The organism is Bacillus sp. BS98, from assembly GCF_008432245.1.
Taxonomy (GTDB): Bacteria; Bacillota; Bacilli; order Bacillales; family Bacillaceae_G; genus Bacillus_A; species Bacillus_A toyonensis.
In genome coordinates this window covers 4,745,185-4,802,855 of record NZ_CP043830.1, presented here as the reverse complement: position 1 = coordinate 4,802,855, position 57,671 = coordinate 4,745,185, and the positions used below count along the sequence as shown (strand labels likewise).

General features: G+C 35.2%; 59 protein-coding genes, 1 riboswitch and 2 other annotated features (2 of these 62 only partly in view). Of the genes, 36 read left to right on the top strand and 23 right to left on the bottom strand.

Annotation, left to right across the window (positions count from 1 at the left end; all coding sequences use genetic code 11):
- The 4 genes from F0362_RS25165 to F0362_RS25150 form a co-directional block, all read left to right on the top strand.
- A protein-coding gene (locus F0362_RS25165; RefSeq protein WP_000041828.1) for an ABC transporter permease crosses the window boundary here: on the top strand, positions 1 to 102 show its 3' portion. It extends 915 nt beyond the left edge of the window; the window shows 102 of its 1,017 coding nt (coding positions 916-1,017); the start codon falls outside the window, past its left edge; the stop codon is at positions 100 to 102.
- Positions 99 to 1,163 (top strand): iron chelate uptake ABC transporter family permease subunit, encoded by a 1,065-nt coding sequence (locus F0362_RS25160; RefSeq protein ID WP_000631247.1) that lies wholly within the window; start codon positions 99 to 101, stop codon positions 1,161 to 1,163. Before F0362_RS25165 ends, F0362_RS25160 begins: the two co-directional genes overlap by 4 nt.
- The gene (locus F0362_RS25155; protein ID WP_000590045.1) at positions 1,160 to 1,912 is read left to right on the top strand and encodes an iron ABC transporter ATP-binding protein; all 753 of its coding nucleotides are present in this window, start codon (positions 1,160 to 1,162) and stop codon (positions 1,910 to 1,912) included. Before F0362_RS25160 ends, F0362_RS25155 begins: the two co-directional genes overlap by 4 nt.
- Before the next feature lie 769 nt (positions 1,913 to 2,681).
- Positions 2,682 to 3,047 carry a YxeA family protein gene (locus F0362_RS25150; RefSeq protein WP_000871137.1) on the top strand — a complete coding sequence of 122 codons (366 nt, stop codon included), beginning with the start codon at positions 2,682 to 2,684 and terminating at the stop codon, positions 3,045 to 3,047.
- Between the two features lie 168 nt (positions 3,048 to 3,215).
- Here F0362_RS25150 and F0362_RS25145 read toward each other — a convergent pair whose 3' ends face one another.
- The 3 genes from F0362_RS25145 to F0362_RS25135 form a co-directional block, all read right to left on the bottom strand.
- On the bottom strand, positions 3,216 to 4,496 hold the full coding sequence (locus F0362_RS25145) for a purine/pyrimidine permease (protein ID WP_001037029.1): 1,281 nt from the start codon (positions 4,494 to 4,496) through the stop codon (positions 3,216 to 3,218).
- A 127-nt stretch (positions 4,497 to 4,623) separates the two neighbouring features.
- Positions 4,624 to 5,073 carry a cyanase gene (gene cynS / locus F0362_RS25140; RefSeq protein ID WP_001081568.1) on the bottom strand — a complete coding sequence of 150 codons (450 nt, stop codon included), beginning with the start codon at positions 5,071 to 5,073 and terminating at the stop codon, positions 4,624 to 4,626.
- A 31-nt stretch (positions 5,074 to 5,104) separates the two neighbouring features.
- Positions 5,105 to 5,686, bottom strand: coding sequence for a beta-class carbonic anhydrase (locus F0362_RS25135; protein ID WP_000926486.1), 582 nt, complete (start codon positions 5,684 to 5,686; stop codon positions 5,105 to 5,107).
- A 166-nt stretch (positions 5,687 to 5,852) separates the two neighbouring features.
- Here F0362_RS25135 and F0362_RS25130 point away from each other — a divergent pair, with 166 nt between their 5' ends.
- On the top strand, positions 5,853 to 6,284 hold the full coding sequence (locus F0362_RS25130) for an Lrp/AsnC family transcriptional regulator (protein WP_002039967.1): 432 nt from the start codon (positions 5,853 to 5,855) through the stop codon (positions 6,282 to 6,284).
- A gap of 340 nt (positions 6,285 to 6,624) precedes the next feature.
- Here the strand turns inward: F0362_RS25130 and F0362_RS25125 are convergent, their stop codons facing one another.
- Positions 6,625 to 7,590 (bottom strand): DUF4822 domain-containing protein, encoded by a 966-nt coding sequence (locus tag F0362_RS25125; protein ID WP_001036597.1) that lies wholly within the window; start codon positions 7,588 to 7,590, stop codon positions 6,625 to 6,627.
- A 451-nt stretch (positions 7,591 to 8,041) separates the two neighbouring features.
- On the opposite strand from F0362_RS25125, the gene F0362_RS25120 reads away from it, so the two are divergent.
- Positions 8,042 to 8,476 (top strand): Lrp/AsnC family transcriptional regulator, encoded by a 435-nt coding sequence (locus F0362_RS25120; RefSeq protein ID WP_033657330.1) that lies wholly within the window; start codon positions 8,042 to 8,044, stop codon positions 8,474 to 8,476.
- Positions 8,477 to 8,516: 40 nt separating this feature from the next.
- Here the strand turns inward: F0362_RS25120 and F0362_RS25115 are convergent, their stop codons facing one another.
- On the bottom strand, positions 8,517 to 9,074 hold the full coding sequence (locus F0362_RS25115; RefSeq protein WP_001001101.1) for a cysteine hydrolase family protein: 558 nt from the start codon (positions 9,072 to 9,074) through the stop codon (positions 8,517 to 8,519).
- Positions 9,075 to 9,590: 516 nt separating this feature from the next.
- Between F0362_RS25115 and F0362_RS25110 the strand changes: the two genes are divergently transcribed.
- The 7 genes from F0362_RS25110 to F0362_RS25080 all read left to right on the top strand — a co-directional run bounded on the left by F0362_RS25110 (position 9,591) and on the right by F0362_RS25080 (position 15,571).
- A complete protein-coding gene (locus tag F0362_RS25110) occupies positions 9,591 to 10,547 on the top strand; it encodes a nuclease-related domain-containing protein (RefSeq protein ID WP_002104392.1) in 957 nt (318 codons plus the stop codon).
- Positions 10,548 to 10,596: 49 nt separating this feature from the next.
- Entirely contained in the window at positions 10,597 to 11,001 is a 405-nt protein-coding gene (gene psiE, locus F0362_RS25105) for a phosphate-starvation-inducible protein PsiE (RefSeq protein WP_000834705.1), read from the top strand.
- A gap of 141 nt (positions 11,002 to 11,142) precedes the next feature.
- Positions 11,143 to 11,658, top strand: a complete 516-nt coding sequence (gene speG, locus F0362_RS25100) for a spermidine N1-acetyltransferase (protein WP_000076822.1) — start codon at positions 11,143 to 11,145, stop codon at positions 11,656 to 11,658.
- A 436-nt stretch (positions 11,659 to 12,094) separates the two neighbouring features.
- Positions 12,095 to 13,642: an ABC-F family ATP-binding cassette domain-containing protein gene (locus F0362_RS25095; RefSeq protein ID WP_149890011.1), complete on the top strand. Its 1,548-nt coding sequence runs from the start codon at positions 12,095 to 12,097 to the stop codon at positions 13,640 to 13,642.
- A gap of 5 nt (positions 13,643 to 13,647) precedes the next feature.
- On the top strand, positions 13,648 to 14,841 hold the full coding sequence (locus tag F0362_RS25090) for an MFS transporter (protein ID WP_149890010.1): 1,194 nt from the start codon (positions 13,648 to 13,650) through the stop codon (positions 14,839 to 14,841).
- A gap of 177 nt (positions 14,842 to 15,018) precedes the next feature.
- Positions 15,019 to 15,231: a DUF3955 domain-containing protein gene (locus F0362_RS25085; protein ID WP_000792613.1), complete on the top strand. Its 213-nt coding sequence runs from the start codon at positions 15,019 to 15,021 to the stop codon at positions 15,229 to 15,231.
- A gap of 100 nt (positions 15,232 to 15,331) precedes the next feature.
- Positions 15,332 to 15,571, top strand: coding sequence for a DUF3947 family protein (locus F0362_RS25080; RefSeq protein ID WP_000980960.1), 240 nt, complete (start codon positions 15,332 to 15,334; stop codon positions 15,569 to 15,571).
- A 28-nt stretch (positions 15,572 to 15,599) separates the two neighbouring features.
- On the opposite strand, the gene crcB (F0362_RS25075) is transcribed toward F0362_RS25080, so the two are convergent.
- Together crcB (F0362_RS25075) and crcB (F0362_RS25070) are read right to left on the bottom strand one after the other, a co-directional pair.
- Entirely contained in the window at positions 15,600 to 15,956 is a 357-nt protein-coding gene (gene crcB / locus F0362_RS25075) for a fluoride efflux transporter CrcB (protein ID WP_000969609.1), read from the bottom strand.
- Positions 15,953 to 16,357 carry a fluoride efflux transporter CrcB gene (crcB, locus tag F0362_RS25070; RefSeq protein ID WP_000639332.1) on the bottom strand — a complete coding sequence of 135 codons (405 nt, stop codon included), beginning with the start codon at positions 16,355 to 16,357 and terminating at the stop codon, positions 15,953 to 15,955. Before crcB (F0362_RS25070) ends, crcB (F0362_RS25075) begins: the two co-directional genes overlap by 4 nt.
- Positions 16,358 to 16,411: 54 nt before the next feature.
- Positions 16,412 to 16,471: riboswitch (Fluoride riboswitch) on the bottom strand.
- 218 nt (positions 16,472 to 16,689) lie between these two features.
- Between crcB (F0362_RS25070) and F0362_RS25065 the strand changes: the two genes are divergently transcribed.
- The 5 genes from F0362_RS25065 (at position 16,690) to tyrS (ending at position 22,811) form a co-directional block, all read left to right on the top strand.
- Positions 16,690 to 17,748 carry an endonuclease/exonuclease/phosphatase family protein gene (locus F0362_RS25065; RefSeq protein ID WP_149890009.1) on the top strand — a complete coding sequence of 353 codons (1,059 nt, stop codon included), beginning with the start codon at positions 16,690 to 16,692 and terminating at the stop codon, positions 17,746 to 17,748.
- Positions 17,749 to 17,779: 31 nt separating this feature from the next.
- Positions 17,780 to 19,282, top strand: coding sequence for a DUF4077 domain-containing protein (locus tag F0362_RS25060; protein WP_000455097.1), 1,503 nt, complete (start codon positions 17,780 to 17,782; stop codon positions 19,280 to 19,282).
- A gap of 195 nt (positions 19,283 to 19,477) precedes the next feature.
- Positions 19,478 to 19,873, top strand: coding sequence for an SET domain-containing protein (locus tag F0362_RS25055; RefSeq protein ID WP_000573656.1), 396 nt, complete (start codon positions 19,478 to 19,480; stop codon positions 19,871 to 19,873).
- Positions 19,874 to 20,259: 386 nt separating this feature from the next.
- Positions 20,260 to 21,177 carry a UDP-N-acetylmuramate dehydrogenase gene (gene murB / locus F0362_RS25050; RefSeq protein WP_001057110.1) on the top strand — a complete coding sequence of 306 codons (918 nt, stop codon included), beginning with the start codon at positions 20,260 to 20,262 and terminating at the stop codon, positions 21,175 to 21,177.
- Positions 21,178 to 21,282: 105 nt separating this feature from the next.
- Positions 21,283 to 21,499, top strand: a binding site (T-box leader).
- A 52-nt stretch (positions 21,500 to 21,551) separates the two neighbouring features.
- The gene (tyrS, locus tag F0362_RS25045; RefSeq protein ID WP_001021114.1) at positions 21,552 to 22,811 is read left to right on the top strand and encodes a tyrosine--tRNA ligase; all 1,260 of its coding nucleotides are present in this window, start codon (positions 21,552 to 21,554) and stop codon (positions 22,809 to 22,811) included.
- A 196-nt stretch (positions 22,812 to 23,007) separates the two neighbouring features.
- On the opposite strand, the gene F0362_RS25040 is transcribed toward tyrS, so the two are convergent.
- The 3 genes from F0362_RS25040 to F0362_RS25030 all read right to left on the bottom strand — a co-directional run bounded on the left by F0362_RS25040 (position 23,008) and on the right by F0362_RS25030 (position 25,451).
- A complete protein-coding gene (locus F0362_RS25040; protein WP_000043190.1) occupies positions 23,008 to 24,186 on the bottom strand; it encodes an NAD(P)/FAD-dependent oxidoreductase in 1,179 nt (392 codons plus the stop codon).
- Between the two features lie 44 nt (positions 24,187 to 24,230).
- On the bottom strand, positions 24,231 to 24,671 hold the full coding sequence (locus F0362_RS25035) for a DUF1641 domain-containing protein (RefSeq protein WP_001115309.1): 441 nt from the start codon (positions 24,669 to 24,671) through the stop codon (positions 24,231 to 24,233).
- 435 nt (positions 24,672 to 25,106) lie between these two features.
- Positions 25,107 to 25,451, bottom strand: a complete 345-nt coding sequence (locus F0362_RS25030) for a winged helix-turn-helix transcriptional regulator (protein WP_000760482.1) — start codon at positions 25,449 to 25,451, stop codon at positions 25,107 to 25,109.
- 373 nt (positions 25,452 to 25,824) lie between these two features.
- On the opposite strand from F0362_RS25030, the gene F0362_RS25025 reads away from it, so the two are divergent.
- The 4 genes from F0362_RS25025 to F0362_RS25005 all read left to right on the top strand — a co-directional run bounded on the left by F0362_RS25025 (position 25,825) and on the right by F0362_RS25005 (position 29,226).
- Positions 25,825 to 26,988 (top strand): MFS transporter, encoded by a 1,164-nt coding sequence (locus tag F0362_RS25025; protein ID WP_002049375.1) that lies wholly within the window; start codon positions 25,825 to 25,827, stop codon positions 26,986 to 26,988.
- A gap of 165 nt (positions 26,989 to 27,153) precedes the next feature.
- Entirely contained in the window at positions 27,154 to 27,993 is an 840-nt protein-coding gene (locus F0362_RS25015) for an aldo/keto reductase (RefSeq protein WP_000793554.1), read from the top strand.
- Between the two features lie 124 nt (positions 27,994 to 28,117).
- On the top strand, positions 28,118 to 29,041 hold the full coding sequence (locus F0362_RS25010; protein ID WP_001022548.1) for a thioester domain-containing protein: 924 nt from the start codon (positions 28,118 to 28,120) through the stop codon (positions 29,039 to 29,041).
- Positions 29,042 to 29,094: 53 nt separating this feature from the next.
- Positions 29,095 to 29,226: a hypothetical protein gene (locus F0362_RS25005; RefSeq protein ID WP_002093070.1), complete on the top strand. Its 132-nt coding sequence runs from the start codon at positions 29,095 to 29,097 to the stop codon at positions 29,224 to 29,226.
- Positions 29,227 to 29,273: 47 nt separating this feature from the next.
- Here F0362_RS25005 and F0362_RS25000 read toward each other — a convergent pair whose 3' ends face one another.
- A complete protein-coding gene (locus tag F0362_RS25000) occupies positions 29,274 to 29,912 on the bottom strand; it encodes an NAD(P)-dependent oxidoreductase (RefSeq protein ID WP_000689915.1) in 639 nt (212 codons plus the stop codon).
- 315 nt (positions 29,913 to 30,227) lie between these two features.
- Between F0362_RS25000 and F0362_RS24995 the strand changes: the two genes are divergently transcribed.
- The 4 genes from F0362_RS24995 to F0362_RS24980 all read left to right on the top strand — a co-directional run bounded on the left by F0362_RS24995 (position 30,228) and on the right by F0362_RS24980 (position 36,502).
- On the top strand, positions 30,228 to 31,658 hold the full coding sequence (locus tag F0362_RS24995; protein ID WP_001022880.1) for an alanine/glycine:cation symporter family protein: 1,431 nt from the start codon (positions 30,228 to 30,230) through the stop codon (positions 31,656 to 31,658).
- Between the two features lie 333 nt (positions 31,659 to 31,991).
- A complete protein-coding gene (locus F0362_RS24990; protein WP_000346394.1) occupies positions 31,992 to 33,434 on the top strand; it encodes an alanine/glycine:cation symporter family protein in 1,443 nt (480 codons plus the stop codon).
- Positions 33,435 to 33,788: 354 nt separating this feature from the next.
- Positions 33,789 to 34,970 (top strand): NupC/NupG family nucleoside CNT transporter, encoded by a 1,182-nt coding sequence (locus F0362_RS24985; protein WP_000673857.1) that lies wholly within the window; start codon positions 33,789 to 33,791, stop codon positions 34,968 to 34,970.
- Between the two features lie 350 nt (positions 34,971 to 35,320).
- Entirely contained in the window at positions 35,321 to 36,502 is a 1,182-nt protein-coding gene (locus F0362_RS24980) for a NupC/NupG family nucleoside CNT transporter (RefSeq protein WP_000706852.1), read from the top strand.
- 44 nt (positions 36,503 to 36,546) lie between these two features.
- On the opposite strand, the gene F0362_RS24975 is transcribed toward F0362_RS24980, so the two are convergent.
- The 3 genes from F0362_RS24975 to F0362_RS24965 form a co-directional block, all read right to left on the bottom strand.
- On the bottom strand, positions 36,547 to 37,716 hold the full coding sequence (locus tag F0362_RS24975) for a DUF418 domain-containing protein (protein ID WP_149890008.1): 1,170 nt from the start codon (positions 37,714 to 37,716) through the stop codon (positions 36,547 to 36,549).
- A 299-nt stretch (positions 37,717 to 38,015) separates the two neighbouring features.
- Positions 38,016 to 38,522: a ferritin gene (locus F0362_RS24970; protein ID WP_000949400.1), complete on the bottom strand. Its 507-nt coding sequence runs from the start codon at positions 38,520 to 38,522 to the stop codon at positions 38,016 to 38,018.
- A 53-nt stretch (positions 38,523 to 38,575) separates the two neighbouring features.
- Positions 38,576 to 38,899 (bottom strand): MazG nucleotide pyrophosphohydrolase domain-containing protein, encoded by a 324-nt coding sequence (locus F0362_RS24965; RefSeq protein ID WP_000355745.1) that lies wholly within the window; start codon positions 38,897 to 38,899, stop codon positions 38,576 to 38,578.
- Between the two features lie 88 nt (positions 38,900 to 38,987).
- Here F0362_RS24965 and F0362_RS24960 point away from each other — a divergent pair, with 88 nt between their 5' ends.
- Complete coding sequence (locus F0362_RS24960; protein ID WP_002045701.1) at positions 38,988 to 39,551, top strand: LOG family protein; 564 nt, start codon at positions 38,988 to 38,990, stop codon at positions 39,549 to 39,551.
- Positions 39,552 to 39,670: 119 nt separating this feature from the next.
- Complete coding sequence (locus F0362_RS24955) at positions 39,671 to 39,952, top strand: hypothetical protein (protein WP_000410658.1); 282 nt, start codon at positions 39,671 to 39,673, stop codon at positions 39,950 to 39,952.
- 16 nt (positions 39,953 to 39,968) lie between these two features.
- On the opposite strand, the gene F0362_RS24950 is transcribed toward F0362_RS24955, so the two are convergent.
- The 3 genes from F0362_RS24950 to F0362_RS24940 all read right to left on the bottom strand — a co-directional run bounded on the left by F0362_RS24950 (position 39,969) and on the right by F0362_RS24940 (position 42,683).
- Complete coding sequence (locus F0362_RS24950) at positions 39,969 to 40,166, bottom strand: hypothetical protein (protein ID WP_000656329.1); 198 nt, start codon at positions 40,164 to 40,166, stop codon at positions 39,969 to 39,971.
- Between the two features lie 473 nt (positions 40,167 to 40,639).
- Complete coding sequence (locus tag F0362_RS24945; protein ID WP_001041895.1) at positions 40,640 to 41,080, bottom strand: Dps family protein; 441 nt, start codon at positions 41,078 to 41,080, stop codon at positions 40,640 to 40,642.
- A gap of 169 nt (positions 41,081 to 41,249) precedes the next feature.
- Positions 41,250 to 42,683, bottom strand: a complete 1,434-nt coding sequence (locus tag F0362_RS24940; RefSeq protein WP_000227598.1) for an alanine/glycine:cation symporter family protein — start codon at positions 42,681 to 42,683, stop codon at positions 41,250 to 41,252.
- A 409-nt stretch (positions 42,684 to 43,092) separates the two neighbouring features.
- Here F0362_RS24940 and F0362_RS24935 point away from each other — a divergent pair, with 409 nt between their 5' ends.
- The 7 genes from F0362_RS24935 to nprB all read left to right on the top strand — a co-directional run bounded on the left by F0362_RS24935 (position 43,093) and on the right by nprB (position 49,110).
- Positions 43,093 to 43,590 carry a cation:proton antiporter regulatory subunit gene (locus tag F0362_RS24935; RefSeq protein ID WP_001026079.1) on the top strand — a complete coding sequence of 166 codons (498 nt, stop codon included), beginning with the start codon at positions 43,093 to 43,095 and terminating at the stop codon, positions 43,588 to 43,590.
- Entirely contained in the window at positions 43,591 to 44,790 is a 1,200-nt protein-coding gene (locus F0362_RS24930; RefSeq protein WP_000380223.1) for a cation:proton antiporter, read from the top strand. It begins immediately after the preceding gene.
- An 80-nt stretch (positions 44,791 to 44,870) separates the two neighbouring features.
- Positions 44,871 to 45,464 (top strand): undecaprenyl phosphate transporter UptA, encoded by a 594-nt coding sequence (locus F0362_RS24925; protein ID WP_000900210.1) that lies wholly within the window; start codon positions 44,871 to 44,873, stop codon positions 45,462 to 45,464.
- A 134-nt stretch (positions 45,465 to 45,598) separates the two neighbouring features.
- Positions 45,599 to 46,033: a DUF3920 family protein gene (locus F0362_RS24920; protein ID WP_000422813.1), complete on the top strand. Its 435-nt coding sequence runs from the start codon at positions 45,599 to 45,601 to the stop codon at positions 46,031 to 46,033.
- A gap of 111 nt (positions 46,034 to 46,144) precedes the next feature.
- The gene (locus F0362_RS24915; protein WP_000845485.1) at positions 46,145 to 46,555 is read left to right on the top strand and encodes a MarR family winged helix-turn-helix transcriptional regulator; all 411 of its coding nucleotides are present in this window, start codon (positions 46,145 to 46,147) and stop codon (positions 46,553 to 46,555) included.
- 51 nt (positions 46,556 to 46,606) lie between these two features.
- A complete protein-coding gene (locus tag F0362_RS24910) occupies positions 46,607 to 47,302 on the top strand; it encodes a pirin family protein (protein WP_149890007.1) in 696 nt (231 codons plus the stop codon).
- 158 nt (positions 47,303 to 47,460) lie between these two features.
- Positions 47,461 to 49,110, top strand: coding sequence for a neutral protease NprB (nprB, locus tag F0362_RS24905; protein ID WP_149890006.1), 1,650 nt, complete (start codon positions 47,461 to 47,463; stop codon positions 49,108 to 49,110).
- Positions 49,111 to 49,198: 88 nt separating this feature from the next.
- On the opposite strand, the gene F0362_RS24900 is transcribed toward nprB, so the two are convergent.
- The 4 genes from F0362_RS24900 to F0362_RS24885 all read right to left on the bottom strand — a co-directional run bounded on the left by F0362_RS24900 (position 49,199) and on the right by F0362_RS24885 (position 54,454).
- Positions 49,199 to 49,516 (bottom strand): metal-sulfur cluster assembly factor, encoded by a 318-nt coding sequence (locus F0362_RS24900; RefSeq protein ID WP_000082520.1) that lies wholly within the window; start codon positions 49,514 to 49,516, stop codon positions 49,199 to 49,201.
- Between the two features lie 116 nt (positions 49,517 to 49,632).
- Positions 49,633 to 51,324 (bottom strand): methyl-accepting chemotaxis protein, encoded by a 1,692-nt coding sequence (locus F0362_RS24895; protein ID WP_001009247.1) that lies wholly within the window; start codon positions 51,322 to 51,324, stop codon positions 49,633 to 49,635.
- Between the two features lie 225 nt (positions 51,325 to 51,549).
- Positions 51,550 to 53,244: a methyl-accepting chemotaxis protein gene (locus F0362_RS24890; RefSeq protein WP_000878426.1), complete on the bottom strand. Its 1,695-nt coding sequence runs from the start codon at positions 53,242 to 53,244 to the stop codon at positions 51,550 to 51,552.
- Positions 53,245 to 53,656: 412 nt separating this feature from the next.
- The gene (locus F0362_RS24885) at positions 53,657 to 54,454 is read right to left on the bottom strand and encodes a class I SAM-dependent methyltransferase (RefSeq protein WP_142331845.1); all 798 of its coding nucleotides are present in this window, start codon (positions 54,452 to 54,454) and stop codon (positions 53,657 to 53,659) included.
- Between the two features lie 134 nt (positions 54,455 to 54,588).
- Positions 54,589 to 54,859, top strand: a binding site (T-box leader).
- A 50-nt stretch (positions 54,860 to 54,909) separates the two neighbouring features.
- On the opposite strand from F0362_RS24885, the gene metG reads away from it, so the two are divergent.
- Positions 54,910 to 56,544 carry a methionine--tRNA ligase gene (metG, locus tag F0362_RS24880; protein WP_000021595.1) on the top strand — a complete coding sequence of 545 codons (1,635 nt, stop codon included), beginning with the start codon at positions 54,910 to 54,912 and terminating at the stop codon, positions 56,542 to 56,544.
- A 42-nt stretch (positions 56,545 to 56,586) separates the two neighbouring features.
- Here the strand turns inward: metG and F0362_RS24875 are convergent, their stop codons facing one another.
- Both F0362_RS24875 and F0362_RS24870 read right to left on the bottom strand, forming a co-directional pair.
- On the bottom strand, positions 56,587 to 57,489 hold the full coding sequence (locus F0362_RS24875; protein WP_000410523.1) for an EamA family transporter: 903 nt from the start codon (positions 57,487 to 57,489) through the stop codon (positions 56,587 to 56,589).
- 136 nt (positions 57,490 to 57,625) lie between these two features.
- Positions 57,626 to 57,671, bottom strand: partial view of a sensor histidine kinase gene (locus tag F0362_RS24870; RefSeq protein ID WP_000201947.1) — the end only. The gene runs 1,394 nt beyond the window's last position; only the last 46 of its 1,440 coding nucleotides appear in the window; the start codon falls outside the window, past its right edge; its stop codon occupies positions 57,626 to 57,628.

The following is a 57,671-nucleotide window of genomic DNA, read 5'->3' as shown; positions in this document are numbered from 1 at the left end:
CAGCCTTTTGAATTACCTGTTTCTTTAATACTTGCAACAGTGGGAGCAGTCGTGTTTATTACTATTTTATTGAGACAAAGAAAACCAAGGAGGCTACGATGATCACATTAGAATATAGAAAAAAAGAAAATGTCGAAATCGATTCTAGCCTTCATAATGAAAGTAGATCAGCTAGCGCTTTTCGTTCTAAGAAGGAAGCAAGACGTTATTGGATTTTACTGATAACATTGATTGGTTTAGGTCTCCTTTCTTCATATGGACTTTTAGTGTATAACAATCCAGTTCCGATAGATTCACCATCTTTTATCCCAGTTGTTAAGAGAAGGATAGTAGCTATTGTTGCAATGATTATTGCTGCGGTTTGCCATAGCTTGTCGACAGTTGCTTTCCAATCTATTACGAATAATAAAATTATTACTCCTTCACTTTTAGGTTTCGAATCACTTTATTCAGCAATTCAAACGAGTACAGTATTCTTCTTTGGTGCTAGTGCGTTGATAAATTTTAATGGAATTGGATCATTTTTATTCCAAGTTGTTGTTATGGTCTTCATGAGTTTGATACTTTATGGATGGTTACTTTCCGGTAAATACGGGAATTTACAACTTATGCTTTTAGTTGGAATTATTATTGGTACCGGGCTAAATTCTGTGTCAACTTTTATGAGAAAACTACTTGCGCCTTCAGAATTTGATATTTTACAAGCAAGATTATTTGGTTCTGTTAATCATGCAGATCCTGCATATTTTCCTATTGTAATTCCTATGATCATAATTGTAGCAGTATTAATTTTTGCTCATTCTAAGAATTTGAATGTTTTGTCACTAGGAAAGGATGTTGCTACTTCTTTCGGGGTTAAATATCAACCTAGTGTAATTTATACGCTTGTATTAGTAGCTATTTTAATGTCCATCTCAACAGCTCTAATTGGGCCACTTACTTTCTATGGCTTTTTAGTAGCAACTTTGAGTTATCAGGCGGCGTCAACTTATGATCATAGATATATTTTTCCAATGGCTTTTGCAATAGGATTTTTGATAATGACGAGTGCATACTTTTTAATGTATCATGTATTCCATGCTCAAGGTGTAGTTTCAGTTATTATTGAATTATTTGGTGGAATCATATTCTTAACTATAGTTTTAAGGAAGAGGGCTTTATGATAAAAATTGATAACGTTAAAAAGTTCTATAGTGATAAGGTAAAAATAGGACCTTTGGATATTGAAATACCAAAAGCAGGCTTTACTTCTTTAATTGGACCAAATGGCGCTGGAAAGTCCACGACACTTTTGATGATTGGAAGACTCTTAGATATGGATGAAGGTCACATTCAAGTAGCAAATATGGATGTTTCTGAATCCAAATCAAAAGACTTAGCAAAAGTTTTGACTATATTGCGACAAGAAAATCATTTTGTAACTAGGCTTACTGTTAGACAACTAGTTGGATTTGGGCGCTTTCCTTATTCAAAAGGAAGATTAACGAAAGAGGATGAATCTATTATTTCTAAATATATCGATTTTTTGGATTTAACTAATTTAGAGAATAGATATTTAGATGAACTTTCTGGTGGTCAAAGACAAAGGGCATATGTAGCGATGGTATTGTGCCAAGAGACGGAATATGTACTTTTGGACGAGCCTCTGAACAACCTTGATGTTGCTCGTTCTGTTCAAATGATGGAGCATTTGAGACGTGCAGCTAATGAATTTGGAAGAACAATTTTGACAGTTATGCATGATATAAATTTTGCGGCTAAATACTCTGACAAAATTTGTGCTATGAAAGATGGTCAAATTGCTGCTTTTGGAACAGTAGAAGAGGTAATGGATCCAACACTTTTGACAGATATTTTTGAAACAAAAATAGAAATTATCAAGGGTCCTTATGGGCCAATCGCTGTTTATTAGTTACAAAATGTATACTGTAGCTTGCGTAAATTATGCTAGCTACTCTAGTTGAAGTTGCTGTCTGTATTTTATAGGCAGCAGCTTTTTTTATGCGATTGCCCATCGTGATAACTCTTAATTTTTCTGGCTGTTGGTAATAGCTCCACAGATATGTCATTACTCCCAGTCCTGCGACGTGTTGAACACTCGGACGGTGAATGTAAGGGAATCATTATATTCTGGTTTGGTTATCCACTCATAAGCTAACACAATTGTGTTAGACAAAGTAGGTCTCGTCCGTTCTCATATAAGAAGTTGTGATGTAGTTAGGATTCGGTATAGTGTGTCTACATGTAAGGGAGAAGTAGCTTGTTACGCTGCAAGATAATCCTTAGCGTATATTTTCGTTAAAATGTGGGCGGCAGCCCTGGTAGAAAAGAAAAAAATAAAAAGATAAGTGGAGACAAAATTGCTGAACACCTTATGCAAATAATCCTGTGAGATTGGCGTTTACGGCAATAATATTCAAATTACAATTTTATATGATAAGAACCATAACTTTTCCAGGTTGGCAGGGGTATGGTTCTTTTGTTTGCGAAAAAATTATGCTTGCTTTGTAAAATGATAAAAATGTTTTAATCCAAAATGATAGGATTACAAAAGTGTAATGTGGGTGTAAGGAAACTGGATTGTACCCTCTTTTTAGATAAAGCATACTTAAAGTAAGGAAGATTTATATGTGAATGAATATAAATTTTACAAGTAGGATAGAAAGGTTAGGTATTATCATATGAAATGGATCATTAGGATTTTTGTGTTATTAGCTATAATAGGAGGTGCTTTCTACTATCTGAAATCAGGTAATGGGTACTATTCAACTAAAGAATATTATGTAAAGGTAATGACTGATTCTACAGTAGAAAACGAAAAATTGAGTAATGGAGAAATTCTTACGTATCATGTTTACGATGAGAAGGTGTACGATAAAAAAGGGGAAGAAAGAAAACTGAAAATTTCCGTGCAAAATAAATTGGAAAAAAATCAATATTATTTGATTGATTGGGAAGATCGCCGTGGGATTGTTTCTAAAATAGCTAAAGTGGATCAAACAAAAATAGATAAGAGTATCTTAGATAAATTGAACGGAAATTCATAATATGTCAGGACAAGCTAAACCAATAGCTGTGTTAACATAAAGCTTTATAAGCAAAAGATATTGTAGAAAAATAAGAGAGGTTATTATAAAACAAAAGGGATCAACCGTCTGGTGTGATCCCTTTTTGTTAGGACTGAGCAAGGAGTATTATTGCATTGTATAAACCCTTTACTCTTTCCAAAACTGTTCTAGCAGAATACTGATCATAGTGCCTACGAGTAATCCGTTACTTAAAACATATTGTAAGGAAGAAGGAATACCGCTAAATGCACTTTCTGGAAGAAACATTATTCCTAAACTGATTAATAATGTAATTCCTAATATAGTTAATCGGCGTTGATTTAATTCTTCACGTAAAATTGATTGAAATGAAAGGCCTATTACTTGGACAAATGTTGCTAAAAGTGCAGCATTAGCAATAGGGCCTGGAAGTAAGGATATAAAGCTTACAATTGAGGGGATAAAAGAAATTCCTGCTAATATGAGACTTGCTATAAGGAATGACTTCACTTTTCTTTGTCCTGTTAGTTGAATAAATCCTGCTGATGCAGGTAATGGTACAATTCCAATTGTAGAAAACAACGACGAGATAATATGTGATATACCTCCGACCCATACACCACGGTTCAGTGTTTGCTTTTCATTTTCTTTAGATAATGGAGCCACTTGTTTTACAGCCGAAATAGCAGCAATCGTATTTGCAACTAAAAGAAATGTAAATAAAATTGCAGTTAGAGTCATTCCAATATCGAATCTAGGCATGCCCCAAGCAAATATCTGTGGTAACTTAACTAACGGTGTGTGTGAAGGCATATGAGACGATTTTTCTAATAAAGCATACAAAAGCCAACCAAATGAAATGGCAAGTAACACAGCGTAACTTTTCATCCAGCCTTTCCCTTTAATTGATAAGAAGGTAACCATGGTAAAAACAAAGAGTGCAATAGTAGTTGTTGTATAATCAGGATGAGTTACAGATCCTTGTAATCCCATCATTCCTTTTAGTAACACACCACTAAGCTGAAGTGCTAAGATTAAAAGAAAAGTTCCTGTAACTAAAGGGGTAAATAAACGTAAGATTCGATGTACAAGCCCTGTTATACCAAGTACGAAGAGTAATATACCTGCAATAATTAACCCGCCTTCTAAAATTTGCAACACGTCTTTTGCACTTTGTCCCTGATGCATAGCAACTTGTCCCAGTATGACAAATATACTTACCCATGAACCTGCTGGACCATCTGCTATGGGATAGCGATGCCCAAACCATGCTTGTATAAATGAACTTACTCCCACGACTAAAAAAGTTCGCTGCATTAATGTTGAGATATCTTCTATTGATAAATGAAATATGCCACCAATAATGATAGGCAATGCAATTGCATTTGCTAATAGAAACACAAACCACTGTAGAATACTAAAGCTCGTATTAAAGTATTTTTTGTTCATATTATTCTCCTTTGTCGAAAAAGAATCTCATAGTAAAAATCCATCCTTTCTATACAGTTAGATTAAAAAGGATGGATTTTGTAAATCTATAAAATTATTTTAATTATATATATAGATTTAAAATTAATTACCATGTACGGAATGGTAAGAATTTACCGTTAAGTGTAATAACGATACGAGGATCGCCACCTTTTGGATCTTCTTGTGTATTCACACCTAGATTGAAGTTAATTGCACTCATTACACCTTCGCCAGCTTTTTCTAAGATTAATTCTCTAAGAGTTGGTGCGTATTGTAACATCATTTCATATAATCGATATAAGATTGGGTCAGTAGGAGGCATTTGCATTACTTGACCTCTAAGTGGAACTACTGTTAATGCCTGAACCACTTCCTCATCTAATTCTAATAGTTTACCGATTTTTTCTGCTTCCGGACGTGTCATTGTAGCTTGTCCTAATAATGCTGTTACAACCCAAGTCTCGGAGTTTTCGCTTACTTTTGAAATTTCTTCCCATGTTAAACCTTTTGCAATTTTTGCTTCCATAATTTTTTGTGTAGCTTCTTGTCTATTCATACTTAATAACTTCCCTTCATTTGAGTAATAATTAATTTTTCATACCATTTAATGTTTTATATCCATCAACTACTAAATCTAATTTACCTGTGTGGGGATCAATGACTAAACCATGTACAGGAACATCTTTTGGAATAAGTGGATGATTTCTTACTAAATCAACATTAGCTTGAGTTGAGTCGCAGACATCATCGAATCCAAATAACCAATTTTCAAGATCAACACCAGCATATTCAATTGCTGATAAAATTTCGGATGAAGCTACTCCACGATCTAATATTTTTTGAAGTGTTCCTTTTGGATTAGTTTGGCTTGCACCACATTTATGGTGTCCGATAAGAAAGATTTCATCTGCATTTAGATCATATACTGATGCTATAACACTTTGCATAACGCTATCGAAAGGAGAAGCAATTTTACCACCTGCATTTCTGATAACTTTTGCATCACCATCGTGTATATCTAAAGCTTTTGGAAGTAGCTCAATTAAACGAGCATCCATGCAAGAAACAACAACCATACGTTTTTTAGGCATTTTTGTCGCTTCAAAAGGAGCGTATTCCTTATTTTCTACAAATTGTTCATTGAACGATAGGATTTCTTGTAATAACATATTTGTAACCTCCTTTAAATCTAGATGTATTTTTTGTTGCGTCCTCTATGTTATAAGTGAATATAACTGATAAACAATGTGATGTAAGAGGATAAACTAAGTATAGTGAATTGTATCGATAAGCAGAATAAGCTGGCGAAACACTTTCTGGCTTTCTACTTTCACGGTGAAAGGATTGGTTTATATCATTGATCAAACAGATTTTGAGATACTGAAATTATTAGGAGAAAACTCAAGAATACAATGGAAAGAACTTGGTCAAAAAATACATATGACGGGACAGGCGGTAGGAAATCGAATTCGAAGGTTAGAGGATTTAGGGATTATTGAGCAATACACAATCGCAATAAACCGAATCAAATTAGGACAAGTAGTGACTGCGTTTGTTACTTTGTTCGTAACAACAGCTAACCATCAAGAGTTTATGAATTTCTTTCAAGGAGAAGAAGGGATTTCTGAAGTACATCGTATAAGTGGTGACGGATGTTATTTATTAAAAACACATTTTGCTTCCAATGAAGAATTGGATAACTTTCTAGGACGACTATTAAAGTATGGGAATTACCGTGTTAACCTATCAATAGGGAAGTTAAAATAAACTTTATGTAAGTTTATGGTTCCTTTTGCTTGTGGCTAAGACATGTTTCCAAAAATAAAAGGAGTATCTCTTATTAAATAAGAGATACTCCTTTTATTTGTTTTTAATAATTATTGATTATTTTACATCTGATTTTTCTTTTTTCATTATTTGCCTTTGACTAGTGAAGGGGAATTTTTTAACATCAAAACCCCTGCGCTGTATGCAACAGGGGGTTCTATTATTACTTATTTGAGGGCATGATCCTATTTCATTTTACAGCTAATTCATGTTTCGAATATAAAAAGTAGACTCATAAGAAAAATCCTGTAGTTCAGTACAGGATTTTTAATCAAACTAATTAAAAACTAAATTGTGGTTTAACATTACCTTTATAAGGTTCATGTTCAACGAATATAGTTATGTCTTTACCAGATTGGTCTTTACCAGTTCTTTTATACGTAAATTTCTTATTGTTCAGTTCAGTAAGTTCAAGAGCCGCACCATATTTATTATTTCCAATTGATACATGAGCTCTTATTTTATTTTCGTGTACAACATCGAAGTAACCATAGTCACCGCGGCTTTGACCTGTTTCGCTATTGAAGAACTCGTATTTATTAGACTTGTCATCAAATTTTGCTAGACTTATAAAATTAGAATTAAACTGTGTTACATCATTACCAGCTTCATCTAATACCTTTGTTCCATGCCAAAGGGTGCCGCCTAAAATTTTATCTCCATCACCATTTTTAACAATATCGCCTGTAGTAGTGTTCAGTTGCTTGTCCGGATCAGTGAAAGAAAGTTCTTTTTCTTTATATGGAACATGTTCAACGAAAACTTCTACATCTTTACCGTTAGCGTCTTTCCCCATTCGTTTATAAGTAAATACATTTTTATTTAGTTTTGTCATGTCAACAACAGCTTGATACTTCATTGATTCTGAAATTAATATTCTCTTCTTCCCATCATTTGTGACAAAGAAAGTTCCTTTATCGCCACGACTTGCACCTGTCTTAGCATCAAAGAATTCATATCTGCCGGACTTCGCATCATATTTTGCAAGACTAATGAAGTTTGCATTCTCTTTTGTTAAGTCATTCTTATCTTTGTCATATACTCTTGTACCTTGCCAATTAGTATCGCTAAGAATGTTAGCCATTTTTTGGCCTTTCGTTAACTTGTTTTCCTTTTTCGTCTCTTTAGCAGCTTGTTCTTGTTTTTGTTTACCATGATTTTCTTCGGCTTTAGTACCAGCACACCCTGTTAATGCTAATGTGAATCCGAGCAGTATTGATGATAGTGCTTTCGTTTTTTTGTTCATTTTTTATCGTCTCCTCATTTTATGATTTTCATGTTATTCACATGGTTTTAAGTAGTGCGGTTTGTGATTATAGTAGTAGTTCATCCTTCTGAATCTTTGTTATATGAAAAGATTTAGGTTGAATCAATGAACTTAGTTGCTACGTTTATTATGTTAATCTCAGAGTATAAACTCCCTCTAAATAAAACATTAAAAAAAGATAAACTAATTCCTAAAAAATTTTCATATTTATAAAAAAGCAATCGCTAGTTTGCAGCAGGGATCTTTCGAATATTTACCAAAGTTGTTTCTGATGCCTACGAGTAATCAAAAAAATACATTGTAAAGAAGAAGGAAAGCCGTTAACAATAATGTAATTCCTAATAGAGTTAATCGATTGTAGTGCAAAATTTTTGAGCTGAACTGTATGGGAAATGAAGATTTTATAGAAGTCGCTTCATATAGGAAGGGGATGTCCATGTTTGATTCAACAGATTTTAAAATTATACAGTTACTACAAGAAAACGCTAGAATGAACTGGAGGGAAATTGGAGAGATAGTACATTTGACTGGCCAAGCCGTTGGAAAACGAATTAACAAATTAGAAGAGGCAGGTGTCATTCAAAAATATACGATAGATATCGACAGAGCTAAGCTGGAAGGATCCATTATGACGTTTGTTACGCTATTTTTGCATGCACCACATTATCATAATCAAATTCAAAGTTTTTTCGAAAAAACAGACGTAATCACTGAAATGTATCGTATAAGTGGCGATGGGTGTTATATCATGATTCTTCACACATCTTCGCATCAGCAATTAGAAGAGACGCTTGCAGATGTTTTACATTATGGTGATTATCGTATAAATACTGTCATTAAGACAATGGAAAAAAAGAAAGAATAAGATATTTATCCTTTCTTTTTTCATATGGAACTGTAATTCTTTATTTGTTTTTATTTATAAAACAGCTTGCTGACATGACTTTTGCGTAAATATCACCAAACTCTAATGCGCTCATGAACGATTGATGAGCGTGTACTGCTGGGATTAGATTTCCTTGGAATTCTAAATCTTTTGTTGTACAAGCATCTTCAATTACAATACATTGAAATCCTAAATCACTGGCAGCCCGTACTGTTGCATCAATACATACATGAGTCATCATACCGCAAATGACTAGTTGGTCTATTTTCTCTTCTTTTAATGTTTGTAATAAATTTGTTCTTAAAAAACTGTTAGGGTGGTGTTTTTGTATGACTCTTTCATTAGCGATCGGTTGTACATCATCATGAATTTGAGCACCTACTGTCTCGGGGAGGAAGAAGGTAGCTCCTTCATTGTTCGCAATATGTTGTACATGAATAATTGTTTTATGTTTTTCACGAAACACTCTCAATACTTCTTTCGCTTTTTGGATGGCTTTTTCAGGTAGATGTAATTCCATATTGCCGCCTTTAAAGTAATCATTTTGTATGTCGACTAATAGTAATGCTTCGTTCATCGTTATTCCCCCATACTTAGTGATTCAGCACGTTATTTGTACTGTACCGTTATTATATAAATTGTAGCTATGCTGAAGTAATAACATTATGAAACGATTTTGAGGTATATAGTTTCAGTGTGAAAAAAGTGAAAGTTGGTATAAGTACAAATGGATTTTGTGGAATTCACGGTAAAGTTATAGGTAGAGTGGCATTATAAGGTAAAAACCATAACTTTGCTGGAGGAGCAGGTTATGTTTTTTTATGCGGAAATGCGATTTTAAGTTTTTGCTGAAGGTGTTTTTCTAGGATATGCTGTGAGTGATTGGAGTGAGGTAGTGTCGGATATTGTCGACCAATCGATATATTGGAAAAATCGTTGATATATTGTGAGTTGTGATAGATATATTGGAAAAATCGTTGATATATTGTGAGTTATGATAGATATATTGGAAAAATCGTTGATATATTGTGAGTTATGATAGATATATTGAAAAAATCGTTGATATATTTGTAAAGGGGTGTTTGAGGTGATTGTGAAAGAAAGAAAAATGCCGATTTATATAAGGCAGTTAGAAGCACTTCTTAGAAGGTTACCTGTACATCATCCGAAACGAAATTTAATTGGAGAAAACTTGGCAAAACACATGGCGGGATATAAAGGGGAGCAATCGATTGATTATCCACTTAGTTTTATTTCTGAGAAAGAGTATAGTATTTTACATGATATTCGTTTATCTAATTATGATAAATACTTTCAAATTGATACTATTATCCTTTCCACAAAGTTTCTTCTTTTTCTTGAGATAAAAAATATAGCAGGTACATTAATATTTGATACAAAGTTTAATCAACTTATCCGAATAACAGAAGGAAATTCAGAGGGATTTCCAGATCCGGTTTTACAAATAAAAAGGCAAGAAATACAAATAAAGAGATGGTTAAGCTTACATGGATTTTCTTCTAGTCTTCCAATTGAGTCCCTTGTTGTTATTAGCTCGCCTCGTACCATTATAAAATCTTCAGATGACAATCTTCTTCATACAATTATTCATAGTGCAAATTTACCTCATAAAATAAAGTGGTTTGAAAGTAAATATAAAAGAAAAGTTATAGATAATGTAGATAGGCTCATTCATCAAATAATAACGGAGCATTCTCCACTTCAACAAAATATACTTGAGCAATATAAAATAGAAAAAGAGGAGTTGTTAAAGGGAGTACAATGTGAGAAATGCTTAGTTATTCCAATGGTTAAAGTGAAGAAGGGTTGGTGTTGTACAAGTTGTAAAGATTTTTCAAAAGTGGCACATGAGGATGCTATACGAGATTATGCATTGCTCATTAGTACGACATGTACAAACGGTAATTTGAAAGAGTTTCTCCATGTTTCGTCGGGTATGGTTGTAAACAGAATTCTCCACACACTAAATCTTCCCTACACTGGCAACAACAAAGGACGAATATATGATTTAACTTCTTTCCAATCGTAATTTTGCTATAATAAATACGTACGTATACGAAGGGGAGTTTAAAGAGAAAATGAAGTCATTTAATATCGATCATCTTATAGCTAGTGTTTTGCAATGGATATTAAATATAGCGCTAATTATATTATCCATTGTCTTATCTATCTTTTTAATTAATGAGACAATCACATTTATTCAATACATCTTTTCAACAAAGAAATATACATCGTATAAATTGGTTGAAAGTATCATCGTATATTTCTTATACTTCGAGTTTATTGCATTAATTATTAAGTATTTTAAATCGAACTATCATTTCCCGTTACGTTATTTTATTTATATCGGAATTACGGCATTAATTCGGTTAATTATTGTATCTCATGAGGAACCGATGGAGACGTTATTATATGCGGGATCCATTCTTGTTTTAGTCATTGCTTTATACATATCGAATATGAGAGATTTGAGAAAAGAGTAGTAGTGCAGACATAAGTTTGCACTACTTTTTTTACCTTGACCTTCAAGTTACTTGAAAGTTTACAATGAAATTAGGGCGTTTGAAATTGAAAAAAATTGAGAAATTAAGTGAAGAGGTTTCTTTTACTTGGAGGTTATAGAAATGAGTCAGGAATTGAAGTTACGTCCATTAGAACGAGAAGATTTAAAGTTTGTACACGAACTGAATAATAACGCGCATATTATGTCGTATTGGTTTGAAGAACCTTATGAGGCCTTTGTAGAATTGCAGGACTTGTATGATAAACATATACACGATCAAAGTGAACGCCGATTTATCGTTGAGAAAGATAATGAAATGGTTGGATTGGTTGAGTTAGTGGAGATTGATTATATTCACCGAAGAACAGAATTCCAAATTATTATTGATCCAAATTATCAGGGGCATGGTTACGCAGCAGAAGCGACGCGTTTAGCGATGGGTTATGCCTTTGCTGTCTTAAATATGCATAAGATATATTTAGTTGTCGATAAAGAAAACGAAAAGGCTGTGCATGTTTATAAAAAGGTTGGATTTATGGTAGAAGGTGAGCTTCTCGACGAGTTTTTCGTTGATGGTAACTATCATAATGCGATAAGAATGTGTATGTTTCAGAAGCAATATTTTGAAAGTAAGTAGTTGAATGATTTGGAAGTAATGTTGACGCTTCGCAAAACCGTATGCTAAAATCCCTTTTAAGTATTAAGGAAGGTGCAGAACATGCTTTATATAAAATTTGTAAAACTCATTAGAAAACTTTGCTCCGCACAAATGTATACGGTGAAGCGTTGTACGGAGCTTAATCAAGGGGCATAAATCCCCTATATTCATCGGCTGAATAGCTTTTCTAAAAAAGTATAGTTTATCTATGCTTATTTGGTTACGGTTTGTAAGTCGATGTATAAAATAGATTAAGGGCCATAGACAATGCTTTGTCTATGGCCCTTTGTGTATATTATTCCAATGAGCTTTTACTATAAATTGGAGTAGTATAGGAAAAACCACGAAGCAGAGGGCTAGTGTCGAATGACGCTATCTCTCTGCTTTTTTTAATTTCAGGAAAAGAGGAATACGAATGAGTTTACTTAAAGTTGAAAGTTTATCACATAGTTTTATAGATAAAGCCTTATATGAAAATGCTTCTTTTAGTTTGCATAAAGGAGAACATATGGGAATTGTTGGACAGAATGGTGCAGGAAAAAGCACGTTAATGAAAATATTGATTGGAGAAATCATTCCTGATAAAGGAGATATAAAGTGGCAACCTAATATTCAAATTGGACATCTGGATCAATACGCAGAAATTGATGGGGGCTATACCATTTCACAATATGTAAAGAAAGCTTTTTATGATTTGTATGAAATGGAAGATAGAATGAACAAGTTATATGAAGAAAGTGCTAGGACTGGAGATGAGAATCAACTATTAAAAGCGGCAGAGATTCAAGAACAGCTTGAGGCTCGTGATTTTTATTCGTTAGACAGTATAACGAATAAGGTGGCAGCTGGTTTAGGTATTGATGCTATCGGGATGGATCGTGTTATTGGTGAATTAAGCGGAGGACAACGTGCAAAGGTAATTTTAGCGAAGCTTTTATTAGAAGAGCCGACTATTTTATTACTAGATGAACCGACGAATTTTCTTGATAAGGAGCATGTGGAGTGGCTTGCTAATTATTTAATGAATTTTGAAGGGGCGTTTATTGTCGTGTCACATGATTTTGATTTTCTGGAAAAGGTGACTTCTTGCATATGTGATGTAGAGTTTGGAACAGTTAAGAAGTATTACGGAAAATACTCAGATTTTGTAAGACAAAAGGAGCATTTGCGAAAAGATTATATTCGCCAATACCATGCACAACAGAAGAAAATTGAAAAAACGGAAGAGTATATTCGTAGAAATATTGCTGGAGTGAATTCAAAAATAGCACAAGGACGTAGAAAGCAGTTGCAACGTATGGAAAGAATTGTGCCACCAAGTTTTACCCATAAACCGTCTATTCATTTTCGGGAACTTCCTATTTCAGTTCAAACAGTTCTTGAGGTAAATAATCTCGAAGTTGGTTATGACTTTGCTCTCTTACCAAAATTGAATTTTTCAGTAATGGGTGGGAAAAAACTTGTTATTACAGGATTCAATGGAGTAGGGAAATCTACTTTATTAAAAACAATTGTTGGCACTATTGCTAGTATTGCTGGAGAATTTCACTTCTCAGAGCAAATAAAGATTGGATATTATGAGCAAGATTTAAATTGGAGCAATGATTCTTTAACTCCGCTTCAAATTATTTCGGAACAGTTTCCTACATTGAATATGAAGGAAATACGTCATCATTTAGCTGCGTGTGGTGTGAAAGATACTCATGTCTCGCAAGAAATTCGTACGTTAAGTGGTGGTGAACAATCGAAGGTGAAACTGTGTGGATTATTACTATCACCTTGTAACTTCTTAATTTTAGATGAGCCGACAAATCATTTAGATGCAGAAGCGAAGGAAGCTTTGCAAAAGGCGCTAATACAGTTTAAGGGCAGCATTATACTCGTATCTCATGAAGCGAGTTTTTATCTTGATTGGGCGGATAGTATTTTCAATATAGAGACGGGATTAGTTAAGGGGGTGTGAAATATATGAATGAAAATAATTGGAGAATGAACATTATATTATTTTTAACCGCTCAAACTATTTCGTTGTTCGGTTCATCTCTCGTGCAATACGCGATTATATGGTATATCACCCTTACAACATCATCAGGGGCGATGTTGACCATTTCAACTGTTTGCGGTTTTCTACCACAAATTGCGATATCTTTATTTGCTGGTGTGTGGATTGATCGTTATGACCGTAAAAAGATGATTATGTTATCGGATGGAATTATAGCGATTGCTACGTTAATTTTGGCAATTTTATTTTTAACAGGATATAAAAGTATTTGGATGCTGTTTATAGTATTACTCATTCGCTCAGCTGGTACAGGTGTACAAACGCCGGCTGTGAATGCGTTAATTCCACAAATTGTTCCGAAAGATTATCTTATGAAAGTAAATGGGATAAATAGTAGTATTACATCTTTAATTATGTTTCTTTCACCGGCGGTAAGTGCCGTAATTCTTTCTGTTACTAGCATTGAAACGACATTTTTTATTGATGTTATTACAGCTATAATCGGAATTAGTATTATGTTTATCATTCAAGTGGAAGGACATGCGAATGTAGGGGTTAAGCAAAAATCTAATCTACAAGGTATAAAAGAAGGGTTTGCTTATTTAAAAGAAAATGTATGTATGAAAAGGCTACTCGTTTTATTAATCATTATTATGATTTTAATAAGTCCAGCCGCCTTTTTAACACCTTTAATGGTGACTCGTTCCTTCGGGGCGGAAATGTGGAGACTTACTGCTAGTGAGATGACCTTTAGTGCTGGTGCAGCAGCTGGTGGCGTACTGATTGCAGCATGGGGTGGTTTCCGTAATCGTATGCATACAACAGCGTTGGCCTGTGCGTTATATGGTCTGCTTATGGTAGGACTAGGAATTGCACCGGTATTTATTATGTATTTAGTCTTTAATTTTTTAATTGGTATAACAATGCCATGTTTTAATACGCCAGTTACTGTGTTATTGCAGGAGAAAGTAGATCCAGTTATGCATGGCAGAATGTTTAGCCTCGTACAGATTGCAAATTCATGTGCTTTACCTTTAGGGATGATTATATTTGGTCCTTTGGCTGATGTGTTTAGTGTAGAGGTTTTGTTAATTTATGCTGGGATATTCATACTATTTTGCGCAATGTATGTTGTATTAAGCAGGAAGTTTGAAGTGTAAATATTTATTGTCTATAAAAGGTTTGTGAGGCAATTTAAGATGCTTCATAAACCTTTTATTTCCATTCTATTCAATAATAATTTATTGTAAAACGATAAAATATTATTGACTAATGATTTTGTTTTGGATAATATGATGTTAATTAAGAAGAATTATATGAATAGAGGAGAATGTAAAATGAAAAATAAATACGTAGTAGCTATTTCTTTCATGATCTTAGCGATTATTTCTTTAACTATACATGCTTCAAACAGTAAAGTTGGAGCGGATGGATTTCTTGAAGAACCTTTCTTTTTCCTAGTACCGGTAAGTTATGTATTGTTCTTTAGTGGTATTGGTGTATTACTATTTGGATGTATTACTTCAAAGCTGAGAAAAAGTAATAGATAAAGTGAAGCTTAATTAGTGATGGATTCCCCAATCCGGACAAAATACTCACTATGAAATAGAAACATACCATATGGAAGAAAAATAATAAGTGAGCTGAATAATGATGAATCATTATTTTTATAATGGTAGACAAGTAGGTGCGGCTATAACCCTAGCCGGGGCACAGGGGACAATTCATGCTGTGAATCAAGTGATTCAAATGCAGCAACAAGCATATTTTGCACAAATGATGCAAGGACAGTATATGCAATACTCACAATTTCCAATGCAAAGTGTGCATTATGATGTGTATCCAGCGGGTTTACTTTCCATTCCATATGGCGGGACTTACTTCTTATGAAAGAAAGCGACTCAATAGAGTCGCTTTTTTATATTCCACCGAGCTTCATTCCAAGGAATGCGAAGAGGATACCGATTATGTAAGTAGTACTTACATATAAAAGGGATGTGTAAATTTTTTTGCGATTGAGAAGCTGAATGGATTCTAATTTAAACGTCGAAAACGTTGTGAATGCGCCCATAAATCCAGTTCCTAATAATAATTGCCAGCCTGTAGTGACTCCGTTGCCAATTATATATCCGAGTAAAAATGCTCCTGTTATATTAATAAGGAATGTAGCAATTGGAAAGGATGTTTTATTTCTTTTTTTAAACCAATTGCTAATTGCAAATCGTGTAATCGCACCGAAAAAACCTCCAGTTGCCACTAATAAAGCTTCCATCATAAGTGATCACCTTCCGTAACTGATTTCTTAATTAAGAAATCACCTAGTGTATAGCCAAGTCCAGACATAATGAGACCGCCAAGTATGCTACATGATACATATAAGAAAGCCATGCTCCATTCAGAATGATTAATTAATTGCATGGTTTCTACACTAAATGTTGAAAACGTCGTAAAAGAACCGATGAATCCAGTACCGATGCCTGTGATAACCTCCGAAGGTAAGATGTTTAGCCGTGCAACATATGTAGTCAGCCATGCTAATAAGAAGCAGCCGATTAAGTTAATGAGTAATGTAGCTAATGGAAATGAATGATGCCAAGATTCATGGATAGTAAGACCTAAATAATAACGAGAAAGGGCTCCTAATATACCGGCTATACCGACGATAATATAAATCAAATTCCTCACCTCTTTAAATAGCTTGCTCAAAAAAATAGACTCCTACCAGTAGTTATACTGGTAGGAGTCATTAGCTAAGCAGCGGTTATGGCGAACTCCATCGCCTATAATTATTACATATAGTGTACTAAAAATTGCGTTTGATTTCCAGTGAAGAAGTTGGTGTATTTTGTAGTTCTCTAATCGTTTAAGATAGAGAATTATTACTTATAAACTAAATATAGTGATATAAGGTTTTCAGTGTGATAAAATGTTTCGTATATCTGTCATTTTTTATTTGACTGAAAATAAAGAAAAGTAAAATCGTATGTTTTAGAAAAGGAGTCGTTTGTTTGAAAAAGTTATTAAAAATAATACTTATATGTATTTTAGTAGGTGTGGGAGTTGTAGGTGGGTTTTTAGCGTATATGACACTTACAAAAGAACAGCCAGCTGATGTTATAGGCTTGAAGGTGGAAAACAATAAGAAGCGCGTAATTGCGCAGGGAAATGAATTTAAAGTTACAACGTTTAATATTGGATATGCTGGACTAGATAAGGATCAAGACTTCTTTATGGATGGAGGAAAAGGGTCTGGTTCAAGTAGTAAAGAACAAACGGAAACGAATTTAAAGAATATGCTTTCGTTTTTACAAAATGAGAATAGTGATTTTGCGCTATTACAAGAAGTAGATATAAAATCAATGAGATCATTTGATATAAATGGGCATGAATTTTTGAAAAAAGGACTGCCTGATTATGCTTCTTCGTTCGGAAAGAACTATGATACAAAATGGGTTCCGGTGCCAATCACAAGTCCAATGGGATATGCTGATGCTGGACTAAGTACGTTTTCTAAATATACAGTTCAAACAGCGAAGAAGTTCCAATTACCAGGAATGGAGCCGTGGCCAAAGCGTTTATTTGATTTAGACCGAGCGATTGTTGAACATAAAATTCCTGTTAATAATGGAAAATTTGTTAGACTCGTAAATTTACATTTGTCTGCTTATGATGAAGGCGGAAAAATTAGAAAGCAACAAGTGGAGTATTTAAAAGAATATATGAACAAACATTATAAAAATGGTGATTACGTAATAATGGGCGGGGACTGGAATCAATTAATTTCTAACGTTCAGTTAAGTGATCCGAAGTTCGTGAAGGAGCGTCCTGAGTGGTTAGTAGAGTTACCGAAGGACTTTACCGATGGTGGCTTTAAGTGGGCTGTAGATCCGTCTGTTATGACTGTGAGAGATGATGTAAAGAAATACGTGGAAGGTGAAAACTTTGTCACGATTATTGATGGCTTTATCGTTTCACCGAATGTTGAAATTGTAAATGTACAAGGGAAAGATTTGAAGTTTGAAAATAGCGATCATAACCCAGTGAGTGCGGTATTCAAGCTGAAGTAATCGATACGTATGAGAAGGTGGGGCTTCATATATGGAGTGGTTAAAGAGAACTTGTTTTTCTAACCTTGAGAAAGAATCACAGAAAAATCATTTATTGCTGTTTATCACGATTTGCAGTTTCTTCCTCGGGGTACTCGCAATTGGGTATTACGGATATATTTTTACAGAGCGAGCAATAGCATTTTGGATGTGTGGTATTTCTATCGTAGTATTTGGAACGCTACTTACTTTTATAGAAAGTATGGAAGCAATGTATAAATACATCATGACATGTATGCTACTTATTATGTCTTTCATTATGGTACAAGCATTTAATGAAAGCCCAGCTGTATTTCAAATGGTCTATTTTACATTAGCAGTTTCACTTATTTATTTGAGTGAACGTCTTATTTTAATTCTTGGTGGGGTAGCAGTTGTTGTTACATTTATACTTTGTAGTTATTGGCCAAATCAATTTTTTGCTTATACAGCATCATCTGAAGCTGCAAATTTTGCAAGCTTGTTAGCGATTGTAACGATCGCAATGTGGGGTGTCACAAAGATTGGTTCTAATCTTTTGGCTCGTTTAAGTGATGAGAAGCAAGCAGTGATGAAGAAAGCTCAGGAGTTAGAAGAAACGCAAAGGCTTATTGAGGAAACTGTTGTGAAGTTAGATAGTAATTTCAATCATTTAAGACAGAATATGAACACTTCGATGGAGTCGATGAGTGAAATTAATTTTGCTTTTGAAGAAGTGGCAGTTGGTACTCAATCACAATCAGAGATGATGTCACGTTCAGTAGAAGTATTGAATGATATGGAGGGAAATATTGACCAAATCATCTCTCAAGTAAGAAATGCTTCGATGCGTGTTGATAAAAGTTTGGAAATCTCAAAGGGTAGTGTAAACACTTTAAGAAATTTTGAAGCTAACATGAGAAGTTTAAATGATGTTGTTTCACAATCAGGAACGATATTTAGAGAATTGATGAAACAATCGAAACAAATTAATGAAATTGTAGATGTAATAACGAATATTTCAAGTCAAACGAGTTTGCTAGCTTTAAATGCAAATATTGAAGCTGCAAGGGCAGGAGAACATGGAAAAGGTTTTGCTATTGTAGCGAATGAAGTGTTAAAGCTTGCTGAAGAATCGAATCGTTCTGCGGGGAGAATTCAAGGAATTTTGAAGGAGTTTAGTAATCAAGCAAGTAAAGTAGAAGTGCAGGTAGAGAAGTCAGAAAGAGTACAAGAAGAGTGTAACGAAATGTTAGCAAGTGTTTTAACGAATGTAACGGATTTAGGGAAGTTTATTGATACGATTAATGATGTAATGAGAGAGATTGTTGGTCATCAAGAAAATTTCCAAGTTAAAACGACGAATATCGTTAAAGATGTGACACATGCTTCTAACGTAATTCAGCAAACTTCTGCAGCTACGGAAGAAGTGTTAGCAAGTATTGAAGAAGAGAAGAATCGAAATGATACGTCGGTGAAGACGCTACATACTGTTAGTGAGCAAGTGAAGTTGCTAGAAGATATTTTAGAAAAATAATATCGCTGAAAAAGAGCACAAATGATGTGCTCTTTTTCAGTTGAACGAATACTTGATAGGAATTTAATTGCTTTTCTATGAGTTTTCTGCCAAGCTTAAGGAGATAAAATTTAACTAATAGCTACTGATTATTAGTTAAATCTCGCGGATAGCGAGATAAAATACTTCAAAGAAAGAATTATATAGGTGACGCATATGATCGAAGTTAAGACTTCTGAACTTAGTGATGGAGAATTTAATAGAGGTGTATTTGCAACTCGTGATATTAAAAAGGGTGAGTTGATACATTCAGCACCAGTTATCTCTTATCCGAATGAACAGCATGAACATATTGAGAAAACGTTACTTGCTGACTACGCATTTGAGTATGGGGTAAATCATACGGCATTCCTTTTAGGATACGGCATGTTATTTAATCATTCATATAAGCCGAATGCAACGTATGATATCGTCTTCGAGAACCATACGTTTAACTTCTTTGCTTATAAGGATATAAAAGCTGGAGAAGAGATTTTAATCAATTATAATGGTGAAGTTGATGACGATGAACTATTATGGTTTGATAAGGAAAAAGAAGAGAACGAAAAGTAATATAAAGAGTATAGAAAGAGCGCATTCTGTGGGATGTGCTCTTTTTTTATATTGAAGAAAATAAAGTAAAGATTACAAAAAAATACCACTTTATTTTCGTGTGGTATAGTAAGATACTGAAGGATAGTGTTTTATAAAAGTTATATATTTTACAAATTGTTGTCTTTCTGATGACATGTCAAGTTTAGTAGTCCATTTGGGTTGCTTTATTATGCAATATATATTTTAATATGAGTGGCACCTCTTATAATTTAAGAGGTTTATAGGTGTCTCGAATTGATTTTGGGTACACTGTATCCACCACTTTAGTTTCATTTCATGTATGTGGGGATATTATGGGCCCGTATAGCGGGATAAAAAGAATATAGAAATAGAGGAATCGTAAAATGAATATGCAAGAGGTTTATAAATATTTAAGTACGGTATTGCCTGAAGGTCATGTTACACAAGATGAAATGTTAAAGAATCATACGCATATTAAAGTTGGCGGAAAAGCAGATGTGTTCGTTGCGCCTACGAATTATGATGAAATTCAAGAAGTTATTAAGTATGCTAACCAATATAATATTCCAGTTACGTTTTTAGGAAATGGATCAAATGTCATTATTAAAGATGGTGGGATTCGCGGAATTACGGTCAGTTTAATTCATATTACAGGTGTTACTGTAACAGGAACAACGATTGTAGCACAGTGCGGTGCAGCAATTATTGATGTATCACGTATTGCATTAGACCACAATTTAACAGGGCTTGAGTTTGCTTGTGGCATTCCAGGTTCAGTTGGCGGAGCATTATATATGAATGCTGGTGCCTACGGTGGTGAAGTATCGTTTGTATTAACAGAAGCTGTCGTAATGACAGGTGATGGAGAGTTACGCACTTTAACGAAAGAAGCATTTGAATTTGGATATCGTAAGAGTGTATTTGCGAACAATCATTACATTATTCTTGAAGCGAGATTTGAACTTGAAGAAGGTGTACATGAAGAGATTAAAGAAAAAATGGATGATTTAACGTATAAGCGTGAATCAAAACAACCTTTAGAATATCCGTCATGCGGTAGTGTATTTAAGCGCCCACCAAATAACTTTGCTGGTAAGTTGATTCAAGAATCAGGACTACAAGGAAAGCGAATTGGCGGAGTAGAAGTTTCATTAAAACATGCTGGATTTATGGTGAATGTTGATAATGGAACAGCACAAGACTACATCGATTTAATTCACTTCGTACAAAAGACAGTTGAAGAAAAATTCGGTGTGAAGTTAGAGAGAGAAGTAAGGATTATTGGAGAAGATCTACAATAATTTTTGAATTAAAAGCGTATAAAAGTATGAATTATTTTAAAATAACATTTGGGTATTGTTGACAATTTGTTTTCAATTCAATATAATGGCTAATAATTTAACAAATAACATACGTTGAAAGAGCCCAGTAGCAGTTTGTCACTGTTATCAAAGAGAGCTAGGGGTTGCTGGAACCTAGCACAAACAAACTTGTGAATTACACTCTGGAGTATCTTAGGTAACGCTAAGCGGAGTAGCAATCGATATTATTGCTAAGAGTGGTATGAATAGCTATGCTATTTATGCAAACTGGGTGGTAACACGGTGAATAATCGTCCCTATGTCATAGACATAGGGGCTTTTTTGTTTTAAAAAAATAAAGGGGATGACAAAAGATGAATATTATTGATGAATTAGAATGGCGCGGTGCTGTGAATCAACAGACGGATGAAGAAGGTTTACGTAAGTTAGTAGAAGAGAAAAAGATTTCACTATACTGCGGAGTAGATCCAACTGGTGATAGTATGCATATCGGACATTTGATTCCGTTTATGATGATGAAGAGATTCCAATTAGCTGGTCATCATCCGGTTATTTTAATTGGCGGGGCAACAGGAACAATTGGTGATCCAAGTGGACGTCAATCAGAGCGTCAACTGCAAACTTTAGAAGTAGTGCAGCATAATGTAGATGCGTTAACAGCGCAAATGAAAAAGCTATTTGATTTCGGTGGAAATAGCGAAGTGAAGATGGTAAATAACTACGACTGGACACATGAAATAAACATTATTGAGTTTTTACGTGATTACGGGAAAAACTTTAGCATCAATAGCATGTTAGCGAAGGATATTGTAGCAAGTCGTTTAGATACAGGCATTTCTTTTACAGAATTCACGTACCAAATCTTGCAAGCGATGGATTTCCATCATTTATACACGAAAGAAGATGTTCAACTGCAAATTGGTGGTAGTGACCAATGGGGAAATATTACGAGCGGGTTAGATTTAATTCGTAAGTTAGAAGGACATGAGGCGAAAGTATTTGGACTAACAATTCCGTTATTATTAAAATCAGACGGTACGAAATTTGGAAAATCAGCAAGTGGTGCGGTTTGGCTTGATGCTGAAAAAACAACGCCATTTGAATTTTACCAGTTCTGGGTGAATACAGATGATCGTGATGTAATTAAATACTTGAAATACTTTACATTCTTAGCGAAAGAGCGAATTGATGAATTGGCAACGAAGGTAGAAGCCGAGCCTCATAAACGTGAAGCGCAAAAAGTGTTAGGCGAAGAAATGACGAAATTCGTTCATGGAGAAGAGGCATTATTGCAAGCTGTGAAAATTACCTCGGCATTATTTAGCGGAGATATTAAATCGTTAACAGCTGATGAAATTGAACAAGGCTTTAAAGAGATGCCGACATTCCAGTCTTCCAAAGAGACGAAAAATATTGTAGAGTGGCTAGTTGATTTAGGGATTGAACCATCTAGACGTCAAGCTCGTGAAGACATTAATAACGGTGCGATTTCTATGAATGGTGAGAAAGTAACGGATGTAGGTACGGATGTTACTGTAGAAAATTCATTTGATGGAAGATTTATTATTATTCGTAAAGGGAAGAAGAACTACAGCTTAGTGAAATTGGGATAATAATTTTTGTGGAAGAGTGGAAGTAAGAAAGATGCTTTCACTCTTTTCATATACACAATTCCGACACAAAAAAGTCAGTATATTTAGATAATTAAAAAGGGTTATAGTATCTCTTTGCCGAATATAAGTAAGTAGAGAATATTACGGATAAAAATAGCCCGAACCATGCCGGGCATGATTCGGGCTTATATTCAGATTAGTAAGCTAAGCTGAATAGACCTTTAATGTGTGATAAGTAACGAACGTTACTTGCTTCTTTCATTAATGATGCTGGTAAGCCTTTAAGTGGAGTATTGCTTGCTCCAATTGTAGCAACAGCATCTTTACGTCCTAGACTAGCAAGTGTTCCAGAGTTTACAGGTGCGAACTCTTCGAATGCTTTGCCTTCTAGTGCTGCGTATAAGTTGTATCCAATTAACTCACCCATTTGCCAAGCGATTTGTGCAGTTGGTGGGTATGGACGTCCGTCTGGAGCGAAGACAACAGCGCTGTCTCCAGCAACGAATACGTCTTTATGAGAAGTAGATTGTAGGTATGCATCAACTGTTGCACGACCACGGTTTACTTCAAGACCTGATTCACCGATTAATGGGTTACCTTGTACGCCGCCTGTCCAAACGAATGTGTTAGCAACAAGTTTTTGACCGTCTTTTAAGTCGATTTCATTGCCAGCAACGTTTGTTACAGGAAGACCAGTTAAGAATGTAACACCGCGTGCTTCTAGGCTAGTAGTTGCACGTTCGATTAAGTGGTCTGGTAATACTGGAAGGATTTTTGGACCTGCTTCAACAAGAAGAAGTTTAACTTCTTTTGGATTTACGCCGTGGCTTTTTGCAAGTTTAGGCATAATGTCAGCAAGCTCACCAACTAGCTCAACGCCAGTTAATCCGCCACCACCGATTACGATTGTAGCATCCGCTTCGTTTTTCGTTTTCGCGTATTCACGAATACGGTCTTCAACGTGTTTGTAGATTTTGTTTGCATCAGCAGCAGATTTTAATACCATGCTGTTTTCTTCTAGTCCTGGAATACCGAAGTAAGCAGTTTTACTTCCTAAAGCAACTACAAGTGCATCGTAAGATAATGTAGTGCCACCAGCTAGTTTGATTTCTTTGCTATCAACTGAGAATGACTCAACTGTTGCGATTTTAAGATCGATATCTTTACCTTTGAAAAGCTTTGTAAGTGGCATTGCAATTGCTTGCTCAGCAACGTTACCAGCTGCAAGGCGATGTAGTTCAGTGATGATTTGGTGTGTTGGGTATTGGTTAATCACTGTAACTTGTGCTTCTGATTTGCTGTAAAATTTACGTACGTTTAAAGCGGCAAGAAGACCGCCATAACCAGCGCCTAAGATGACAATTTGTTTTGACATAGTATGATATCCCCCGTCTTTACTAATTGTTGTTATAAGTTAAATTATTTATTGTTACGTTCTGCACTAATTTGAAGATATGCGTTCACAAAGCGGAACATTTTTTGTGCTTGTGGGTCTTTTAGTAATTTTAATAGACCGAATAGGCCGATAACTTCGTTGCTTTCGTCAGCACGATCTTTCGCTTCGATTGCAGTTGCAGCCATGCTTTTCACTGTATCTTTTACAGGCTCTACAAGCTCTGTGATTGCACCAACAGTGTCGCTTTTTAATACTTCATCAGTAGCAACAGTTTGAGCGAAGTCATAAGACTTAGTTAAAATGTTAACAAGCTCAGTTAATTTTGGAAGCTGTTCTACTAGTGTTGTTAATGATTCTTGTACCTCAGGTTTTAACAACTGATCAAGTACATCAAGTTGTCCTTGGCTAGCAGAAATTTGTACAGTTTCTTGTTCTGGCTTTGTTTGAGTCATAGTTTCTGGCATCTCCAATTCTCCTTTACGATAGCAATACTCTTATTTTTTATAAGTAAGATAGTAACCGTTTACGAAACTTTATACAAAGTTTCACAAAACACAATAAAATGCCTTTAAATTTATGACAGCAACTAAGCTGCAAACATAAATCTAAAACCATAACGTCTTACTTATTATTTATGAACTGTCCGATATATGGCTTGTCCGCATAATGGAAAAGCTCCGTTACCGGAAAGTGTATATAATATATATCCTATATTATATACTATATACACCTATGTTAACATAAAAATGATTCCTAATTATTTGATATTGAGTGTATAACGTAGTGCTGACAAGGTATGAAAGCGTATAAAATATTTTGTTTCAGTTAGAAATGTACATATATATATAGAAAAAAAGGAAAAAACGAACAAATTCATGTTCGTTTTTTCCTTTTTCCTATTATTCACCTTCCGCAATTAGCATCGATGTGTTACCTTCTTTTTCAAGATGGCATTCGCCCCAAGAACAAAGAGAATCAAGAATCGATTCTAAAGACCAACCGTAATCAGTAAGAGAATATTCTACTTTTGGTGGGACTTGATTGTATACTTTTCTTTGAATAACGCCGTCGTCTTCTAATTCACGTAATTGCTGCGTTAACATTTTTTGTGTAATACCAGGCATTGAGCGTTTTAGTTCACTCGTTCTCTTTGTACTTTTCGTTAAGTGACAAAGAATAACAACTTTCCATTTGCCGCCGATAACTTCTAAAGTCGCCTCTACAGGAATATTGTATTTCTTCATATGAACCCCTCCTTTTGTGAGCGAAGTAAGTTAAATAATATAAATGTTACTTTTTAGTACCTATAGCACTTTAAAGTACGTACTTTTTATTATGTTAAATATGTTTCATAATAGCACATGTAAGAGGCAAATGAGTAGTACGGTACTGAAAAGTGACTATGTTACTTTTTGGTGCCTATCGTACTTTAAAGTGCGTTCTTCAAAAAAAGGATGAAACCATTCATAATAGCATTTGTAAGTATGAAATATATGTTTTAGAAGATAGAAGGGCCCTTTTATCATACTATTATGATTGGATTTCTTGTAATAAGGAGGAATTCAATTGAGTTCATATACAGTACCATCTTCGGAAGTTCAGACGAATCGAAGAAGTATGTTTGCTTTATTAGCACTAGCAATTAGTGCGTTTGGGATTGGTACGACCGAGTTTATTAGTGTCGGTTTACTACCATCTATTTCAAAAGATTTAAATGTCTCGGTTACAACAGCTGGTTTAACGGTTTCCTTATATGCGTTAGGAGCGGCAGTAGGAGCTCCTGTTTTAACAGCGTTAACGGCTAGTATGTCGCGAAAGACATTATTAATGTGGATTATGGTTGTTTTCATTATTGGTAATGGCATTGCGGCGGTAGCAACAAGCTTCACTGTATTAATTATCGCAAGGATTGTAGCTGCATTTGCACACGGTGTGTTTATGTCGATAGGATCTACAATTGCGGCTGCAATCGTACCAGAGAATAAACGTGCTAGCGCAATTGCGATTATGTTTACTGGATTAACAGTCGCGACTATTACTGGTGTGCCAATTGGAACATTTATCGGTCAAGAGTTTGGCTGGAGAGTGTCATTTATGGCGATCGTTGTAATTGGAATTATTGCTTTCATCGCAAATAGTATACTCGTCCCATCTAATTTAAAAAATGGTGTACCTGTATCGTTTCGTGATCAATTTAAACTAATTAAAAATGGAAGACTGTTACTTGTTTTCATTATTACTGCACTTGGATACGGCGGTACATTCGTAACATTTACGTATTTATCACCGTTATTACAAGAAGTAACAGGATTTGAAGCAAGTACCGTTACCATCATTTTATTAGTGTATGGAATCGCCATTGCGATAGGGAATATGGTCGGCGGAAAATTATCGAATCATAATCCAATTCGAGCGCTATTCTACATGTTCCTTATTCAAGCGATTATATTATTTGTTTTAACATTTACAGCGCCGTTTAAAGTAGCTGGATTAATCACAATTATTTTCATGGGACTATTTGCGTTTATGAATGTTCCGGGGCTACAAGTATATGTAGTTATATTGGCAGAGCGCTTTGTTCCAAGTGCGGTTGATGTTGCTTCAGCAATTAATATTGCCGCATTTAACGGAGGAATCGCTTTAGGTTCTTATATAGGTGGCCTTGTAACGAATTCGTTAGGGTTAATCCATACTGCTTGGGTAGGCGGCCTTATGGTAGTAGGTGCTGTTATTTTAACAGCATGGAGTATGACATTAGAAAAAAGAGATCAAGTAAAATAAAGTGAAACTTTAATCAGTGGGGGTGTTCTTCCACCAATGATTATTAGTTGAACCAATCGGGCGTTTACGGGCAGTTTATCTCCCACCTAACGTCTTTGCTTCAGCCGAATTTTGAAGTGGGAATTTTACTGCCCGTTAATGCGGGATAAAAGGAGAGAAAATAAAATGAAAAACTTACAAAGTAAAACAGTATTAAATAATGGTGTAGAAATGCCTTGGTTCGGTTTAGGTGTATTTAAAGTAGAAGAAGGACCAGAACTTGTAGAAGCAATTAAATCAGCGATTAAAGCAGGATACCGTAGCATCGATACAGCTGCAATTTACGGAAATGAAAAAGCTGTAGGTGAAGGAATCCGTGCAGGTATTGAAGCGACTGGTATTTCAAGAGAAGAATTATTTATCACTTCAAAAGTATGGAACGCAGATCAAGGATATGACGAAACAATTGCTGCATATGAAGAGAGCTTAAAAAAATTAGAACTAGATTATTTAGATTTATACCTTGTTCACTGGCCTGTAGAAGGAAAATATAAAGATACATGGAAAGCGCTAGAAACACTTTATAAAGAAGAGCGTGTACGTGCAATTGGCGTAAGTAACTTCCAAATTCATCACTTACAAGATGTAATGAAAGATGCAGAAATTAAGCCAATGATTAACCAAGTAGAATATCACCCTCGTTTAACACAAAAAGAATTACAAGCTTTCTGTAAAGAACAAGGTATTCAAATGGAAGCATGGTCACCACTTATGCAAGGTCAATTATTAGATAACGAAACATTACAAGAAATTGCTGATAAACACGGTAAAACAACAGCGCAAGTTATTTTACGTTGGGACTTACAAAATGGAGTTATTACAATTCCAAAATCAACGAAAGAACACCGTATTATTGCAAATGCTGATGTATTTAACTTTGAATTAACAAAAGAAGATATGGAAAAAATCGATGCATTAAACCAAAATCACCGCGTTGGTCCAGATCCTGATAACTTCGATTTCTAAGATTAAAGTAGAGAAAAAGAGTGCAAATTATTTGCACTCTTTTTGTTGTGTTTATGTATAAAAAAAAATTCTAACTAAATACTACTTATTAGTAAATTTGTTATTTCATAAGGGGTTGTAAAACATGAATATAAAGCAATCGTTCAAACTTTTAGCTGTTTTTTTAAGTGTTTTATTTGTATTATTCCCACTTCAAAAAGCATTTGCAGAAGTTATGGACCATACAAAGTATGAAATGGATTGGAGTTATAGTAAGTCAAAGAAAAGACCAATCCGAACAGAGCTTATTAAAACGGCAGATGGAAAAATTGCATTTTGCTTAAATGTAGATTTGAAATCTCCAAGTGGTCAAGATTTACCGGAAATGGGAAAAGTGGATATTAACGTGTACCGTGTACTATTAAATGGATATCCACAAAAGAGTCCGCAAGAATTAGGCGTTTCCGATTGGAGAGAAGCACATTACGCAACACAGCTTGCAGTATGGAATGCATTAAAACAAATCGATATTAACGATTTAGATTTCCGTAATAAAAACGTAGAGAAAGTAACGAAAGACATAGTTGCAAAGGCAAATGCGAGTGAAGAGTTACAAGAAATTACGATGAGTGTAACTCCTACAGAAGAACAAGAAGCAGTATTGAAAAATGATTTCTTTGAAACAGGTTTATATACAGTAGAAACGAATGCAAAAAGCGGAACGTATAAAGTGCAAGCAACAGGTGCACCAGCTGGTGTGAAATTTGTAAATGAAAAAGGCGAAGCAAAAAATGAATTTAATGTAGGAGAAAAGTTCCGCATTTTAATTCCAAAACAAACACCAGCAGGTGGATTTAGCTTTAAAGTATCAGGAAATTTAACGAAATTACAAGGGATTGCGCATAAAGGAACACCGACGATTCAAAATGCGGTTGTATTATTAGAACGTAGTGAAGAGAAAACAAGTCCGGAATTAGCGGTGAGTTGGAAAAAGTCTGAAGGACCACAGAAACCGAATAAACCGTATACTCCAAACGAACCACATAAACCAAATCAAATTAAAAGATAGTATAAAAAGCATTGGCATTTGCCGATGCTTTTTATATACATGGATTAGAAGGAATGGAAAATACGAAAGCATTGACAGAACAATTTAATGGTATGTTATTTGAGTATGGTATACATGACGTATTCTTTAAAATTACGAAACAAGGTTTCGAAAGAACAGAAGGTATACAAGAGGTAAAAGCTTAAAAAATAAAAAAGCTCGTAAAACATAATGTTTTACGAGCTTTTTCGTATTATTCAGCTTCAGAAACTACTGTGAAGCGTTCGTTCACATGTTTTGGATTTTCGATTTCATCAAGTGCTGCTACTGCGAAGTCTTCGTAACTTACATAGCTATCGCCTTTTGAGTTAACAAGAAGATTGTCTTTACCAGCTGTGTAAGAGCCAGTGCGTTTTCCTAATGCGAATAGTGCAGAAGGGCTGATGAATGTCCAAGTGATGTCATTTGTTTGTTGTAAGATTTCTAAGTTTTTACCTTGGTTTTGAGCTGTTGCAAGGTATTCGCCCGGGAAACCTGGTGTATCAAATACACGTGTTGTTTTCTCTTCGTCTACAAATAAGCTTCCAGCTCCACCAACTACAAGTAATTTTGTATGTGGTGCACCTTTCACAGCTTCAATCAGTACATTTCCTGCATCTACGTGAAGATGCTCTTGTCCTGCTGGAGCACCGAAAGCATTTACAACTACATCGAATGCTTGTAGATCGTTAGATGTAAGAGCGAATACATCTTTCTCTAAAACTTTTACATTTTTTTCTGTAATTTTCGCAGCATTTCTTACAATTGCAGTAACTTCATGTCCACGATCTAATGCTTCTTTTAAAATACGGCTTCCAGCTTTACCAGTTGCTCCGATGATTCCGATTTTCATAATAAATCCCTCCAAAGTGTTTTGTTAAAGTGTATATCTGAAATGAATGAATGAATGAATGAATGTAATGTAATTAGGTTAGTTACAACCTGATGTAACTATTATAGTTACAGTTATATATTTTTGTCAATGGTGTTGTTTATGAAATTATTTTTTGTTTTAGTATGCACAGCTACTGAAAGTGGAGTCATAAAAGAAGGATGTATTTACGTAGAGAAACCTAATATTTGGAAGTTATAAGATGTCGAAAAATGTTGATTTTTGAATATTTTTTGAATATAATTCGATTTATGGAGAAAAGGAGGGGTTAATTGTATGAATATTTTAGATCAATTCGTTTCATCAACGAATACGATTCTTTGGTCATATGTTCTTATTGCAATGCTAATTGGTTTAGGGCTTTATTTTTCTATTAAATTAAAATTCGTACAAATTACTCATTTAGGAGAAATGGTTCGATTAATGAGTGATGGACTAACTGGTAAGACACGTAAAAAGGGTAGCGTATCTTCTTTCCAAGCGTTCTGTATGAGTTCAGCAGCTCGTATCGGTATCGGAAACTTAGCTGGTGTAGCGCTAGCTATTTCTATGGGAGGACCAGGAGCTGTATTTTGGATGTGGGTTATTGCAATTATCGGGGCGTCTTCAAGTTTCGTGGAAAGTACACTTGCGCAAATTTATAAAATAAAAGATGGCAGTGGCTTCCGTGGTGGTCCTGCTTATTATATGGAAAAAGGTTTAAATAAACGTTGGATGGGAATTTGGTTCTCTATTCTAATCACAATTAGTTACGGTTTAATTTTCAACTCAGTACAAGCGAATACAGTTACGTTAGCATTTGAAAATGCATTCGGTTTAGAGCGTTATATTGTTGGGATTGTATTAGCGGCATTAGTTGCAGTTATTATTTTTGGTGGTGTGAAAAGTATTGCGCGTATGTCAGAAATGATTGTTCCGCCAATGGCACTTATTTATATTGCAGTAGCTATTTTCGTTGTTATTAAAAACTTCTATTTAATACCAGATGTATTTACAGAAATCTTTAAAGGTGCATTCGGTTTAGATTCAGCTGTAGGTGGCGGTATCGGTGCTGCAATGAAATTTGGTATTCAGCGCGGGTTATTTGCGAATGAAGCAGGTATGGGTAGTGCGCCGAACGCGGCAGCAACAGCTGATGTAACGCATCCAGCGAAACAAGGTTTTATTCAAACAATCGGGGTTTTAGTAGATACATTTTTAGTATGTACATCAACAGCGTTTATCGTATTATGTTCTGGTGCATATAAAGCAACAAATTTAGAAGGTATTGAATTAACACAAAACGCATTAAGTTCACAAATCGGCCCATGGGCAAGTAGCTTCTTAGCGATTATTATTTTCTTATTTGCATTTAGTTCACTTCTAGGAAACTACTATTATGGTGAAACGAATATTGAATTCATTAAACAAAGTAAAGCTTGGTTAACAATTTACCGTATTGCGGTAGTTGCAATGGTATTATTCGGTTCTGTTGCGACGCTTAAAGTCGTATGGAATATGGCGGATTTATTTATGGGTCTAATGGTAATTACAAACTTAATTGCGATTACACTTCTTGGACGATTTGCGTATGCTGCGTTGGCAGACTATGTAAAGCAAAAGAAACAAGGAAAAGATCCAGTCTTCAGTGCAGATTCTATTCCTGGTTTAACGAATACAGAGTGTTGGGATAAGCCAGCGGTAACGGATAAAGAAAAAGCAGTATAAGAAAAGGCGAGCATCGAGAGGAATTTGATGCTCGCCTTTTTTGTTGTAGTAAATGATGAGAAGGGTGAAAGGTAATTATTAATATAATTTTTGTTTGTTCATTTCTCTCGTTATTTGTAGGCAACGTACTGTCTTAAAAGTATGATTGGTCGAATAGGATGAGTGATTGAGTAGTGGATAAATGCACGTATTGGTTATAGTTTTAAGTGAAAAACATATGTGTGTTAAGAAATCTAACTTAATCATGTCATAAAACCTAACATAAAGTTCTTGATTACTAAAAGTTTTTAGAATATAATTTTCTTATTGTTAGGAAGAGGGGGCAATTCGATTATGGATTTTTTAGCTAAAGTAATTGGGGATGTAAATAATGTCCTTTGGTCATATATCATTATCGCGATGTTAATTGGATTAGGACTCTATTTTTCATTTCGTGTGAAATTCGTCCAAATTCGCTACTTTGGAGAAATGATTCGCCTACTTGGGGACGGGGCGAGTTCAAAGACAAGAAAAGCGCAAAAAGAAAAAAGCGGTGTATCATCATTCCAAGCATTTTGTATGAGTACAGCTTCTCGTGTAGGTACTGGTAACTTAGCTGGTGTAGCTATTGCAATCTCAGCAGGTGGTCCAGGTGCTGTATTTTGGATGTGGTTAATTGCGGTAATTGGGGGTGCTTCTGCGTTTGTAGAGAGCACATTAGCGCAAATTTATAAAGTAAAAGATGGGAACGCATTCCGTGGGGGCCCAGCGTATTATATGGAAAAGGGTTTAAAGAAACGCTGGTTAGGTGTTGTTTTCTCTGTTCTAATAACAGTGAGTTTCGGATTGATTTTTAATGCAGTACAGTCAAACACAGTAGCGGCAGCTTTTGATGGCGCATTTAAAATGGATAGTAGACTTGTAGGTCTGTTTATGGCTGGTTTACTTGCAATCATTATTTTCGGTGGGGTTAAGCGAATTGCGCGTGCGGTTGAAATGATTGTTCCGGTAATGGCAATTATATATGTAGCAGTTGCATTATTCGTTGTTGTAACAAACATTACGGCAATTCCGTATGTATTTAAAGAAATCTTCTTACATGCATTCGGAATTAAAGAAGTAGTTGGTGGGGGATTAGGAGCTGCGATTTTACTAGGAGTAAAACGTGGATTATTCTCAAATGAAGCTGGTATGGGTAGTGCACCGAACGCAGCAGCGACTGCGAACGTAACGCACCCAGTTAAACAAGGTTTCATTCAAACTTTAGGGGTATTTACAGATACATTATTAATTTGTAGTTGTACAGCGTTCATCATTTTATTATCTGATGTACCTGGTGCAGCTGATTTAAATGGAATTCAATTGACGCAACAAGCGTTAAGCCAACATATCGGACCGTGGGCATCTGTATTTGTAGCGGTTGCAATCTTCTTATTTGCATTCAGCTCATTAGTAGGTAACTACTACTATGGTGAAACAAATATTGAGTTCTTAAATGGAAGTAAAGTGTTATTAACGGCATACCGCATTGCTGTACTTGGTATGGTTATGTTAGGATCTGTAGCAACAATTCAAATCGTTTGGGACTTAGCAGATTTATTTATGGGGATTATGGCTGTTATTAACTTAGTGGCAATTGTATTCCTTTCTAAGTACGCTTTCGCAGCGTTATCAGATTACGTAAAGCAAAAGAAACAAGGAAAAGATCCAGTCTTTTATGCGGAGTCTATTCCAGGGTTGAACAATACAGAGTGTTGGGATAAGCCGGAAGTAGCAGATAAAGAAAAAGCTGTATAATAAAGTGAAACTTTAATCAGTGGGAGTTTTACTGCCCGGCAAATAGCGGGATAAAAGATAGAACGAGCATCAGTGAAATTTGATGCTCGTTTTTTGTGTAGTTATAAAACAGGAGAAAGGGGCAAAAGACGAACATTAATGAGGTTTTTATAATAAAATGTAATTTTTTTTAGAAAAGTGCGGATATGAGTTGGGATTTATGATAGAATGGAAAATGCCTTTGAGACAAGAGGTTTTATGATTTTTCATATCCAGTTAAGTGTTTTGGTGGAGAAATGGAAAGTTCGGATTATTTCTTGTTTTGAATGGTCAGACGTTCAACGTTAATGAAGAGTTAAATGGAGGATTTTATTAATGAAGTTTGTTATGTTTCTTGTAGGATTACTCGTTGTATTCGTACTCGGTTTTCTTATAAGTGCCGATCGAAAGAAGATTAAGTATAAACCAATCGCACTCATGCTTGTAATTCAGTTAGCATTATCGTATTTCTTATTAAATACGCAAGTGGGTTATATTTTAGTAAAAGGAATTTCAGATGGATTTGGCGCACTTCTTGGGTATGCGGAAGCTGGAATCGTTTTCGTATTTGGTGGCCTTGTTAATAAAGGAGAAGTTTCATTCTTCTTAACTGCATTATTACCAATCGTATTCTTCGCAGTATTAATCGGAATTTTACAACACTTTAAGATTTTACCGATATTTATTCGTGCTATTGGTACTTTGTTAAGTAAAGTAAATGGTTTAGGGAAATTAGAATCATATAATGCAGTAGCAGCTGCAATTGTTGGACAAGCGGAAGTATTTATTACAGTAAAAGATCAATTAAGTAAAATCCCAAAACATCGTTTATATACATTATGTGCATCTTCAATGTCGACAGTATCAATGTCAATCGTTGGTTCTTATATGAAAATGATCGAGCCAAAATATGTAGTAACAGCACTTGTATTAAATTTATTTAGTGGTTTCATTATTATTCATATTATTAACCCGTACGATATTACGGAAGAAGAAGATACACTGAAGTTAGAAAATAAGAAAAAGCAATCATTCTTTGAAATGTTAAGCGAATATATTATGCTTGGTTTCACGATTGCAATTACGGTAGCAGCAATGTTACTTGGTTTCGTAGCATTAATTACAGCAATCAATAGCTTGTTTGATTCAGTGTTCGGTATTACATTCCAAGCTATTTTAGGATATATTTTCTCACCATTAGCATTCGTAATGGGTATCCCGCAAGCAGAGATGGTAACAGCGGGACAAATTATGGCAACAAAATTAGTATCAAACGAGTTTGTTGCGATGCTTGATCTTGGCAAAGTAGCTGGTGATTTATCAGCTCGTACAGTAGGTATTCTTTCTGTATTCCTTGTATCATTTGCGAACTTCTCATCAATTGGAATTATCGCAGGTGCAACGAAAGGTATCGATGAAAACCAATCAAATGTTGTATCATCATTCGGTTTACGTCTTGTGTATGGTGCGACATTAGTAAGTATATTATCAGCGATTATCGTTGGTGTTATGCTATAAAAAAGAATGGTTCTAGCTCATAGCTAGGGCCGTTTTTTATGGTTAATTTACATAAAAAAACCAATTAATTAGGAATATATTAACATATAAAAATCTTTTAAAATTTATATTGCATTTCGTCTAGATAACGCTTACAATTTGATTTGTAGGTGGTATCAATTTCAGACTTTTAATACGGTAGGAGAGAAGAGGCTACCTTTTATAAATTGCAATTTATGTAAACGCTTACTGATTTTAGATAACAGTTGAATAGTATTTAGGGGTTTTAAATTTTTTAACATCAATGGTCAGACGTCATTCGTTATACGTTATACGACCAATAACTCGTGGAAGAAGTGGAGGATTCACATATGAAAATAGTAATGTTTCTAGTTGGTTTACTTGTAGTGTTTGTACTAGGTTTCCTTATAAGTTCAGATCGTAAGAAAATTAAATATAAGCCAATTGCACTTATGCTTGTCATTCAATTGGTACTTGCGTATTTCTTATTAAATACAAAGGTCGGATTTGTATTAGTAAAAGGGATTGCAGATGGATTTGGCGCTATTTTAAAATTTGCGGAAGCTGGGGTTAATTTCGTATTTGGTGGTTTAGCGAACGATGGACAAGCACCATTCTTCTTAACAGTATTATTACCGATCATTTTCTTAGCGGTATTAATCGGGATCTTGCAACATATTAAAGTTTTACCGATTATCATTCGTGCAGTCGGTTTCGTACTAAGTAAAATTAACGGTTTAGGAAAACTAGAATCATATAATGCGGTAGCAGCTGCAATTGTTGGTCAAGGTGAAGTGTTTATTACAGTAAAAGATCAATTAAGCAAATTACCGAAAAATCGTTTATACACACTTTGTGCATCTTCAATGTCAACAGTATCAATGTCAATCGTCGGTTCTTATATGAAAATGATTGATCCAAAATATGTAGTAACAGCACTTGTATTAAACTTATTTAGTGGATTCATTATCGTTCATATTATCAATCCATATGAAGTAAAGGAAGAAGACGATATTTTAGAATTACAAGAAGATAAGAAACAAACATTCTTTGAAATGTTAGGCGAATATATTATGCTTGGTTTCTCTATCGCTGTAACAGTAGCGGCGATGTTAATCGGTTTCGTAGCATTAATTACAGCAATTAACGGTGTATTCGATTCAATTTTCGGAATCACATTCCAAAGCATTTTAGGATATATCTTCTCACCATTAGCATTCGTAATGGGTATTCCAACATCAGAGATGCTAGCAGCGGGACAAATTATGGCAACAAAATTAGTAACGAACGAATTCGTTGCAATGCTTGACCTTGGAAAAGTAGCTGGTGATTTATCAACTCGTACAGTAGGTATTTTATCTATCTTCCTTGTATCATTTGCGAACTTCTCATCTATCGGAATTATCGCAGGTGCAACAAAGAGTATCGATGGCAAACAAGCAAATGTTGTATCATCATTCGGACTAAAACTTGTATACGGTGCAACGTTAGTAAGTATATTATCAGCGATTATTGTTGGGGTTATGCTTTAATAAATTAAGAAAAGCAATGAGCGTAGGCTCATTGCTTTTTTTGTTTAACTTGCTTTATCCAAGTCTTTTTTAAATCGTGGTCTCTCTAAATAAGTTCCCATTCTCCACGCATATTCTATAGGGCCCATTCGGTATTTTTGTAGCCAATAGGCGCTAACGAATAATTGAATTGTATAAATTCCAATGGTCAAAAGAATACCGAAGAAATATCCGATTTTACCGAATAAGCCAAAGCCGTATGCGTAAAAAATTGTTGTTGTGATAATGGATTGAGCTAAGTAATTACTAACCGACATTTTCCCCATATTCGCCATATATGTTAGTAAGCGCGATGCTTTTTTGTAATGGAATAATAAAATAATGGTGCTTCCGTAAAAGAATGTCATGGTTACTGATGTAAGGCCATCTTGTAACATAATTAAAATTGGATGCTTTACGAACATGGCTAAGATTTTAATTGTAAAAGAGAAAATACCAGTGATAAGCCAAATCTTTTTGATAGAAGGTATGTGTTTATCAATCTCAAATAGCCAGCCCTTTTTTCCTACATACATTCCGAGTAAGAAAAGTGGGGACATAAAAATTATTGCGAAAATTGATATGAAAACTAGTCCGAAGAAACCGTTAATCCCAATATAATCGAAAGGACTTTCAGTTAACCTAAAGTTGACATGATCCATATAGCTTCCAGTTTCATGAACTTTATGCTCTTTTTCAATATAAGGAGCAAAATCATTAATATTTGTATTTGGATCAGTTTGATAAGACATAAGTGTAATGAGTGCGAGTAGAATAGTTGCCCAAATCAATAATGTTTTTGGTTTTCTATTTATAAACATCATTAAGAAAATCCCGATAAGTCCGTATGCAAATAAAATATCTCCGGACCAAATAAAGGTACCGTGAATGAAACCTAGTAGTAAAAGAATGCTAATACGTCTTATATATGTGGGGAAAAACTTTTTTCCTTTTGCGATAATACTTTTTTGTAACAAAATAATGCTAAGCCCAAATAAAAAAGAGAATAGGGAAATGAAATTTTGTGTGCCGAAAAATTGAATAAACCAATTAGCACTTTCATCGAGTTTTCCGAAAATATAAGTGGGTTTTTCATTAGCGAATAACCCGAATTGAATTAATGTTATATTAACAAGTAAAATGCCAAATAAAGCGAAACCACGAATTGCATCAACAGCTTCTACACGTTGATTCATTTTTTCTCTCCTCACATATTGTTTTATCCAGCATTAACGAGCAGTAAGACTCCCACCTCAAAATTTGGCGGGGGCAAAGAGGTTAGGTGGGAGATCAACTGCCTGTAAAGACCCGATTAGTTCAACTAATAATCCGTGGTGGATGAACGCCCCCCCACGGACCAAAGTTTCACTTTATATTGAAAATAATACCATTTTTTAACTAGTTCTATGTCAAATGCTAGGAAATTTAAGGTGATTTTAAGATAGAAAGCAAATAAAAAAATCACCTTAATACACTCATTAAGGTGATTAAAATATTACTCAGCTGGAGGCGTAAATGTACGTTTCTCTAATTCAGCATCTAGCATAAATAGTGCGTTTGAATCGCTTGTAATACGTTTTAATTTTTGAATGATGCTATCGAATGAAGCTTCTTCTTCTACTTGCTCATCAACGAACCATTTTAAGAATGTAATTGTTGCATGCTCACGCTCATCCCAAGCAATATCAGATAAGTGATAAATACGTTTCGTTACTTCACGCTCGTGCTCAAGTGCGACTTCAAAAGCGTTCAATACAGATTCATATTCGTTATTTGGATTATCGAATCCAGTAATAATAGCGCGCTCACCGCGGTCGTTAATATAGTTGTAAAGCTTCATTGCGTGGAAACGCTCTTCTTCAGCTTGTACAAGGAAAAAGTTAGCGAATCCATCATAGCTCTCAGCTGTACAGTAAGCAGCCATTGCCATATAAGCGTGGGCAGAGTAAAATTCAAAGTTCATTTGTTCATTTAATGCGTCGTGCAATTTTTTAGATAACATAAAATCCCCCTTATTATTGTGACAAGAATATTATACCATAATTGATAATATTCTCATTTGAGTGCTTCGAACCTTTTCGAAAGCTTTGTGACGTGTGCGTCCATAATGTCTTGTAAATCCAAATCATATTTTTGCGAAAGAATAATAAGGTTAGATAGTACATCACCAAGTTCTTCTTTTAGTTCTTGTTTTAGCTCTTCTTCTGTTTTCGCATCTTCATCGGGACGATCGCGGCCGATTTCAATAGCGCGAACAACTCGTGAAACTTCTCCAACTTCTTCAGTTAAGAAATTTAAGCGAATAAAGGCATTATACTGTGACCAGCTTCGTTTTTCGTAAAATTCCTCAACCCATCTTTGAAATGCAACGATATCCATTTCTTCCTCATCTCCTCAATATGTTGTACAATGTCAATTGTATCATAACAATATATAGTTTCGGGGTGTAGGAATGAGAAAGATTTGTGTGTTTGCAGGTTCCAATTTAGGGGAGAGACCAGAGTTTAAAGAGCAGGCAATTGAATTAGGTAAAATGTTTGTTGAGAATGACTATGAGCTTGTATATGGCGGTTCATGCGTCGGATTAATGGGAGAAGTAGCAAACGAAGTTCTTCGTTTAGGCGGACGTGTAACAGGTGTTATGCCGCGTGGTCTATTTCGAGGAGAAATCGTACATACAGGATTAACAGAATTAATTGAAGTAGAAACGATGCATGAGCGCAAGGCGAAAATGGCAGAGCTTGCGGATGCTTTCATTGCATTACCAGGCGGATATGGAACGTTTGAAGAGCTCTTTGAAGTAGTATGTTGGTCACAAATTGGTATACATAATAAGCCGGTTGGTTTATTGAACATAAAAGACTTTTACGGACCAATTTTGCAAATGGTTGAACGGGCAGCAGAAGAAGGCTTTATGAATCCATCGAATAAAGAGTTAATTGTTTCCGCTGAGACGGCAGATAAACTAATTCATGAAATCCAAAATTACGAGCGTCCTGTCTTGGGGACGAAGTGGAAGCAATTATCATAGTACGTTTTTATAGCGATTTATAGAAACACATGTCTTTTTCATCGTAAAAAGACATGTGTTTTTAATTCAGTTAAATATATTAATGTTATAATATAGAGTTTTCCGGAAAGGAGAAATAGATGGAGAAGTTTGTGTATTTACGTCCTGTTTTTAAAAGTATTTTAGCAGCGTCTATTCTTGTTATGCTAATTGTTTTAAGACAGAAGAAAGAGCTGATTAATGAGTTTTCGCTTTGGTTTATTTTGATATTGTGTGTTGGTGTTTCAGCGATAACATTGTTTATGTCTGGATTTATCGTTGATGAGTATAGTCTAGGTGGAGATGGACAATCGTTTTGTATGTTTATTGCGATTGGTTGTATCAGTGGTTTGAATTTTGTTATTTATTATAGACGGAAATAAAAGAAGGCATTCCATATTACTTTGGAATGCCTTTATCATTTTGATTACTTTGTTTTTTATACAGGTACCAGCCACCCCAGCCGCCACCAATTGCTACAACAACGAGGAAAGCATAGTCTTTAACCTCGACACGTATATTGAAAATATTAGCTATAAGTAAGACGATTCCAACTGTTATTAACGCAAAAAATGCTCTAATTAAGTAGTCTTTCAACTGAACCACTCCCGCCATTTAAGTAGTAAATGATGAATTTGGAAAAGCTTTTTGGATCTATTTTACTAAAAGGTGTTTCCTATATTTTAACATAGATGAGATTGTAATATATTGATAAAAGTAGGGCGAGGGGTGTGTTAATATTGTCGTGATTTGTCGGTAAATTGATATCCTTTATCGAATCGTTGATATATTGCTTGTAATGATCGATATAATGAAAAAATCGTTGATATATTGCGAGTTATGATCGATATATTTGAAAAATCGTTGATATAATTTCGTGTACCGTTAAATGCAACCATTACATAAAAAAAGCGACTCTGAACGAGTCGCTTCCGCTTTTACATAATATCCAGCTCCGGTAGCTAGAATGTTCGGTGGCTTCGCTTTTTCCTGCGAGGTAAAGAGCGCCTCTACGTCAAAAGCTCCATCCCCCTCACATTCTGAGCAAGCTACCTCCGCTTTAAAATCTATTATTGATTCAAGAACGCACGTAGCATCCAAGCGTGTTTTTCTAGTTCTGTGTAGATGCCTAGTAGTAGGTCAGATGTCATTTCATCGTCAGAGTCTTGAGCGATTTCCATGCCTTTTTTCAGTTCGACTAGCATCATTTCGTAGTCTTTCATGATTGCCTCGACCATCCCTTCTGCAGTTTCTCCGTAAGCTGCTTCTTGAATAGAAGATAGTTCTAAGTATTCTTTCATTGTTGCTACTGGTTTGCCGCCAATTGCTAAAATGCGTTCTGCAATTTCATCGATGTGAGTAGCTGATTCTGTGTAAAGTTCTTCGAATTTCTCGTGTAATGTGAAGAATTGAGGTCCTTTTACGTACCAATGGAAGTTGTGTAATTTTGTAAATAAAACGCTCCAGTCTGCTACTTGTTTGTTTAATACTTCGATTACTTGTTTGTTCATTATGATCAATCTCCTTTTGAGTTGTTATGTTATATCAATTACTAATTTATAATTATTATAATCTAGTAATTTGTATAAATCAACCCTTTTGCTGGAATTAATTTGAACAAATTATGAACTGTTGTAAATAAAAGGCCCTATTACGGTGAAGTAATAGGGCCTTTGTTTGTTAAACAGCCTTTTGTTTTTCTTCTACATCCTGCCCATCCCAACACTCTGTATTCTTTAAGCCAGGGATAGAACTTGCAAGGAAGACAGGATCTTTACCTTGTTTCTTTTGCTTAATGTAGTCTACTAATGCTGCATAGGCAAATTTGCTAAGGAATGAGATGGCAATTAAGTTTGTGAATACCATTAGTCCCATGAATAAATCAGCTAAACTCCAAACAGTTTGAAGGGCAGCGATTGATCCGAAGAACACCATTCCGACAACTGCAACGCGATAAATCATTAACCATGTTTTGCTTTCTTTAATGAATGCGATATTTGTTTCACCATAATAGTAGTTTCCTAGTAAGGAGCTGAAAGCGAAGAGGAAAATAATAATCGCTAAGAAAGTGCTTGCCCACGGTCCAATTTGTGAACTTAATGCTTGCTGTGTTAATTCAATACCTTCTAAATTTGATCCTTTGTAAAGTCCAGAACATAATACGATAAACGCTGTTGATGTACATACTAAGAATGTATCTACGAAAACACCTAATGCTTGAACAAGTCCTTGTTTTACAGGATGAGATACATCAGATGTTGCTGCTGCATTAGGAGAGCTCCCCATACCTGCTTCTGTCGCGAATAAACCGCGTTGGATTCCGAACTTGATAGCTGCTCCAATACCACCAGCGATGGCTTGGTCTAAACCGAATGCACCGTTAAAGATTTCCATGAAAATGCTTGGTAACATATTGAAGTTGTTAATCACGACAAAAATAGCCACACCAATATAAACAATTGCCATTGGGGGAACAATCATTTCTGTAATGCGTGAAATGCTCTTAATACCGCCGAAAATAATAACTGCAACTAGTAAAGCTAGTATAGCTCCTACGATCGTTCGCTCTAATCCGAAAGCATTTTCAAACGCTATTGTTACTGTATTTGCTTGTACTGAATTGAAAATTAATCCGTACGCAACTGTAATAAGAAGTGAAAACCAGACACCCATCCAGCGTTTGTTTAACCCTTTTTCCATGTAATATGCTGGGCCACCACGGAACCTGCGTCCATCTTTTACTTTATAAATTTGCGCGAGCGTACATTCTACAAAACTAGTAGCTGCTCCGAGAATCGCGATAAACCACATCCAAAATATTGCACCAGGTCCTCCCATTGAAATTGCTAATGCTACACCAGCTAAGTTCCCGATACCAATGCGAGCGGCTGCACTTAAGCAAAATGCTTGGAATGGAGAGATGCTATCTTTCTTTTTTTCTTTTCGATTAAATCCTTTACTAATTAAACTGACCATCTCACTGAAATGAGTAATTTGGACAAATTTTAATTTGAAAGAGAAATAAAGACCGAAGCCGATTAGCATTGCAATAAGAATATATGACCATAAAATATTATTCGTTACCTCAAGGAATCTGCTAAAGATATCAACCATATAATACACTTCCTTTTTTCTGTAATAAGAAAATTATATGCAAAAAATATACTAGAATCAATTTTTCTAAAAAATGATGTTACTTAAATGCGTTTTATGTTATGATTATGTTACATCGTAATATTTTTAGAATTATTTACATTTTAAAAAACTAAATGTAAAGCGAGAAATTGGGGATAATTTGAAAGAAGAAACTTTATTGAAAGTAAGCCTTGAGAGTTTAAAAATGAGAAGCAATGTATTTTTTATCGTTACATCTTCAAGTATTTTTCTAGGGGCCACTTATTATTACAATAAAAGATTTCCAAATCATAAGTATCCGGAGTGGTTAGAATTTCTAAAATTGGTTGGATGAACAAAAGACTGAAAAACAGAAAATTCAAATAAAATTGTTGAGGAGGAGCTAAATATGAATATTAGAGAAAGTGAACTTCCAGGTATTGGGTATAAATTTCAAATCGTTACGAAAGGTAACGAAAAAATGGTGATTGTGATTCATGATGACGGACGTAGAGAAATGTATCATTTTGATTCAGATCATGAAGAAAGTATTTCTAGTATTTCATTACGTGACTCAGAAGCAAGACAAGTTGCAGCAATATTAGGTGGAATGGTATATAAGCCTAGGGCATTAGAAAATGTTGAGATGGTCTTTGAAGGTTTAGCGATTGAGTGGTTTAAAGTGGAGAATGCAGCTCCAGCAATCGGAAAAACAATTGGTGATCTTGAAATAAGAAAAACGTATAGCGTAACGATAATTGCAGTTATGAAAAAGAATATGAAAAAGCTATTTAATCCAGGACCAGAAACAGTAATTGAAGAAGGCGATATGCTAGTAGTTTCAGGTGAGAGAGAAGAAATTAAAAAAATTATTAATGAGTTACTTTCGAATAGGGGGACTGACTAGATGGATACTTTAATTTTTGAAGTTGGTACAGCTTTAGTTCTAGTGGCAATTGCAGCAGTAATCGCTGGAAAGTTTAAGTTCTCAGTAATTCCTTTTCTAATTGTTCTTGGCATGTTAGTAGGGCCGCACGCGCCGACAATAGGTGTAATCGATCTCAAATTTATTGAAAGTGCAAGTGTAATATCCTTCCTTGGAAGAATTGGCGTTCTGTTCCTTCTCTTCTATCTAGGGCTAGAATTTTCGATGAAGAAACTAATTAAATCCGGACGTTCTATTGCGATTGGTGGAACAATCTATATTCTAATTAACTTTTCACTTGGATTATTATACGGGTTTATCATGGGATTCCCATTACTAGAAATTTTAATTATTGCGGGTATTATTACGATTTCTTCTAGTGCCATCGTTGCGAAAGTATTAGTGGATTTAAGAAGAACTGGTAATAATGAAACCGAACTAATTTTAGGAATTATTATGTTTGAAGATATATTCCTTGCTGTATATTTATCAGTCGTTTCTGGTTTAGTACTTGGGGATCATGCTTCCTTCTTAGGTGCTCTTACTTCAATTGGAATTGCTTTAGGATATATGCTTCTATTCTTTATTGTGGCTAGAAAAGCAACGCCGTTATTAAATAAATTGCTCAATATTAGTTCAGATGAAATCTTTATTATTGTAGTATTTGCTTCGTTATTCTTCATCGCTGGTTTTTCAGAAACAATTCACGTTGCAGAAGCAATCGGAGCACTTCTTTTAGGATTAGTTTTCTCTGAGACAGAGCATAGTGATCGAATTGAACATCTTGTTGTTCCATTTAGAGACTTTTTCGGAGCAATTTTCTTCTTCAGCTTCGGGTTAAGTATCGATCCGTTCTCGTTAGGCGGAGCAATATGGTTAACGCTAGGTGCGGTACTTCTTACGATAATCGGTAACTTTGTAGCAGGGATGATTGCAGGAAGACAAGCTGGATTATCTCATAAAGCTTCTACAAATATTGGATTAACAATCGTTTCAAGGGGAGAATTCTCCATCATTATGGCTAATATCGGTATCGCTGGTGGTTTAATGTCAGTGTTAAAACCATTCTCAGCACTATACGTGCTTATACTATCCATCTTAGGTCCACTTCTGACAAAAGAGTCAAAGAATGTATATAAATTTTTAAATAAAATCTTTAAGTGGGATACGAAGACTAACTAAATTTTAAAAAGTAAAAGTACAAGATACTTACTGCTTGTACTTTTATTTTTGGTAACGAAAACAGTAAAGAGAGGTAAATGATGTTAGGAGAGTTGATTCATTCAGTTTTAGTTTTTCTAGAAGGACTTGGTTATTGGGGAATTATGCTTGGATTGATGTTAGAAGTTATTCCGAGTGAAATCGTATTGTCTTATGCAGGCTATTTAGTATCAACAGGAAGCATTACATTTTGGGGAGCTGTTGCGTTCGGGACAATTGGCGGTGTAATCGCACAACTATTTATTTATTGGATTGGTCGATACGGAGGAAGACCTGTTCTTGAGCGATATGGAAAATATATTTTAATTCAGAAGAAGCATATTGATTATGCAGAAGATTGGTTTAATCGTTACGGAACTGGCGTTATCTTTACGGCACGTTTTATTCCTGTTGTGCGTCATGCTATTTCCATACCAGCGGGTATTGCGAAAATGTCACATGCTAAGTTTATTACGCTAACTACATTAGCTGTTATTCCATGGTCAATTGTGTTTGTATATTTAGGATTTAAATTAGGTTCAGAGTGGGAAAGCATTAATAAAGTAGCTGGGCCATATGTGAAATATTTTGCACTTGCTGCTATTGTTTGCGCAATTGGTTATTTTGTACTAAAAAAAATTATGAAAAAAAAGTAATTATGGAAAAGAACCTATACTAATATAGGTTCTTTTTATTGTCATTTTTCAAAGGGGGAAAGAGTATGTTTAATATTTACCATATTGTGGCATACATATAGAAAAAGAGAGCTTGGAAAGGGGAATAAAAAGAAATGGAACTCCAGTTTCAAAATGTATATCAACAGGTGGAGAATTGGTATGTGTTGGATTCGGAGCTTCCTTGGGATGTCAAAAGGATTAGAGAGGATTTATTTTCTCTTATTGAAGTATGTAAAACGCCAGTTATTTTTTGTGATACGTGTGATGCAAATCATGTACTTCTATCATTAGGGGAAGAGGAAGAGGAGTTTTTATTCCCCGTAGGTGGTTTTTATCATAAAGAAAAACAATTAATTTTCGTTTGTATGTGGGATGAGTATGAGCAAGTGCTTAAAACACTACTGCATGAATTTCGCCATGCGATGCAGCATAAGAGAGAAGTATTGTATGTTGGAAGTAAATCGTATGAAGAGAGATGGATTGAGAAAGATGCGAAGAAGTTCGCGGAGAGGAAATTAGATGAATATAAAAATAGAAAATTGATGTAAGCATAGTGGAGAAATAGCGCTATGCTTCCTTTGTTACTTACTAAAAATAAGTAATTGACTTCTATAAAGTTTAGTTCTAAACTAATAGTATGAAACGAGCGAGGTGATGAAATGAAAACAGAAGATAGATTAGGACTACTATTATGGTTTCGTTTATCACGTTTTTATAACAAGAGTATTCGTGAGACGAATCAGCATTTGAAAAAATGGAATGTATCTGCCGCTCAGTTTGATGTACTAGCTCAAGTTGGAGGACATAATCGTTTAACGCAGCAAGAGCTTGGGAAGAAGCTATTTGTTACGAAAGGAAATGTCACGCAGCTTTTAAATAAAATGGAGCAGCTGGACTGGATTGGGCGTGAACAAGAAGGTACTACGAAATATATTTCGTTAACAGAAACGGGAAGAGCTTTATATGAGGAGATCGTCCCGCCCCAGGAAACGTTCCAAGCGGAGCAGTTTCATAAATTAAATATAGAAGAACAAAATCAATTATTAAAATTACTAAAAAAATTACAGTAAGAAACAATTTTAAAGTAAATCTTGAATTCGAGATAATATGAGGTGAAGGATATGTTTAGAAAAGTTGATCATAAAAATATGGGTAGAGCAAATCACGGTTGGTTAAATACACATTTTCATTTTTCCTTTGCTAATTATTACAATCCAAATAATATGAGTTTTGGAGCGTTACGTGTTATTAACGATGATTTAGTAGCGGCACAAACTGGGTTTGATATGCATCCGCACCGCGATATGGAAATCATTTCTTACGTTGTAGATGGTGCCTTAACACATGAAGATAGCATGGGGAATAGAGGAACAATTGAGCGTGGACATGTTCAATATATGAGTGCTGGTACTGGTGTATTTCATAGTGAACATAATTTAGGAAATGAAACATTGCGTTTATTACAAATTTGGATTTTACCAGACCGTGCTGATCATAAACCAAACTATGGTGAGTTTAAATTTGATTGGAGTAAACGTGAAAATGAGTGGTTCCATATGGTTTCCCCAGTGGAAGATGATGCGCCAATTCAAATTCACCAAGACGCGAATTTATATTCTTTATCGTTAGAGGCAGGAAAAGAAATTCATTTTCCTGTGAAAGAAGGCCGTCAATTGTACCTTGTACAAATTGAAGGAAGTAGTGTGATAAATGGTGAGATACTTGTTATGCGCGATGCGGCAGAAGCAGTAGAAGAAGATATTCATATTCAAGCGAAAGAGCAATCACACTATTTAGCAATTGAGCTAAAAAAATAACAAAATGTTTATAAAAAAGAGGACACCTGATAGGGTGTCCTCTTTTTGTGTGGAATTATCTGAAAAATGTTTCTCAAATTTTTGGAAGAGGTATCGGGTTAAAAATTCAGAATTTTATAAAAGTGTCAAAAATCTTTATGGGAATGGGGAATGTTATAGTGAAAAAGCAAGTCATTTCATCAGCATTAGCGTTAACTGTTATCGCCGGGGGATTTGGAACGTTTGGAGCAACGACAACGAAAGCAGAAGAACAAAAAATTCAATATCATCAAGAATTTAAAACACCTGCATACATAGGTGAAGAATGGAAAGCACCGGAAGGACTAGATAAAAAAGAGACGGTCTTTCAATATTTAGAGAGTAAAAAAGATATGTTTAAACTAGCAGGAAATATTGAAACACATTTTAATGTCATTGGGGAAGAAAAAGATGCTGAATCTGGTACGACACATGTGAAGTTAGTTGAGAAACATAATAACATTCCTGTGTATGGTTCAGACCAAACTGTTACACTAGATAAAGAGAATAATGTAAAAGCATTCTTCGGACAAGTTATTCCGAATTTAGAGGATAAAAATATTCCTACCTTTGCAAGTATTAGTGCAGAACAAGCAGAAACAATTGCAAAGGCAGATATTGAAAAAGAAGTTGGTAAAGTAAAGAATTATGATGGTGTGAAAAAAGATTTATTTGTGTATGAAAAAGATGGAAACTACTATCTTGCATACTTAGTTAAGGCATCGATTTCAAAACCAGCTCCAGGCTATTGGCATTACTTTGTTGATGCAACAAATGGAAATGTGATTGAGAAATATAATGCTGTAGATAACATTACAGGATTTGGTTACGGAGTATTAGGTGCTAGACAATCATTTGAAATTGCTAAAAATGAGAAGACAGGAGCATTCCATTTATTTGATGGTAAGCGTGGACAAGGTGTTCATACGTTTGATGCAGAGAATATGGATGAAAACTGGTTTAACATATTCTCACAATGGTTTGGATATACAGGTGTCGAAGTAGAAAGTAAAAATAAGTTCTTTGATGACAAAGCAGCGGTTGATGCGCATGTAAATGCAGGGAAAGTATACGATTACTACAAAAAGACATTTAACCGTAACTCTTTCGATGATAAAGGCGCGAAGCTGATCTCCTCTGTTCACGTAGGAGAAAGCTGGAATAACGCAGCTTGGAACGGTATCCAAATGATGTATGGTGATGGAGATGGCAAGACATTTATTCCATTATCTGCTGGCCTAGATGTTATCGGGCACGAATTAACACATGCTGTAACTGAGCATACAGCAAACCTTGTTTATAAAAATGAATCAGGTGCGTTAAATGAATCGTTATCTGATATTATGGGTGTCATGGTTGAGAAGAAGAGCTGGGATTTAGGTGCTGATATTTATACACCTGGTAAACCTGGGGATGCGCTTCGTTCTCTGAAAGATCCAGCATCTATTCCAAACCCATTAAAACCAGGTGAAGGTTACCCAGATCATTACAATAAACGCTATACTGGAACAGCTGATAATGGCGGCGTTCATATTAACAGTAGTATTAACAATAAAGCTGCGTACTTAGTATCTGACGGTGGCACGCATTACGGCGTGAAAGTAACTGGAGTGGGCCGTGAAGCGACAGAAAAAATTTACTACCGTGCTCTTACTAAATATTTAACTGCAAACTCTGACTTTAAAATGATGCGTCAAGCAGCACTTCAGTCAGCAGAAGATTTATATGGTAAAAACTCTAAAGAGTTACAAGCTGTAACGAAAGCTTATGATGCAGTAGGCGTTAAATAATAAGAGAAAAAGACCTGACTATGACGTCAGGTCTTTCTTTATCCAGCAAGCACTGGATTGGTGTAGGCTGATTAAAGTTTCACTTTATTTAGTCACGAATACCTAATGCGATTTTCGCCATACGTGACATACGTTCTTTCGACCATGGTGGATTCCAAACGACATTTACTTCTATTTCGTTTACTTCAGGTACGTTCGTTGATAGTACTTTTTTAACGTCTGATACGATTTGACCAGCCATTGGGCAGCCGATAGAAGTCATCGTCATTGTAATGATAGCATTATTATTTTCATCCGCTGTAACGTCATAAACTAATCCAAGATTGATAATATCAACACCTAGTTCAGGATCAATAACAGCTTCTAAGTTTGCATATAATTTTTCTTCAAATGCTTGTTGTGACATGTGTAGCACCCCCTACAGATTAATGATATCGATTCTCATTATAACGGATATATGTATAATGTGCAGGGAATGAGCTCAAAAAAATATTCCTCTTGAAAGAGGAATATTTTTTTGAGCTATTCAGTTTTAAAATGAGATACGAGTTGATCTAATTCTTCAACCGTTTGTTTCATTTGTCTTGCAGTTACTGTCATTTCATTCATAACAATAACTTTCTGCTCAGCAGATTGTGCCGTTGCGGCTGTTTCACTAGATACTTCATTTGAAATAGAAGCGATGTTATTAAGTGAAGCGTTCATTTCTTCAGCGCTTGCAGCCATTTCTTCAGCAGTTGCTGATATGTCTTGCATTTGAGTTGATACTTTATTTACTTGTTCAACAATTGTTGTGAAAGAAGTACCAGCCTCACGAACGACAGTAATGCCTTCAAATGCTTCAGAACGACCTTTAGACATCATAGAACTAGCTGTTTCTGTATCATTTTGAATTTGATTTAGTAATTGGTTAATATCTGTTGCAGCAGTTTTAGATTGTTCCGCAAGTTTACGAACTTCATCAGCTACGACAGCAAATCCTTTTCCTTGCTCACCAGCACGAGCTGCTTCAATAGAAGCGTTTAAAGCAAGTAAGTTTGTTTGCTCAGCGATATTAGAAATAGATTGTACAGCCGTATCAATATATTTCGTATGGGTGATTAGACGCTCGACTACTTCTGATGTAGCATTTACAGCTTCATGTATCGTTGTCATTTGTGAAACAGATTTTTGGATAACAGTACTTCCATCGTTAGCATGTTCAGATGTAGCTACAGCAAGTTCGGCTACAGATGAAGCAGATTCAGCGATGCGTTGAACGCTTATTGCCATATCATCCATCGCAGTTGAGCTTTCTTCCATACTAGAAGTTTGCGATTGAATACTTGAATTTAAGTTGGACATCGAGCTTTGAACTCGTATTGTTGCCTCGCGTGATGTATTAGTCTTTTCTAGCATATTTTCAGAAGCTGTTTGTACTTCTACAGATGTTTTTTGAACACGATTAATGATATGTTGCAGGTTTTCTAACATTTTATTAAACGATGATGCAATTGCACCGATTTCATCATTGCTATTTACTTGTAGACGGGCTGTTAAGTCGCCTTCTTGAGAGGCTAATTCTTTTAGCTTAATATCAATTTGTTGAATTGGTTTTACAAGCTTACCAGAGAACCACCATGCAAGAATAATTGCAGTTACAATACAAATAACAAGTGATAAGAAGACAACATATTCAATTCGTAGTGAAGATTGATCGATTTTTTCAATAGATTGTTCGCGTAATTTAGCTTGTTCATTACTGTAATTTGTGAAATCACCAATTACTTTATAAACAGTACCATTTTCTGTAGAAGCTACTTGTAAAGCTTCTTCCCATTTTTGTTCTTTTGCAAGAGTGAATACTTTCTCTTCAATGAACTTTCTCCAAGTGGATCCTAATTCCATTGTGCTTTTCACGGACTGAGAAGTGTTAGGGTTAGAAAGAAGTTGCCCTTTTGTATCTTCAAGACGTTTACTCATCTCATTAAACTTGTCTAATTCGACTTGATCATGTTGTAGCAAATAACCTCTTAAAGCAGAAAGTTGTACTTGATAAGCGTCTCCGCGCTCTTTCAATTCTGTTGCAAGAGGAGAAATTTCTTTTTGTAATGTTTCAGCTTTATGAGACTGATCCATGGTAAAGAATAAAATAAAAGCTAAGGCAATGCCGAATAAAGCACAAATCGTTCCCATCATGAACATTAGTTTTTTTCTGATACCTATAAAATTCATATGATAAAAAGCCTCCTTTTTAAAATCTTAGTATTAGAATTAATTAATGTAAAAAATTGAAAGAAAGCTTTATTCCAGTAGGAATAAAGCTTTCCTCTTTCCTTTAGGAATTATAGCAGACAGAATGGGAGATAGAAAGAGATATTTTAGCGTGAAAAAAGAGAGACTCTAAATCGCTCTTTCTAACAATTTAGAGTTCGTAGAAGTATAAATGGAATTTTCATTTTAACCATTTGTTTTGAAATGAGAAACGAGCACTTCAAGTTCTTGTACAATTGTTTTCATTTCTGATGATTTTTTAGCAACGATACTCATTTTGTTTACTTGGTCACCAGCTGAAGTTGCTGTTTGTGATGTTTCGGCAGCAACTTCATTTGAAATAGAAGCGATATTATTTAAAGCTGCATTCATTTCTTCAGAACTTGCGGCCATTTCTTCAGTAGTTGCAGACATTTCTTGTATTTGTGTAGATAAATTGTTAATGTGATTAACAATTTCTGAGAATGAAGATCCAGCGGTACGAATGACTGTAATTCCTTCAGAAGCTTCTGACTGACCTTGTGTCATCATGTCATTTGCTATTTTTGTGTCCGCTTGAATTTGATGAAGTAAATGGTTAATATCAGTTGCTGCTAGCTGAGATTGTTCAGCAAGTTTTCGTACTTCATCGGCAACAACAGCGAATCCTTTTCCATGTTCACCAGCACGGGCCGCTTCAATAGAAGCATTTAAAGCGAGTAAATTCGTCTGCTCGGCAATATTAGAAATAGATTGAAGTGCAGTATCAATATGATTCGTATGTGTAATAAGTCGCTCTACCACTTGTGATGTAGCGTTAACAGCTTCGTTAATTGTATGCATTTGTGTAATAGACTTCTCAATGACTTTATTTCCATCATCTGCTTTTTCAGAAGTTGTAACAGCTAGGCTAGCGACAGAAGATGCAGTTTCTGCAATACGCTGAACACCCGTTGCGATATCATCCATTGCGGTTGAACTTTCTTCGATGCTAGAAACTTGGGAACGAATATTGTGCACAAGAGCATTCATAGTCTCTTTCGATTTTGTGGTATTTTCCATAGAAGCAGTTGTTTCGATAAATACATTTTCAGAAGCTTCTTTTACACTTGTTGATGTTTGTTGAACTTGCTTTATTATACGCTGTAAGTTAGCAAGCATTTGATTAAAGGAATTTGCAATGTCACCAATTTCATCTTTACTCGTTACGTGTAATCTAGCGGTTAAATCGCCATCTTGCGAAGCTAATTCTTTTAACTTCGCATCAATTTGTCGAATCGGTTTAACGAGTTTACCAGAGAACCACCATGCCAATAGAATAGATGTTAATGTACATGTAATGAGTGAGAAGAAAATAATATATTGAATAAGGGATGAAGAAGACTCTACGTCAGCAATTAATACATCCCGTTTGTCATTTTCTTCATTTGTATATTTAGTAAAACGACTTAAAAGGTCATTTACATAATCTGTTTGAGCAAGAGCAATTTTGGATGCTTCATCCCATTTTCCTTCACGCGCAAGAGGGAGGACTTCATTATCTACGACGCTGCGCCATTTTGCTCCCATTAAAATGGCCTCTTTCATTCCTTCTGGGAGTTTTTTATCACTTGTTACTTTCTCCCTAGTATCAGCTAGTTTTTTTCCTTCCCGGTTGAATTTATTCAATCCTTTTTGGTCATGTGATAGTAAATATTCTTGTAAACCAGCGACCTGTGCTTGGAACCAATCGCCACGTTCTTTTAAAATCGTTGCTCTTTTCGATACATCATTCTTTAACGTTTCGATTTCACTTGCTTGATGCATCGCAAATGAAAGAATAACAATAAGAGCAATGCTAAATAAGGAAGAAATGCTTAAGAGTGTGAACAGTAGTTTTTTTCGAATGCTAACATATTTCATCGTTACCCCTACCCTTTAAAACTGTTTATTATAATTTATAAATATCTAGAACGAAATTAATAAAAACATGATTAAGAAGTTATTAATCTGTTCCATGAAAATTATAGCAGATAATGGAATATGGCAGATTAATGTGAGTAAATGTTCTTAAAATGTATACATTTGTATATCAAAAAATTCATAAATAAAAATTAGAAATGGTATTGTAATTTGAAATAACATCATGTATACTTCTAATTAGTTGATAACGATTATCAGTATCAACTGAAACATTACTCTTCGTTATGTTGGTCATACCCCTTTTTGACGACGTAAGTCAGAGACAAAATGTTGAAATATCTTGTGTCCTATTCTACAGAATTATGGTAATCTCCAACCTCAACTTATATGCGTAAGCATGCAAAAAAGGATCCTATCCGTGAAGGGATCCTTTTTTGCATGTTGTCGCAATTAATGTATATAGACCTGGTATACGTTCTTCAATTCCTTCAGGTGAAGTAGAAGGGAAAACCCACCTTTGATGAGATCCGTGTTCTTCAACTAGCTTTTCAATTTTAAAACGTTCTTCCGCAAGTGTTGTAACAATTTCTCCTAATGTCCAGCGGCGTACGTTTGTTTTCGGTAAAGCCTCTTTCTGCGATTCTGTAAGAAGAATGCTATAAGCAACATCATCTTCAATCAATTCTTTATCGAAATAATTTCCATTGGCCCGAAATGATGGATGATCTACACCTAATAATTTAGTGTAAACAGGATGATAGTCACGAAGGATAAGCATTCCATCTTGTTTAAGTAAGTTAGCAATCTTTTGAAAGAGTGGTTTTAAATCTAAAAAGTAATGAAGTACACCAAGTTCCAGCAAGACGACATCAAATGATTCGGAAAGATTTACATCCAGTACATCAGAGACGATGTATTGGATAGAGACACCAGCGGCTTCTGCAAGTTCATTTGCATATTTGGCATTACTCGCTGAAATATCAACAACTGTTACGTCAGATCCTAATAGGGAAAGAGCGACGGCTTTGTTTCCTTTTGACCCGAGTAAATTAATAATACGTTTTCCTTTTGGCGATTGTATGTAAGGTAAATAATGTGCTACTTCGCGTGTGGGCTCTTCCATAATCTTTTTCGCATAATCAACTGGCGCCCCGTGGCGATTCGTCCAAGCTTCATAAGCAGCTGCATTCCAGCTTTTTTCATTCATCATGCTTAGTTGCTTTTGATTCAATGTTATCACTCCTTTTACGAACGTATAGTTATTCGGCAGGAAGATGGGATTTCCTTTTCTTTTTAAATAAAGTTTGATTTTTCTATAATTAAATCGTAAAATACGTGTTATACGTAAAAGCGTTGAAAAGGAAAAGTAGGATGAAACCATTCTTTCCAGAGAGCTTCGGTAGGTGAGAAGAAGCAAGAATATTCATTTGAACAATGGCCTTTGAGCTTCGTCCTGAACTTATCAAATGATAATAGTAGGCGGCGACGAGAGTTGGTACTCGTTATCAAAACCACAGTATAAGAGCATATAGCTCCGTACTTGTTAAGGCTAATTATGTGAGTGATTGGCGAAATAAGGTGGTACCGCGACTGTTTATACAGCCCCGCCCTTATCTTTTTTAAGATAAGGGCGGGGCTTTTTATATTTTAAAGGAGGAATATAGGATGAGTATTTTTATTGGAGGCGCTTGGCCGTATGCAAATGGTTCGTTACATCTTGGGCATATTGCTAGTTTGTTACCGGGAGATATTTTAGCACGTTATTACAGGGCAAAAGGTGAGAATGTGTTGTATGTTTCAGGAAGTGATTGTAATGGAACACCCATTACAATTAGAGCAAAACAAGAAGGTGTGACGGTGGTAGAAATTGCTGATAAGTACCACGAAGAGTTTGAGCGATGTTTTCATAGCCTTGGTTTTACTTATGATTGCTATACACGTACAGATAGCGAGTATCATCATGAAACAGTTCAAAAAGTTTTTTTGCGTTTATTAGAAGAAGGTTATATTTATAAAAAAACAGTGGAACAAGCATATTGCGAAACGTGTACACAGTTTTTACCAGATCGTTACGTAGAAGGAATTTGTCCTCATTGCCATGAAGCAGCAAGAGGAGATCAATGTGATGCTTGTTCGGCCATTTTAGATCCACTCGATTTGTTAGAAAAGAAATGTAAGTTATGTGGTAGTACGCCATCCGTACAGGAAACAGAGCATTTCTATTTCGCACTGCATACATTTCAGGAGCAAATTAAAGGAGTCGTAGAAATTGCAAAACAAAAAGGAACATGGCGTGACAATGCAATTCAGCTAACAGAAAGATATGTAAAAGAAGGGTTGCAAGATAGGGCAGTATCGCGTGATTTACCAGTCGGGGTTCCAATTCCAGTGGCAGGATACGAAGATAAGAAAATTTACGTATGGATTGAAGCAGTGACAGGATATTATTCTGCAAGTAAACATTGGGCTGAAAAAACAGGGAAAGATGACCAAGAGTTTTGGGATAAAGAAACGAAAACGTATTATGTACACGGAAAGGATAATATTCCATTTCACTCTATCATCTGGCCAGCGGTATTACTTGGAGTAGGAGAAGAAGCGATTCCTCGTCATATCGTTTCAAATGAGTATTTAACGGTAGAAAAAAGAAAATTATCGACAAGTAAAAACTGGGCAGTATGGGTACCTGATATATTAGAAAGCTATGATCCAGATTCGATCCGTTACTTTTTAACAGTAAATGCACCAGAAAATCGTGATACTGATTTTTCGTGGCGTGAGTTTATTTACAGTCATAATAGTGAATTGTTAGGTGCATATGGGAACTTTGTGAATCGGACATTAAGGTTTATTGAAAAGTATTATGATGGCGTTGTACCGAAGGGAACTATTCATGTAGAGCTGAAAGATAAAGTAGAAGGATTATATAAATATGTAGGAGCGGCTATTGAACAAACTAAATTTAAGGTGGCGTTAGAGACAATATTTGATGCAGTACGTTTTGCAAATAAATACTTTGACGAAAAGCAGCCTTGGAAACAAAGAGAAGATGATCCAGTTTCATGTGAAGAAACGATTTATAATTGTGTTTATCTTATCGCTAATTTTGCAAATCTCCTTGAACCATTTTTACCATTTTCAAGTGAAAGAGTTCGAAACACATTGTCGATTGTTAAACGAAATTGGGAACCGCAAAATACGTTGCCCAATAGAATTGATAGCGTACAGCCATTATTTGAGCGAATCGATGTAAAACAAATTGAGCATGAGATAGAGAAACTGTATGGAGCGGTAAAGTGAACGAGAGAGAAAAGACCTTTCAAGTAAATGAAAGGTCTTTTGTTATGCACTATGCACACGATTATGTTTGTTTTCTTTTCTATACGTAAGGAGCTGAGGAGTGAAAATACCAAACAATATAAATATAATTCCAATCCACTGCATAAGCGTTACAACTTCATGTACAAGTGTAATAGAAGCGATAATGGCCGTTGGTAATTCAGCTGCTCCTAATATTGTACCAAGTCCTATTCCGACTTTCGGTACACCAATTGAAAAACAAACGACAGGTACGACAACGCCGAACAATCCGAGGAAGAAAGCATATTTCCATAGACCGGCTTGCAGGGCACCATCTGTTAAAAAGGTTGGCGGGAAGAATAGGCAGACGATAAGGGTAGCACTTGTTGTCATGAGAAAGCTTTTCGTATAAGGCGGAACATCTGTAGCAACGCGTCCACTTGCAAAAACATAGAATGAAAAAGAGACAGCAGCTAATAATCCAAAGATAATACCTTTCGTAGAAAAACTTTCTCCTAGACCTTCAAAGACACCGCCAGCAAACAATGTACCAGTGAATAAAATGATGATAGATATAACTTTTTCACGGCTTGGAAACGTTCGATTTGCAATAGCTTCGATGACTACTCCGATCCATGTGAACTGGAAGAGTAGAACGACAGCGATAGATGCTGGCAGTTCTTCTACAGAAATAGCATAGAAAATACCAGTCATACTCATTGTTGTGCCGACTGTTAATAATGACAAGAATTGCTTTTTTGTTACTTTATGGCGTGAAAAGAAAAGAACGAGCAGAAGTAGTCCAATCCATCCGAAGACATATTGTCCCCCTAATAGTTGATGTGCTGAAAATCCGTTAATAAATCCGAGTTTGAAAATAGTTGAAAGCACGCCGTAGCTACAAGCACCGAGTAAAACGAGTAGTGAATACTTAAACTTCTCCATAAAAATCCTCCTTTTAAAATAAAAAACGCCCGCTATCCAAATAAGGACAACGGGCGAACGAAACAGAGTAACATACTCTACAAAATTCCGCCATTCATACAAAGTATGAATTTGGGGTATGAAATTACAATAGGTTTTACATTGCCTTTGGGAATACAATGGAGCATTTTACACCTTGAGGT

Coding starts and splice junctions, on each gene's coding strand:
- F0362_RS25160 (WP_000631247.1), top strand. CDS start 99: ATGATCACATTAGAATATAGAAAAAAAGAAAATGTCGAAATCGATTCT.
- F0362_RS25155 (WP_000590045.1), top strand. CDS start 1,160: ATGATAAAAATTGATAACGTTAAAAAGTTCTATAGTGATAAGGTAAAA.
- F0362_RS25150 (WP_000871137.1), top strand. CDS start 2,682: ATGAAATGGATCATTAGGATTTTTGTGTTATTAGCTATAATAGGAGGT.
- F0362_RS25145 (WP_001037029.1), bottom strand. CDS start 4,496: ATGAACAAAAAATACTTTAATACGAGCTTTAGTATTCTACAGTGGTTT.
- cynS (WP_001081568.1), bottom strand. CDS start 5,073: ATGAATAGACAAGAAGCTACACAAAAAATTATGGAAGCAAAAATTGCA.
- F0362_RS25135 (WP_000926486.1), bottom strand. CDS start 5,686: ATGTTATTACAAGAAATCCTATCGTTCAATGAACAATTTGTAGAAAAT.
- F0362_RS25125 (WP_001036597.1), bottom strand. CDS start 7,590: ATGAACAAAAAAACGAAAGCACTATCATCAATACTGCTCGGATTCACA.
- F0362_RS25120 (WP_033657330.1), top strand. CDS start 8,042: ATGTCCATGTTTGATTCAACAGATTTTAAAATTATACAGTTACTACAA.
- F0362_RS25115 (WP_001001101.1), bottom strand. CDS start 9,074: ATGAACGAAGCATTACTATTAGTCGACATACAAAATGATTACTTTAAA.
- psiE (WP_000834705.1), top strand. CDS start 10,597: ATGAAGTCATTTAATATCGATCATCTTATAGCTAGTGTTTTGCAATGG.
- speG (WP_000076822.1), top strand. CDS start 11,143: ATGAGTCAGGAATTGAAGTTACGTCCATTAGAACGAGAAGATTTAAAG.
- F0362_RS25095 (WP_149890011.1), top strand. CDS start 12,095: ATGAGTTTACTTAAAGTTGAAAGTTTATCACATAGTTTTATAGATAAA.
- F0362_RS25090 (WP_149890010.1), top strand. CDS start 13,648: ATGAATGAAAATAATTGGAGAATGAACATTATATTATTTTTAACCGCT.
- F0362_RS25085 (WP_000792613.1), top strand. CDS start 15,019: ATGAAAAATAAATACGTAGTAGCTATTTCTTTCATGATCTTAGCGATT.
- F0362_RS25080 (WP_000980960.1), top strand. CDS start 15,332: ATGATGAATCATTATTTTTATAATGGTAGACAAGTAGGTGCGGCTATA.
- crcB (WP_000969609.1), bottom strand. CDS start 15,956: ATGATGGAAGCTTTATTAGTGGCAACTGGAGGTTTTTTCGGTGCGATT.
- F0362_RS25060 (WP_000455097.1), top strand. CDS start 17,780: ATGGAGTGGTTAAAGAGAACTTGTTTTTCTAACCTTGAGAAAGAATCA.
- F0362_RS25055 (WP_000573656.1), top strand. CDS start 19,478: ATGATCGAAGTTAAGACTTCTGAACTTAGTGATGGAGAATTTAATAGA.
- murB (WP_001057110.1), top strand. CDS start 20,260: ATGAATATGCAAGAGGTTTATAAATATTTAAGTACGGTATTGCCTGAA.
- tyrS (WP_001021114.1), top strand. CDS start 21,552: ATGAATATTATTGATGAATTAGAATGGCGCGGTGCTGTGAATCAACAG.
- F0362_RS25040 (WP_000043190.1), bottom strand. CDS start 24,186: ATGTCAAAACAAATTGTCATCTTAGGCGCTGGTTATGGCGGTCTTCTT.
- F0362_RS25035 (WP_001115309.1), bottom strand. CDS start 24,671: ATGCCAGAAACTATGACTCAAACAAAGCCAGAACAAGAAACTGTACAA.
- F0362_RS25030 (WP_000760482.1), bottom strand. CDS start 25,451: ATGAAGAAATACAATATTCCTGTAGAGGCGACTTTAGAAGTTATCGGC.
- F0362_RS25025 (WP_002049375.1), top strand. CDS start 25,825: ATGTTTGCTTTATTAGCACTAGCAATTAGTGCGTTTGGGATTGGTACG.
- F0362_RS25015 (WP_000793554.1), top strand. CDS start 27,154: ATGAAAAACTTACAAAGTAAAACAGTATTAAATAATGGTGTAGAAATG.
- F0362_RS25010 (WP_001022548.1), top strand. CDS start 28,118: ATGAATATAAAGCAATCGTTCAAACTTTTAGCTGTTTTTTTAAGTGTT.
- F0362_RS25005 (WP_002093070.1), top strand. CDS start 29,095: ATGGAAAATACGAAAGCATTGACAGAACAATTTAATGGTATGTTATTT.
- F0362_RS25000 (WP_000689915.1), bottom strand. CDS start 29,912: ATGAAAATCGGAATCATCGGAGCAACTGGTAAAGCTGGAAGCCGTATT.
- F0362_RS24995 (WP_001022880.1), top strand. CDS start 30,228: ATGAATATTTTAGATCAATTCGTTTCATCAACGAATACGATTCTTTGG.
- F0362_RS24990 (WP_000346394.1), top strand. CDS start 31,992: ATGGATTTTTTAGCTAAAGTAATTGGGGATGTAAATAATGTCCTTTGG.
- F0362_RS24985 (WP_000673857.1), top strand. CDS start 33,789: ATGAAGTTTGTTATGTTTCTTGTAGGATTACTCGTTGTATTCGTACTC.
- F0362_RS24980 (WP_000706852.1), top strand. CDS start 35,321: ATGAAAATAGTAATGTTTCTAGTTGGTTTACTTGTAGTGTTTGTACTA.
- F0362_RS24975 (WP_149890008.1), bottom strand. CDS start 37,716: ATGAATCAACGTGTAGAAGCTGTTGATGCAATTCGTGGTTTCGCTTTA.
- F0362_RS24970 (WP_000949400.1), bottom strand. CDS start 38,522: ATGTTATCTAAAAAATTGCACGACGCATTAAATGAACAAATGAACTTT.
- F0362_RS24965 (WP_000355745.1), bottom strand. CDS start 38,899: ATGGATATCGTTGCATTTCAAAGATGGGTTGAGGAATTTTACGAAAAA.
- F0362_RS24955 (WP_000410658.1), top strand. CDS start 39,671: ATGGAGAAGTTTGTGTATTTACGTCCTGTTTTTAAAAGTATTTTAGCA.
- F0362_RS24945 (WP_001041895.1), bottom strand. CDS start 41,080: ATGAACAAACAAGTAATCGAAGTATTAAACAAACAAGTAGCAGACTGG.
- F0362_RS24940 (WP_000227598.1), bottom strand. CDS start 42,683: ATGGTTGATATCTTTAGCAGATTCCTTGAGGTAACGAATAATATTTTA.
- F0362_RS24935 (WP_001026079.1), top strand. CDS start 43,093: ATGAATATTAGAGAAAGTGAACTTCCAGGTATTGGGTATAAATTTCAA.
- F0362_RS24930 (WP_000380223.1), top strand. CDS start 43,591: ATGGATACTTTAATTTTTGAAGTTGGTACAGCTTTAGTTCTAGTGGCA.
- F0362_RS24925 (WP_000900210.1), top strand. CDS start 44,871: ATGTTAGGAGAGTTGATTCATTCAGTTTTAGTTTTTCTAGAAGGACTT.
- F0362_RS24920 (WP_000422813.1), top strand. CDS start 45,599: ATGGAACTCCAGTTTCAAAATGTATATCAACAGGTGGAGAATTGGTAT.
- F0362_RS24915 (WP_000845485.1), top strand. CDS start 46,145: ATGAAAACAGAAGATAGATTAGGACTACTATTATGGTTTCGTTTATCA.
- F0362_RS24910 (WP_149890007.1), top strand. CDS start 46,607: ATGTTTAGAAAAGTTGATCATAAAAATATGGGTAGAGCAAATCACGGT.
- F0362_RS24900 (WP_000082520.1), bottom strand. CDS start 49,516: ATGTCACAACAAGCATTTGAAGAAAAATTATATGCAAACTTAGAAGCT.
- F0362_RS24895 (WP_001009247.1), bottom strand. CDS start 51,324: ATGAATTTTATAGGTATCAGAAAAAAACTAATGTTCATGATGGGAACG.
- F0362_RS24890 (WP_000878426.1), bottom strand. CDS start 53,244: ATGAAATATGTTAGCATTCGAAAAAAACTACTGTTCACACTCTTAAGC.
- F0362_RS24885 (WP_142331845.1), bottom strand. CDS start 54,454: ATGATGAATGAAAAAAGCTGGAATGCAGCTGCTTATGAAGCTTGGACG.
- metG (WP_000021595.1), top strand. CDS start 54,910: ATGAGTATTTTTATTGGAGGCGCTTGGCCGTATGCAAATGGTTCGTTA.
- F0362_RS24875 (WP_000410523.1), bottom strand. CDS start 57,489: ATGGAGAAGTTTAAGTATTCACTACTCGTTTTACTCGGTGCTTGTAGC.